A 55,229-nucleotide genomic window follows, 5' to 3' on the forward strand; every position below is an offset into this window, starting at 1 on the left:
GCCGACGTGAAGTTCGGCGACAAGGCCGCCACCAAGGCGACCGTGGTCACGGTGGACCCCGAGACCTGCATCTCGTGCCACGGCACGATGGAGGAGATGGCCGCCAAGACCGCGGACTCCACGGCGCTCACCGACGACAAGGGCACCACGGTGAACCCCCACGACGACCCCTCTAACGAGAAGCACGACGCCAACCCGGCGACGTGCACGAGCTGCCACAACAACCACTCGAAGGACCAGGCCAAGGACGCGATGAAGTACTGCGCCCAGTGCCACCACCGCGGAACCTTCGAATGCGGCACCTGCCACGAGCTCCGCGAGCGCTAAGAAGCAACGAACAAGCATATCCGCCCGAGACGGAATCCCCTCCCTCCCTTTCCGTTTCGGGGTCATCGAAGACCCGGCCCCTCCCTCGGCCGGGTCTTTCGCGTTGGGATCTTCGCGACCTGGCCTTATGTCGGGCACCTGACAGCGTCAGCTCCTGACATTCGTTGGCGTTGTCGCCCGAAAGCCTCGTTTTCGAGCGCGATTCCGCGTTTTTACGGGCGACAACGTTCTCTGTGAGGCCTCTGCGTCTTCGCTATACTGGGTCGAACGACGGAAGGGGACGGCATGGAGCGGGAACCGCGCTACTTCGAATACGGCGAAGCGGAGGTCGCGTACCTTGCGGCGCGCGATCCGAGGCTGGGCGAGGCGATGGCGGTTATCGGACGCATCGAGCGCGAGGTGCACCCCGACTTGTTCGCTGCACTCGTGAACTGCATCGTGGGTCAGCAGATAGCGACGAAGGCGCAGACCACCATTTGGAACCGCATGCTGGAGCGGTTCGGCGAAGTGACGCCCGAGGCGATGGCGGCGTGCTCCGACGACGAGCTGCAGCAGGTGGGCATCTCGTTTCGCAAGGTGGGCTACATCAAGGGGGCAGCCGCGCGCGTGCTGTCCGGCGAGGTGGACCTCGAGGGGCTGGCCGAGCTATCCGATGACGAGGTGTGCCGCACGCTGTCGGCGCTGCCGGGTATCGGCGTGTGGACGGCCGAGATGCTCATGACGTTCTCGATGCAGCGACCCAATATTCTGAGCTGGGGCGATCTGGCCATCCATCGCGGCTTGCGCATGGTGCACCACCACCGGCGCATCACGCCCGAGCTGTTCGCGAAGTACCGCCGCCGCTACACGCCTTACGGCTCGGTGGCCAGCCTCTATCTATGGGAGGTGGCCGGCGGCGCCATACCCGGCATGAAGGACTGGGCTCCGAAAAGCGAGAAGAGGTAGGGAGGGGCGCCGAACGCGGTGCGCGCGTTTCGCCGTATGTTTCACGTGAAACATCGGTTCGTCCGAGTTTTGCTTTCCGCAGTCGTTGTCAGCAATGAAAAAGAGACCCGTCGGATCATCCGACGGGTCTCTTCGTATCCCGTGGTGGGCGATGAGGGATTTGAACCCCCGACCTTGTCCTTGTAAGGGACCTGCGCTCCCGCTGCGCCAATCGCCCGGTTTTCGTCGCCTTGCGGCGAGCACCTATTCTCGCATAGAAGGCGCGTTCGCGCAACGAATCCCCAGGAAAGCCGCATCTAATCTGCCGCACGTTGGAGCGGCGTGGGATTTTGCGGTGCGGCGCATGGAATTCGCGTTGGAAACGGAGGTGCGAAATGTGTAATCGGCGTTGGAACGACGTCGCAAACGGGTAAGGTCCAGGCGGCTTTTCATGGTGAACTGTGCCATGAAAACGTGAGATGAGCTGGTCATACTGAAAGGAGGGAAAACGGCGGAGAGGACGAAATGAAACGGAGCAGAACAACCATCATCGGCATTGCCTGCGGGCTGGCATGCGCGGCATGCGTGTTCGCCTACGCCCAGGGCGTGCGGGGAGAGGCCGACGCGGCGCGCGCGGAAGCTCTGGCGCGCTACGGGGGCGAGCAGCTGGAAGTGTGCGTGGCTAAGCGCGACATCGCAGCGGGGGAGTCGGTGGACGCGAGCGCGGTGGAGACGCGGTTGTGGGTGGCCGACTTGCTGCCCGCGGAAGCATTCCGATCGTCCGACGACGTGGTGGGCAAGAAGGCGTCGTCGACGATCCTTGCGGGCGAGGTGCTGTCGGAGCGCCGCTTCCGCGATGCGGGCAGCCGCCTGGACGTGCCCGAGGGCCTGACGGCGCTCAGCGTGCCGGCGAAGGACGTGCAAGCGGTGGGCGGCGCCGTGGCGGCCGGCTCGCGGGTGGACGTTTACGCCACCGGCGGCACGTCGACCGATGTGCTGGCGAGCGGCGTGCTGGTGTTGGCGACCAGCGCAAGCGCGCAGGAGTCGACAACCGACGCGAAGGTGTCGTGGATCACTGTGGCCGTCGCGCCCGAGTCGGTGCAGGAGATCGTCGCGGCGGCGCAGAAGACGGAGCTGTACTTCACGTTGCCGGGAAGCGAGGGAGAGCGATGAGCGGATCTTTGGTGGCGCTGTGCGCCGATACGACGAGTTTGCAGCATCCGGAGTCTATAGGGTTGGCGGGAGAGAACCTGGCTGCACAGGATTGGCTGCGCATTTTCTCCTCGGCAGAGGAGGCGCGCAGGTTCCTGCGCACGGATCGCCTGGTTGACGAGGTGTGGGTGGCGTCGAGCGACGACGTCGCTCCCATCAACCTGGCGGCCACGCTCAAGCGCGACCGCAGCGATCGCTGCGTGTGCATGCTGTCGTTCGAAGACACGGGTTCGCTGAAGAGCCGCATGAGCGCCACGGGCATTGACGCCTCGCTCACGCGTCAAGCCTTGGCCGAGCGCTACGTGCGTCGCAAGCAGGCCTTCGCCTGCCCGTGGCCCATGGCGGCGCCCGCAGCCCCGCGGCAAGCGCCGATGCCGGCGGCGATGCCCGTCTCGGTTGCTCCGGCGACCGCGCCCCAGCCGGCGCGGTGCGACGAGCGCCGCCCGGGCGCGCGGGCCGGGTTCCTTTTCCCAGTGGTCAGCGGAAGCGGCGGCGCGGGCAAGAGCACGGTGTCCGTGCTGTCGGCGCTCTTCGCGCAGAGGATGGGCTACAACACCTTGCTGCTGGATTTCGACCTGCAGTTCGGCGACGCCCCGGCGCTCATGGGCGTGCAGAACCCGTTGGCCGTCGATGACGTGCTGGCGGTGCCGTCGCGCCTCGATCAGCTGCGGTCGGACGGTCGGATGCCGGCGCTGTTGGCCGCGCCGCGCCATCTCGAAGACAGCGAAGCGGTGGTGGAGCGGGCGCCCCAGCTGCTCGACCAGCTGACGGCCCGGTTCGACGTTGTGGTGGCGAACACGGGAGCCGCCTGGGCCGAGCAGCATGCCCTGCTACTGGAGCGCAGCTCGAAGGCGCTGTTCCTGATCGATCAGCGGCCGTCGTCGCTGCGCGCCTGCCAGCATGCGCTCGACCTGTGTGCGCGGTGCGGCATCGCGACCGGCCCTTTCCTGTACGCCGTCAACCGATGCTCCAAGAACGCCCTGTTCACGTCCATCGACGTGTCATGCTCGCTGCGCGGGGCCCACGTGTTCGAGCTCAAGGACGGAGGCGGCGAGGTGGAGGAGCTGCTGGGCGCGGGGCTTCCGTTCGATCTGCTGGCGTCGAGGAACGATTTGTGCGCGAGCCTCGAGCGCGTGCTGTCGGGCGTGCTGCCGGGCGATAGGCGCGCGTCAGCCCCGCCCGAGGAAGGCGCTTCTCGGGGGCCCGGTTTCCGCTTGCCCGTCGGCAAGAAGCCGCGCCGTCGCCGGAAGGAGGCCCCATGTCTCTGATGAGCCGCGTGCGCGACATCGACGACGTGCCGACGCTCGCCGCGAGTGCGGACGACAACGCGCTGGAACGGCTCAAGGAGCACATCCAGCGGTTCGTGTCCACGGACGATATCGCCGCCATCATGGCCGAACAGCCCAGCCGCGCCCGCAACGAGTTGAAAAGCGCGTGCCGTCAGGCGTTCGAGGACGCTTCCTGGGCGGGCGTCTCCCAGCGCGAGCAGCAGCGGCTGACCGACGGGCTCATCGACATGGTGTTCGGGTTCGGGCCGCTCGAATCGCTGCTGGCCGACGATTCGGTCACCGAGATCATGGTGAACGGCCCTTCCGACGTGTTCTTCGAGCGCGACGGCCGGCTGCATCGCAGCGAGCAGCGGTTCGCCGACGAAGGCCAGCTGCGCGCGCTCATCGATCGCGTGCTGGGGCCGTTGGGGCGCCGCATCGACGAGGCGTCGCCCATGGTGAACGCGCGGCTTCCCGAAGGGCACCGCGTGCACGTGATCATCCCGCCGCTTGCGCTGGACGGGCCGGTGATGACCGTGCGCAAGTTCGCGAAGCGGGTCATGACGTTGGACGACATGGTGGCCACGGGGTCGTTCGACGAGGCGATGCGGACGTTTCTGGTGTGGGCGGTGCGCGCTCGCAAGAGCATCGCGGTGTCGGGCGGCACGGGAAGCGGCAAGACCACGCTGCTCAACGCGCTGTCGTGCGAGCTGCCGCCCTCGGAGCGCATCATCACCATCGAGGATTCGGCCGAGCTGAGGTTCTTGGAGCATCCGCACGTCGTGCGCCTGGAGGCGCGTCCCCGCAACGCGGAGGGCACGGGCGAGGTGACCATCCGCGACCTCGTGATCAACGCGTTGCGCATGCGCCCCGACCGCATCGTGGTGGGCGAATGCCGCGGCGCCGAGGCGCTGGACATGCTGCAGGCCATGAACACCGGCCACGACGGGTCGCTGACCACGCTACACGCGAACTCGCCCGCCGACGTGGTGTCGCGCCTCGCGACGATGGTGCGCTACGCGGTGGACCTGCCGGTTGACGTCATCGAGTCGAACGTGGCAAGCGCCTTCGAGGTGGTGGTGCAGACGGCTCGCGCGCTGGACGGGTCGCGGTTCGTGTCGGACGTGGCCGAGCTCGTGTACGACGGAGGAAAGCGCTGCTGCAGGGTGCGCCCGCTGTTCATGCGGGGGCTGGCTGAGCGTGTGGGACGCTGGGTGGCCCTTCCGGCCTGGATCGACGAGGTGGCGGACATCGGCGTTGCCGAGAGAGAGGAGGTGGAGCGATGGAAGCGCACGTCGTGCTTGGCGGCGTAGGCGTGCTCGCCGCGTTCGGATGCGGAGCGGCGGCAAGCGCGTCGGTGGCGGGTCGCGCTCGGCGTCGGACGGCCTCCCTGGTTGGCGAGGGGGACGTCGGATCGTCGCGCGTCGCCTGGCTGCTGCGCAACGGGGTCGGCTGGACGCGGCCGGTGACGCGTGCCCTGCTGGGCAATCGCGCGCTCGCGGCGCTCATGCGCGAGGCTGTCGGCGTGGTCGATGCGCGCGGGTTGATGACGACCGAGGAATCGCTCTTGTCGGTATGGATTGCGGCGATGGTTGGGGCGGGGATGTGCGCGGGCGCAGCGGCAGGCTCGGTCGTGTGCGGCATCGCCGTAGCCGTGTGCGCGTGCGCTTGCGCGGTCGTGTGGCTGCGCACGGTGCAGGACAAGCGCCGCGACGCCCTGCGCGAGGGCATCCCCGACGCCCTGCGCTCCATGGCCGTGTGCTTCCAGGCAGGCTTGTCGCTGCTGCAAACGTTCCAGCAGGTGGCAAGCGAGGTGCAAGGCCCGCTGGGCACGCTGTTCGCCCGCGCGGCCCACCAGCTGGAAACAGGGGAGGGCGCCGGGCGCGCCTTGGAGGTGCTGCGCAGGGGCTCGTCGGTGGCCGAGCTGGCGTTCGTCGCGGTGGCGCTGGACGTGCAGCATCAGGCGGGCGGCAGCATGAAGCAGGTGCTGGACGCGGCTCGCGACACGGTTCAGAGCGAGATCGAGCTGCGACGCGCGCTGCGCGTGCAAACGGCGCAGGCGAAGCTGTCGGCGCGCGTGGTGAGCGTCCTGCCCTTCGTGCTGATAGCGGTGTTCTCGCTGGTGAGCGAAGGCTTTCTGGATCCGTTCTTCGCCAGCCCGATGGGCATGGCGCTGCTGGCGATCGCGCTGGGCATGCAGGCCGCCGGCATCGTGGCGGTGCGCCGCATGCTGGCCGTGGAGGTGGGCTGATGGAGGCCGTGCAGGCGCCTTTCCTGATGGCTGCGGCTGTGGCCGCCGCCGGGATCGCCGGAGGGCTGGCGGGCTCAACGCTTCTTCGGAGGCGCGACGCGACGGCGCGACGCGAGCGGCTGCGCAAAGCCGCCGACGTGCGCGACGCGCAGGAGGGTTTCGACGCGGGCTCGCGGCTCGTGCGGTACGCGACGGCGCTCAGCCAGCGGATCGCCCTCGGAGCGACCGAGGCGCTTTCCCGTCGGCTGCGGCTTTCGCGGGCGCGAGCGTGGTTCTGCGCGCGGGCGAAGCGGGCGGGCTTGGAGCAGGCCGTGTCCCCGGAAGGGTTCTGCGAGGCCTCGATGAGGCTCGCATGCGCCGGAGGGCTGGCGGGCGCGCTCGTCGGCTCGGTGCTCTCCACGGAGCTTGCCGTACTCGGCGCCGTCGCAGGGGTTGCGGGCGGCGCGGCGGCGATGCCGCGAGCCGTCAAGCGGGCGCAGCGCGAGCGCGCCGACGGCTTGGAAAGCGACCTCTCGGAGATGCTCGAGGTGGTGGCGCTCGGTCTTCGCAGCGGGCTTTCGTTCGACCGCGGGTTCGCGCTGTACGGGTCTCACTTCGATTCGGACTTGGCGCGTGCGTGCGTCGGCGCCCAGCATGCCTGGTCGCTGGGCTTGACGAATCGCGAAGACGCGTTGCGCGACCTGGCGGCCTCGTACGACTCGCCGCTGTTCGCGCGCGTCGTGGAGAACATGGTGCGCTCGCTGCGCTTCGGCTCGTCGCTGGCCGAGGGGCTCGAATCGGCTGCGGCGGAGGCGCGCGCGGTGCATCGGGCGCAGGTGGAGGAGCGGGTGGCGAAGGCTCCGGTGAAGATGATGGTGCCCACGGGCACGCTCATCCTGCCGGCCATGCTGCTGCTCGTGCTGGGGCCGGTGCTGCTCGAACTGATGGAAGGAATGTAGGAATGAGGAGGTTCGCCCATGGAGACGTACTGGAGATGGATGGCGAAGGCGACGTGCCGGGTTCGGAGAGTGCTTGCTCGAGAGGATGGACAGGGCACGACGGAGTACGCCATCCTCGTCGGAGTGCTGGTGGTGATCGCCATCATCGCGATCACCGTGTTCCGACCGAAGCTGCAAGAGCTGTGGGACAGCATCGCCGACGGGATCAACGCGCTGTAGAGGAGAAGGGCGGCGCGGTGATCCGTGCGGGCTCGTTCAACGAATGCGGTCAGGGCACGGTCGAGTTCGCGCTGGTGACGGCCGCGTTCTTGGCAGCAGTCATCGCGCTGGGCGCCCTGTGGCGCGGTTTGGAGGCCGGCATGTTCGTCGATCATGCGCTGATGTCGGCTTCGCACCATATCCAGATGACGATGCCGGGATCGGTCGCCGATGTGTTTTTGTACTGACGGGTTCGGAAAGGAGGGAGCGGGTATGCGACGGACGTGCGAATCGGGCCAGGCCACGGTGGAGGCGGCGTTTCTGCTGCCGGTGCTGTTCGTCGGGCTCCTGCTGCTGATGCAGCCGGGCATCCTTTTGTACGATCGGCTGGTGATGCAGGCGGCCGCGTCGGAGGGATGCCGCCTGCTGGCGACCAAAACCGCTGCAGCGGGCGACATGGCCGAGAGCTGCGAGGCGTTCGTCCGCCATCGCCTGGGAGCGATCCCTCCCGTACCCTGCTTCCACGTGCACGAAGGCGCGTGCAGCTGGGACATCCGGTTCGAAGGCGACGAGCGCTCCGACGTCGTGCGCGTCACCATCGCGAACGAGGCTCGTCCGCTGCCGCTGCTGGATGCTGGCGGCGCTTTGCTCGGCATCGTGAACGGCAACGGCAACCTCGAAGTGCGGGTGACGGCGGAGGAGTCTGCGCAGCCGTCGTGGGCGCGCTCGTCCGATGCGGGCGGCGACCCGGCGGGATGGATCGGGGCGTGGGCGTCATGATGCTCGATGCGTTCCACGACGAAGAGGGCATGACGACGGTGGGCATGGTGCTGGCGCTGCTGGTGACGCTTGCGCTCGTATTCTCGGCGGGGCAGGCGTACCGGGTGGGCTCGGCCTCGTCGGAGGTGCAGAACGTGGCCGATGCGGCGGCTCTGGCCGCGCAGAACGAGGTGGGCGAGTTCATGATCGTCGTGCGGGTGTGCGATGCGGCGGTGCTGTCGCTTTCGCTGACGAGCCTCGTGGCGACGGGGCTGGGCGTGGCCGCGCTGTGCACGCCGGCCACCGCCTCCGCATCCGAGACCCTGCTGAAAGCGGGGCGCGACGTGGCCTATGCGCGCGACCGGTTCGCCGAGAAGGCGGCCGACGGGCTCGACCGCCTGCAACGGCTGCTGCCGTTCCTCGCCGCGGCGAACGCGGCATCGGTGGCGTCGGCGAACAACGGGGCTTCGTCGAGCTACGTGGCGCTCGCGCTTCTCGTGCCCGCTTCGGGGAAGAAGATCGCGGTGGACGGCGCGGCCGAGCTCGAAGACGTGGCCGAGGCGGTGGGCGACGAGGCCGACGAGGTGCGGCAGGCGGCCGACGAGGCCGAGCGCGCCGCCGAGCGGGCCAACGAAGCGAAGCGCCGTGCATTCGAGCACGACTGCGGCCTCGATCCGTCCTATTGCATGTACGAGCGCGCCTCTGCATTGGCAGGCATGAGCGGATCGGAGAACCCGCTGTTCAGAAGCGTTGACGCCTGGTCGTTCTCCGTGGCGCTCAAGCGCGCGCAAGCCTACTATCCGCGGCGACTCGCCGTGGAGGCCCCGGCGGACGGCTCGGTGGAGGAGCAGGCGCGCTCGGCGCTGCGCAAGCGGTTCTACGCCTTCGCCGCCGACGAGGTGGGGCGCGGATACGTCCATGAAGGCGCCGATTCCTTCGACGCGTGGTTTCCGCGCCTTCCGAAGAACACGGAGGAGATGAGGTCGACGGCGCTGTACACCGAGGCCGCGTACCCCTGCACGGTGGACGAGGAAGGGCGCGCCACGGCTCATGCATGGGCCGGATGCCCCGCTGCGGCCGGGTCGGGAAGCCTCGTGTCGATCGCCCAGACGGAGGCGGAGCCGTTCGCCGAGTGCGCGGAATGCGGCTTCTCGGCGGCCAGCATGGGCAAGGTGGCGGCCGCCTCGTCGTCCATCGACAACGGCTTCGAGTACCACTACGAAGCCGTGGCGAAGGCGGCCGGCGAGTACGAGGAGGCCCGGGCTGAGCTGGATCCGCTGGCAGACGAGGTGAAGCGGCGTGCGGGCGGCTTGTTCGACGAGGTGAAGGACGCGCTCGCCAAGGTGGCGGGCAAGCGCCTCTCTGCGCAGCCGCCGGGACGCTACGGCGTGGTCGCGCTGGTCGCGAACACGGCAAGCGTCGCCGCATCGAGCGGTTTCGACAGCTCGTTCGTGCGGGGAGGGGGCGCGCTTGGCGCGCGGGCGGCGGTTTCGGCCGCCACGCTCGTCGCCGACTCGTCCGACGAAGGCGCCACCGTGGTGTCGTCGCTGCTGGACGGCGTGAAGGGCCAGGGAGGGGCGGCCGTGGGCGCGCTGGGAACGGTGCTCGACTGCTGGTCCGGCTTGCTGGACGCGTACGCGCAGGGCCAAGAGGCGCTCGACGATTCTGTCTCGTCGGCGTTGGACGGGCTGCCTCTCGCGGGGGCCAGCGGGTTGGGCGCGTGGGCGGCAGGTGCCCTGCGCGAGGCCGTGCGGGCCGCGGGGCTCGCTCCGGCCGAACTCGACGCGCTCAAGCCGGTGTTGGTGAATTCGGCGCATGTCGCCGAGCGCGACGAGGGGGCGTTCGGCGCGCGGCTGCTCTCGCTCAAGGAGCAGGCGATCGAGCATCCGCTCGGGTCGAACGACGTGTTCGCCTCGATCGTGGGGACGGTGGAAGCCGAGGCTGTCGAAGGCATCCAGGGGTTCGACGGCACCATCGAGATCGCCGAGATCGAGCTATGGGACGGCGGCCCGTCGTTCCCGGTGAAGGTCGCGTTGCCTCAGGCGGCGAAGGACGCAGCTGCCGACCTGGTGCAACGGACGGCTGACGGATTGCGCGGCGTGTACGCGCAGGTAACGGGGGTGCGGGTATGGGAGTGATGCGAACGTGCGACGAACGGGGTCAGATGACGGTCGAGCTCGCGGCGGCGTTTCCGGTGCTGATCATCGTCGCGGTCATCGCGGTGAACGCGCTCGCGTTCTTCTCGGAATGCGCCGCGTTCGACAACGTCTTCCGCGACGCGGTGCGCGTGCATGTGACGTCGCCTGCCGCGGGCCAGGGTATCGAGCAGAGCAGCGCCCTGGTGCAGACGGCGCTGTCTGCCGCGTTCGATGCGGAGAACGAGGCGGTGCGCGTGTCGGCGGAGGCGGTTTCGGGGGGCCATACGCGCTTCACGGGCACCTTGGAGTACATGCCCACGCTGTTCGGCCTGGGGTTGCGCTCGACGGTGTTCGGGATCCCCCTGCCGCCGCTGACGCATGCGGTCAGCATCGCGGTCGACTGCTACAAGCCGGGGGTGCTGCTGTGAGCGGGTCGACGGTAGGCGCCCGTCGCCGCAGGCGTGCTTGGGCGGTCGTGGCTACGCTCGTTGCGGGGTGCGCGCTGGCGCTCGCGTTCGCGCAAGCAGATCGGCCGAGCGTGCTGCACGAAGCGATGCGGACGACGGCCGAATCGAGCGGCGCCGGTCCTCCTGCGGGCTTCGAGGACGAAGCGTTGCGGCTCGAAGGACGACAGGACGTGCGGGTCGACGAGCGCAGCGGCGTGCTGGGCTTCACCCGCTCGGACGACGTTGCGGACGCGCTCGCTGCGATCGAGGGGGAGTTGCTCGCCAAAGGATGGAGTGGGGTGCGCAGCGGAAACGAAGGAAGCGAGTCGTTCGTGAAGGATGACGGCCGGTATCGATGGATGTTCGTCGCCTGCGTGGACGCAGGCGGATCGACCAGCGTCGTCGTGCGCTACACGACGGAGGAAGGAGCGTGACGTCATGGTGGAACCGAAAGATCCGTCGCTCGGTGCGTCTGGTCCCGAAGGGGACGCGCGCGTTGGGCGGCCGTTGCTGATAGCCGCACGCTTTCGCCGCAAGGCGAAGGGGCTGCTGTTCTCGCCCGAGCATGCCGGGGCGCTGCTGCTCGCGCCGTGCAACGACGTGCACACGGCGGGCATGCGCCATCGCCTCGACATCGCGTTCGTCGACGCGCAGGGGCTGGTGCTCGAAGCCCATCGCGACGTGGAGCCGTGCCGGAGGCTGCGCAACAAAAGCGCAGAGGCGGTTGTGGAGAGGTTCTCGTCCTGCGCGACCCCGTGGTTCACGGCGGGCGATCGCGTGGGAGTGGTTTGCATGAAAGGAGATCGGAAATGAAAACGTGTCCGACTTGCGGGGCTCGCGCGTTCGACGACGCCGAGGTGTGCTTCGGCTGCCTGCATCGCTACGGGGAGGAGCCCGTCCGTCCGAACGTCGCGATGCCGACGATGCCGTCGTCGCCTGGAACGGGGCACTGTCCGACGCTTCGTCCCAAGGCGGCTCCCGCTGAGCCGAAACCTCCTCAGGAAGCGCCGCCGCGCGACGGGGCGGGGTGGACCGTTCGGTTCGAGTTGCCGGGATATGCGCCCGTGATGGAAGCGGACGGTCGGGAAGGCGGAGTGGTCGTGCGGTTCCAGCCGAGCGACGAGGTGGGAGGGGCTGGCGACGGCGGGCGGCGGGTTCCGCGCGGCACCCATGCGCGCGATGCGCCGTCGGAGAACCGCGCGTCGGCGAGCGCGGCAGGCCGCTCGTGACGGCCCCGATCGCGCTCGTCCTCGCGGCCGGATGCGCGGGCGGGCTGATCGGCGCGTTCTTCGTGCCATGGTCGGCTTCCGTGCTTCTGGGACGCGCCTATCGCCGCGCTCGCTCGTGGTGGTGGGATTCGCTCGACGCCTATCGGGCGTTCAAGCAGGCGCATCCTCTCAGGGAGCCTTCGCCGCGCGCGGCAGGAGCCGAGGGGTCGCTGGGCCTGTGGCGGGCTCAGGCGCTGCGCGACGCCCAGGCGGGGAGCCTTCCCCGCGAGCGGCTGCAGGCGCTGAACGAGGCGGGATGCGCGGCTGGCGCGCCCGAGCCTTCGCGCAGCGAGGCCGATCAGGAAGCGCGCTGCTCGTTTCGAGCGAAACGATGGCATCGCTGCCTTGGCGCCCTCGTCGGAACGGTGTTCGGCTGCGCCGTCGCGTGGTGCGCAGGTTCGCCTCTGGTCGCGGCGGCGTTGGCGGTAGCGGCGACGGCCATGGCTGCGGCCGTGATATGCGATCTGCAGGCGAGGATCGTGCCGCTCGAGGCGTGCGCGGCCCTCGCGGCGGCGGGCGTCGTCTTCCAGGCGTCGACCGCGGGGCTTGAGGGCGTGCTGGCCGGGTGCGCCTTCGCCGTGTTCGCGGTGCTGTGCTGCCTCGCGCTGAACCGGCTGTTCGGAAGGACGGGGCGCGCGCCCGTGGGCTACGGCGACGTGCGCTGCATGGCGGCGCTTTCGCTGGCCAGCGGCGTCGCGACGCCGGTGGGGGCGGCGCTTTGCTACGGCGGCGCGGCGGCGTTCTCGCTGGCGGGCATCGCCGCGGGAAAGCTCTCGTGGAGAAGCGGTATCCCGATGGCGCCGTTTCTTGCGGCATGGCTGGTCGGAGGCGCGTGCGCGTGCCTGCACGGTATGGGATGAATCGATGAAAAGGAGTTGAGCATGAACATGATCAAGAAAAACACGGCATCGAGATTGGACAAGGTCAGGGCGTTGCTCGTCGTGGGCGAGGAGGACGGCGGTTCCGAGATCGTGCAGACGGTCATCGTGCTGGGGTTCGCGGTGGGTTTGGGGGCTGCGCTGCTGTTGCTGCAGGGCAACATCCAAACCGCCATCACGAAAGCGGGAACCTCGGTGACCGACATGTTCTCGAAGATCACGTCCGGTGCGGCGTAAAGGACGCTCGGAACGGGGCGGCAGCGTCGTGGCGTTCGTCATCGCGCTGCCCCTGCTGCTCCTGTTCCTGTTCGCAGTGGTCGATCTGGGGCGCTCTGTGTTCCTGTCCATGGCGCTCGACGACGCAGCGCATGCGGTATGCGAGGCGGCATCGGGTCATCCTGCGGGCGATGTCGCGGAATCACAGCTGCGCGAGGCGGCTTTCGCTGCGGCGCCGGCGCTCGACCGCGACGATCTGCATCTGGACGTCTCGGTTCGCTATGGCGAGTTCGAGGATCGCCCTTACGAGCATCGGTTCTACAACGAGAGGACGGATGCGTACGACGAACGAACGTCGTTCGCCCGATCGCGGCCGGTCGAGGTCGCGCTCGTGCTCGAGGGCGCGTACCTCACGCCGCTCGGCGCGGGGCTGTCGAGCGGAGGCGAGGGATCCGGTCGGTTCGCGTTCCGCGCCCAGGTTCGCGGCGCGGCCGACGCAACGGTGGAAGGAGGCGCGTGGTGATGAGGGGCGAGCGGGGAAGCGAAGTGGTCCAGTTCGTGATCGTGCTGCCGCTGCTGTTGGCGGTGGTGTTCTCGATCGTGCAGCTTGCGGGCATGACGCTTGCGGCCAGCCAGCTGTCGTCCGAGATCACGCGCGCGTGCCGCCAGCTCGATGCCACGGGGTTCGAGCTGGCGGCGAACAAGGAGCGGTTCGTCGAAGAGGGCATCCTGGGCGCGTCGACCCAGCTCGACCCCGCTCGCCTGCATGTGGAGCACGTCAGCTGGACGAGCGAGCGGACGAAGCGGGAGCAGCCCGTGCGCGACGGAGGAGCCATCGAAGAGCAGTCCACGGTGATCGAGGCATCGTACGACGTGAGCTATCTGCTGCCCGCCGTCGCCGATCTGCCCGGTCTGGCAGGCCGCGTGCTGAAGCGTCACGTGCGCTGCTCGTTCGTGGATGGGCGTGCGATAGAGATCAGGCAGGAGGGGCTATGAACGCAAGTGATCGTCGGGACGAGCGCGGATCCGCGCTGCCGCTCGTTCTTGTGGCGGCTCTCGCGCTGTTCGCCGTGTTGGCGTTCTCCGTCGATCAGGGCATCGCCTACGCGGCGAAGGCGCGCCAAGAGAACGCGCTCGATGCGGCGCGGGCAGCCTGCATGGACGCATCGTTCGCGCTCGTGGCGAAAAACGCGGACGATCCGGGCCGCATGGTGGCCGACCGCGTCGTCCGCACCGCGCGCGATGCGGGGTTCGAGGGGAAGGCGTCCGTGTGGTTCTACGAAACGCCGGAGGAGAGCGTCTCTTCGACGGAGCGCCACTGGGTCGTCGGGATGCAGTTCGAGGAGGAGTCGCCCACGGTGTTCGCGCGCGGGTACGGCATCGAAGGGCTGCCGGTGGCGTCGTACCGGGTGCTGACGGCGATGCCCTATGCCGGGGAAAAGGTGTGGCGGCCGGAAACGAGGCGCTGCGGACGATACGACTACCCGGCGGGAGCGACTGCGGACTCATGGACGTACGAGGCGCTGAACTCGCTCGACGCCTTTCCGGCGGAGCTTGCCGAAGCGGCGCGGGCGACGTTGGCCGAGAGCGGGAAATAGGCCGGTTCGATCCGGCGGAAACGAGAGAGAGGAACCGATTATGGTGATGGGCGGCAACGGCGGTGATGCGACGGCGTGGGGCGGAGGCTTCGCAGCGCGGGCTTCGCGGCGTGAAACGGACGAAGGCCCGGCGGCTGGAAGCGTCGGAGGAGGCCGAACGGGATACGTGACGCCTCGGGGAGGCGCGTCGGCTGCAGCGTCGATGCCGGCTGCAGCGGCGGATCGCGCGAAGCCTGCGATGCCCAAGCCGCGGAAAGGGGATACCGTCCGGGTCAAACGGCTGGCGACGATCGTCGCCGCCTCGGTAGCGTTGACGGCGGTGTCGGTTTCGTACGGCGTATGGTCCGCCGCCGCGTCGCGCGCAGCGGTGGAGCACGCCACGGCCGGCGCGCTCCCCACGCTGGTGGCTGCCGCGGACATCCGCGCGGGCGACGCTATCACGGCCGAGGCCGTTACCGTGCAGGACGTTCCCGCAACGTACCGGGCGGCTTCGGCGCTCGGCGGCGAGGCGCTCGATGCCGAGGGGCTCGCTGCGGGAGGGCGTGCGATCGTCGATATCCCGGCGGGAACGCAGCTGTCCTCGTCGTTCGTGACGGGGATGGGAGGCGATCGCCTCTCGGCCGAGCTGGGAGCGGGCTTGCAGGCGGTGACGCTCGCGGTGGACGTGGAAACCGGGCTCGCGGGCCACGTGCGGCCCTACGACACGGTGCGCATCGTGTCTGCGGAGGGCGCGTCGGCAGGCGAGGCGTTCCTCGAGACGGTGTGCGAGCGCGCCCGCGTCGTTGCGGTGGGCGACGATGCAACCAGCGTGCAGAGCGGTTCCGCCTCCGTCACGGTGGAAGTGTCGCCCGAGGAGGCTGACGCGGTGCGCGAAGCCCAGTTCGCAGGGAGGGTCAGCCTCGTTCTCGTGGCTGCCGACGATGCGTTCGAGGAGGTGGGCGCCGATGGACAGGACGACTGAGCGTGCGCTCAAGAGAGCCGTGCGCGACGAGGCGGCCGTGCGGTTGCGCGGCGATGCCGTCGGCCCTGACGCGGTCGAGGCGCTCATCCGCCGGCTCGTGGAGGAGATTGCGAGCGAGTCGGGCATTTCGCTACCCCCGTACGAGTTCGAGGGGCTTGCGAGTGCGATGATCGACGACTTTCTCCGCTACGGGCCGCTCCAGCGACTGCTGGAGGACGAATCCGTCACCGAGATCATGGTCAACGGCGGCGGCATCGATCTGGACGATCCGGCGCTGCCTTTTCGCGCCCCCATCGTGTACGTGGAGCGTGCCGGGCGCATCGAGTACCGTCCCGATGTGGAGTTCGACGATGCGGAGCACGTGCGTCGCATCATCAACAAGATCGCCGAACAGTCGGGCAAGCGATGCGACGACGCGCACGCCATGGGCTGCGCGATGCTGCCGGGAGGCCGGGCGCGCGCCACCTACGTGGTGCCGCCGATCGCGCCGGACGGGCCGGCGCTCAACGTGCGCACGTTCTCGTCGAGCATGCTGGGCATGGAGGATCTCGTGCGCATGGGTATGCTGACCGACGGGATGTCGCAGTTCCTTCGCGCGGCGGTGCAGGCGCGCTGCCCGCTTGTGATATCGGGAGGCACCGGATCGGGCAAGACCACCCTCTTGGGCGCTCTCTCTGGGTTCATCCCTCCCGACGAGCGGGTGATCACCATCGAGGATACGCCCGAGCTGCGCCTGCAAACGCCGCATGTGGAGCGGATGCAGACGCGCGAGGCGAACACGGAGGGCGAGGGATCGGTGAGCATGCGCGAGCTGGTGGCGTTGTCGCTGCGTCGTCGTCCCGATCGCATCATCGTCGGCGAGTGCCGCGGCGCGGAGGCGTACGACATGCTGCAGGCGATGCAGACCGATCATCCGGGCTCGATGACGACGGTGCATGCCAACGATCCGGGAAACGCCATCAGCCGTTTGCGTACGATGGTGGGCTACGCCGACGGCGACCTCAGCCGCGACGTCATCGTCCAGCAGATTGCCGAGTCGTTGCAGGGCGGCCTCGTCGTGCACGTCGAACGCATGCAAGACGGGGCCCGCCGAGTGACCAGCATCGTGGCGATCGATCCGCTTCCCGAAGGGAGCCTCGTCATCCCGCGTGCCGAGCTGTTCGTTTTCGACGTCGAGGGCGTCGATGCGTACGGCGCCGTCGCGGGCGAGTGGCGCGCGTGCGGCGTGCAGCCCCAGCGCATCAAGGAGCGCATGCGCGCATCGGGCGTATGGTACGACCCCGCTTGGTTTTTCGATCGATGAGGAGGGCTGAAGCATGATAGGACTCGTGTTGCCTTGGGCGCTGGTGGCGGCATGCGCTGCAGCAGGCGCTTGGGCGTACGCGCTCGTGCGGCAGGAGCGCGCGGCGTATCGCGGTCGGGTGCTGAGCGATCGCGGTCTCTACGAAGCGGGCGAAGCCGCCGCGACGGAACGGAAGAAGCCGAAGCTTCCGAGGCTCGCCCGCGCGCTGCATGAAGCGGGGGTCGAGACACCGGCTGCGAACTGGGCGGCGGGCGTCGCGGCTATCGCCTTCGTCTCGCTTTCGCTTGCCGCGGCGTTGACGGGAGATCCGGGGATCGGGGCGGTCGTCGGCGCTGCGGCCCTCGCGACGGCGGGCGTGCGGCTGCATGTGCGGCGCTTACGGCGCAGGGAGCTGCTCGACCGGCAGCTCGCCCGCGCGCTTCCCCAGATCGCGGCCAGCGTGCGCAGCTCGCTCACGCTCGAGCGCGCGCTGCGCACGGCCGCGTCGCACGTCGAGGACCCGCTTCGCGAAGAGCTCGCCCGCGTGCTGGCCGACACGGCGTACGGGACGACGCTCGCGATGGCGTTCGAGCGCATGGCGCGCCGAACCGACAGCCCCGACGTGCGCTCGCTCGCCGCAGCCGTCAGGATTCAGCAGCGGTTCGGCGGTGCGGTCGCGCCCGTGCTCGACCTGATCGCCGCGCATGCTGCAGCGCGGCTGCGCACGTCGCGCGAACTGAAGACCGAGCTTGCGGGCACGCGCTTGGCGAAATGGTTCGTCGCGCTCGCCATGCCGGCGATCTTTTTCATCATGTTCGCGACGAATGCCGACTTCTCGCAGTTCTATCGGGAACAGCCGCTTGGTTGGATCGTGCTGGGTGTCGCGGGGTGCTCGGAGGCGTTCGGGCTGTTCGCCTGCCAGCGCATCACGGCGATGGATCGGAGCCGAAGGTGATCGCGGGCGGAGCGGGCGCGGCGGTTTGCGCGATGCTCGTTCTGGGGGCGATAGGCGGGCTCGCCGCTTACGAAGCGTTCGTGCGCTACGCGGCTCCCGCGCGTCGCGACGTCGTCGCGCCATCGTCGGCGAGCGCCTCGAAGGATGGCCACCGTGCGGGCGGCGCGTCGCGGCGCCGTCGTGCAACCGAGGCTTTCGGTGCGTTCGCTGCGTTTCTCGATAAACGCGTTCCGCTCACGCGCGCCGACGTCGAATCGAGCCGCGATCGTTTGAGCAGGGCGGGCGTGGAGCTTGAACCGGAAACATGGAGGAGCATCCGTGTCGTGTCCGCGTTGGGATGCGCGGGGCTTGCAGGGGTCGCCGCCGCGGGCATGGGCTTCGAACCGCCCGCGTTCGCGGGCGCGGCAGCTTGCTGCGCGGCATGCGGCTGGATGGCTCCGTCCTGGGCGCTATCGCGAAGGGAGCGCAACCGAAGGAGGGCGATCGAACTCGCGTTGCCCGACGCGATGGAGCTGCTCGGCATCGCCATCGCGGCAGGCTCTCCGATCGAGCAATGCTTCCGCGAGGTCGCGGAAAGCATGGACGGCCCCCTGGCACGGGAATTCTCGCTCGTCGACAGGGAGGTGAACCTGCTGGGCCGTTCGCGCGAGGAGGCGCTTGAGCACCTGGGGCAGCGGTGCCGCAGCCAGGACGTCAGCGCATTCACCGCCCAGCTGATGCAGGCGGTCAGCCAGGGGTCGTCCTTGACGGAGGGTCTAGCTGTCCAAGCGGCGCTGGCGCGCGAGACGGCGCAAGCGGAGGCGATGGAGCGCATCCGCAAGATGCCGACGAAGCTCGATATCGTGCTGTCGCTGTGCTTTCTGCCGCCCACGGTCGCGCTCGTCGTGGTTCCGACGGTGGTCAATCTGCTGAACTTCTTGAACGATTCGATGGGATGAGGGGGCTTTCGTGAGACGAGCGAACAAAGGGATGGATCCTGAAAGGCGGGTCGTCTGCGGCATCGCGGCCGTCGTTGCGGTCGTGGTGGCGTCCGTCGCGTTCTTCGGCTGGAGGGCGTGCGGGCGCTCCGTCGATGCCGTAGGCGTCGACGGAGCTGCGATCGAACTGAAGGTTAACTTGCGATGCGACGGCTGGTCGTCCGAGAACACCGGGCTGGGAGTGTTCGTGTCGGGTACGCAGATCGACGGGGCGACCTGCGACGAGCAACTCGTGTTCGAGGGGTCGGGCGTGCAGACCGCCTACCTCGGCGCGGGTTCGTACGAGATCGTCCCGCAGCTCCCGTCGCTCATGTTGCGCGACGGCACCGTGCTCGCCGCAGGCGATGCGGTCGCGCGCGACTACGGCGAGGGCTCTTCCGCAGCCGACGATCTCGAGATCGCGTACGCGGCGATCGACGCGCGCGACCTGTCCGAGGACGAGTTGCGCGCCGTCGCCGATTGCAGCTTCGTCTTCGAGGACGATGCGAACGCGGCGTTCGAGCGCGCTTTGGAGCGGAAGAGCGGGGAGGCGGACCATGAAGCGTGAGGTGCATCGCGTGGTGCGCACGCTGTTGGCCGCCGCCGTGCTTTTGGGAGCCAGCTTCGGCCTCGCCGCCCTGGAGACGGGCGAGGCGTTCGCGTACTCGTATAGGACCACGGATACAAAGACCATCTACAATCGAGCTTGGATCAGAGCGGACGCATCAGCGAACTACCTCGAGCTCATCGGCTCCGATCCCATCGGACCGCGCTTCGACATGCCCAGTTGGAACGCCCCCGGCGGCATCCATTCTCGCATCGAGGCGTATCGGTTCGCCGTATGGAGCGCCGCGAACGGTCAGGACGACCTTGTCTGGTACACCGGCGACAACGGTCGCTGGACGCGAGCGGGCGCCGTGATGGGAAGCGGCAAGCTCGACGGCAGCGGCAACGGCAACGGGTTCGGGTGCATCGCCACCTACGGTTACGGATGGGGAGGCTCCGTCATATCGAAGCACGGCGGGTTCGATGCGCTCATGTACTGCCATGTATACCTTCTGAATACGGACTACGGCTTGAATTGCTACGGGTCCGTTGATTTCTGGCCGCGCGTCAAAATACAGTACGACGCGAACGGCGGAAGCGGCGCGCCGGCTGCGCACTACAAGTACATCGGCACCACGGCGAACATCTCGTCGCAGAAGCCCACAAGGACGGGTTACACGTTCGAGGGGTGGTCGACGACGAAAAACGGCGCGGTGAACATCGCACCCGGCCAGAAGATTGGATACGAAGACTGGAACCTTCTGCAGTGCAGCAACATCCCGCACGATTGGGCGGGAAGCAGCCCGACGGCGTTCTTCCGCGACGAGGCTGCTGGGCAGCCGTCGCCTTCGGGGTCGAACATCATCCCGCTGTACGCAGTGTGGAAGCCGATATCCTACACCGTGTCCTACAACGGCAACGGCGCGACGGGCGGCAGCACCGCGTCGTCGTCGCACGTGTACGACGCGGCGCGCTCTCTCACGGCGAACGGTTTCCGACGCAGCTACACGCTCACCTGCGACGCGCAGGGAGGCTCGGCAGGCGTGAAGCGGCTGGACTGCACTTGGGGCTGGAAGTCATGGAACGAGCGTGCCGACGGAACCGGCTCGTCGTACGGGAACAAGGCCTCCGTCAAGAACCTTCGCGCGACGACGGGAACGACGAACCTCTACGCGCAATGGGACGAGGGTTACGTCGAGCTTCCCGATCCGGGGACGAAATCCGATTGCACGTTCAAGGGGTGGTACGACGCTCCTTCGGGCGGGTCGTTGATCGGCAAGACGGGCGATCGGGTTTCCGTCGCGTCGAGCACGACCTACTATGCGCGATGGCAGCCGTATGCGCGCATCGCCTACTACGCCGACGGAGCCGACGGGGCGGTGTTCTCGGAGTCAGTCGAGGCGGGATGCGCGTATCGGTCGAACAGCCAGGCGACGGCCCAGGCGACGAAGGCCGATTGCGCGGGTTTCGACGGCTGGTACCTCGACGCCGCGTGCACCCGGCCCTTCGCCGAAGGCTCGATCGTGCCCGAGGCGGGTCTCTCGCTGTACGGACGCAACCGCGTGACGGTTTCGTACGCCCTGACCGATCGCACCGTCGCGTTGTTCGCCGACCGAGAGCTTTTCGCTGACGAGGCGCGGCTCGAGCCGCTCGCCCGCATAGAGCCGCCTCCGTCGCGCGAGCTGTTCTACGGCGATCGCCTTTCGTTCGATCGGGGGAGCAGCGTGTGGTTCCAGCAGCACGACCGCATGCGCGAGGCAACGTGCGAGGCGGGCGCCTACCCGACGGCCGCAGGCGAGGGCGCTCCCGCCCGATCGGCCCGCATCACCGGCAACACTGTTGCGTACCTGCAATGGTCGGTTCCCGTGTACGACGGCATCGCGCTTTCCTAAACCTTACGCTTGCGTAATACTAACGTTGGAGTTATAGTTCGAGAGGAGCAGATCGCATGCCGCCGAAACCGTTCGAGATATATCGTCGACTGCTCAGAGAGGGCTGGCAGGACGTCGGAGGAGGCAAAGGCTCTCATCGGAAGCTGAAGCGGGGAGACCGAACGATCATGCTGCCGCTTCGTCGGAAAGAGCTGCCGAAGGGATTATGGGAGAGCATCCGCAAAACCGCTCGGTGGCGCTGAGGTGTGAAAAAGCGCGAGAGAGGACGAACCATGCGTTACATGTATCCTGCGATTTTCACGGAGAACGAGTTGGACGGCTATAGCGTGCAGTTCGTCGATTTCGAGAACGGCTACACCTGCGGTGACGACATGGAAGATGCCGTCGCGATGGCTGCGGAAGTCCTCTGGCTCCTCATCGACGACTACCTGCAGCTCGACAAGCCTCTGCCGAAGCCGACGTACCCGATCGAGCACGAAGGCCTGCTGGTCGCTCTATCGGTCGACGTCGATACCGAGCGGGGCGTGCTGACCACGAAGATGGCGGCGCACCTGCTCGGCGTGAGCGATGCCCGCGTGCGCCAGATGATCTGCTCGGGCCAGCTTGCCGCCAAGAAGCAGGGCCGCGACAACTACGTGTACCTTTCCAGCGTGAAGGAGCGTCTGAACAACCCGCCGAAGCCGGGCCGCCCGCGCAAGAGCGACCGCCTCGAAAGCGTCGCGGAAACGGCTTCGTAGCGCGAGGGCTAGACTCCAGCAGTCAGGCAGGAACGTTCTCCCGGACCGATGGCGAGGGCGGGGCCCTCGCCATCGACCGACGCGGTTCCCGCCCTCGCTCGTGCGCCTACCCGTGCGTGGCGTGCGCCGCAGCGGCATTGCCCCCGGCTTCCGAGCTCTGCACGCGCAGCCGTCCCGCCACCAGCGCCACCGCGAATATCGCCGCCGTGAACAGCAGCATCACGCCCATGTTCTCCAGAATGGGTATCACCGCCTCCGGCGTGGCCGCGCCCATGTCGGCCGCTGCTTGCAGCGCGCCCGTGTACCAGTAGGCGGGCGAGAAGTGCGCCAGCATTTGCACGGACGGATCCAGCAGGTCGAACGATATCCAGGCGCCGCCCAGAAACGAGATCACCATGCCCAGGATGTTGCCCAAGGCGTTGCTGGCGAATTCTCCCACGCCCAGCTGACCCAGCAGGTAGCCCACCGAAAGCGGGATCGTGGCGAACACGAACGACGCCGCGACCATCAGCGCGAGCCCCGGACCGCTGATCATCGACGTAGCCTCATGGAACACGGTGAATCCCAAACAGATCGTCCACAGCCACACCGCCGTCATGACCAGCAGGCTGCTCGCCGCCAGCTGCAGCCCGTAGGACAGGGACGGCAGCGGCGACACGAGGTTGCGTCGGCGCAGATCGGTGCGGTTGAGCGTGGTCATCATCACGCCGACGCACACGATGATGGAGGCGAACAGGGTGTAGGTGCCCCATTGGAGGAAGAACACGAACCGCTGCGCCTCGGACGAGGTTCCGCCCACTTCCACGCTGTCCGTTTCCGCCGATTCGGCCATGGCCTCGGCTGCGTGCTGCACGATATCGCCCTGCGAAGCCGATCCTTCGAGGCCGGCGTACGCGCCCGCGATGCCCAGGTACGAATTCACCATCTGGTCCATCAGGCTGCCCTCGGTGGAGTAGAAGCTGTACACCGTCTCGAGCGTCGGCAGCTCGTCGCCGGTGCGCGCGGCTTCCACGAACGCGTCGCCGAACCCTTCCGGAACGATGAGGATGTACGAGCTCTGACCCTTGGCCACGGCGTCTTGCAACGCCATCTGGCTGTCTTCGATGGGAACTTCGATGCCCTGCTCCCGCAAGTAGGCCGCCAACCCGTCCGACAGCGCGCTTCCGTCGCGATCGATCACGGCGAACTTCGTCTCGTACGGCGAGAACTCGCTGTCGTTCGTGCCGCCGAACGTCAGGCCGCTTGCGATGAACACGCCCATCATGCTCAGGAAGCCGGCGTACACGATGAGGTACATCGGGTGCCGCAGCACCGTCTTGATCGCGGTTTTAAAGACTTGCATAGCGCTGCCTCCTTATGAACAGAGCCGACGCGGCGAACAGTACCGCAGCCATGGCCAGCAGGATCAGGATGTGCTCGATCGTGCGCTGGTAGGTGTCGTAGTACATGATGCTGTAGAACGCTTGGGATATCTGCACGGCCGGGTTGACCAGCTGCGCCGCGGGCACCGCCGCGTTCACGGTATCGGCCAGCTTCATCGTGGGCGAGCCGTACAGCCCGGCGAACAGCGAGGCGAAGCACACGATGCCGGACAGCATGCCGCCCTTCACGCTTTCGTCGATCTTCGGCAGCGAGCCCAGCAGCGTGCCGAACGCCGTCGCCGTCAAGGCCGCGGCGGCGATCACGGCGATGCATATCGCATCTCGTCCGCCGAAATCCACGCCGGCGACGAACCGGATGTACAGATACGCGATGGCGATGCAGGCGAACGTCAGCACCCAGCTGGCGGCCAGCGTCGCCGTCAGCGTCTTCGCGCGGCTGAGCGCTCCCACGGCGCGCCGCGCCCCCAGCGCGCTCAGGTTCGGCTGCGTGCGGCAGATAGCGATCATCCCGATCTGCCCACCGAACAGTGCCGCCATGCCCAGCAATGCGAAGAAGTAGCGCACGGATTCTTTGGGCGGGTTCTGCGTGACGTCGATCTTCTCGGTGAGATCGCCGGCGTCCAGCAGCTTTTCCACCGCCGCCATGTCGGCCAGCGCGGCGGGGTTCTCGGCGGCGACGTCTTCGATGAGCGCCGCGTTGCGCACGTATCCGTCGCCGATGGTCTTCAAGATGGACTGGTAGGCGCTGTCCAGCGAGTCGGGCGTGACCCCCGCCTTCACGTGCACGGTGGGCATGCCGTCGGCGTCAACCGTGAAATACCCGGCCGCTCCATCGCCCGAGATGTTGAAGTAGCCCGCTCCTGCGGTATCGTTTCCGCTCATGAGATCGCGCGCCTCCTGCTCGGTGGCTACGCGCGCCACGTCGAGCATCTGGTCGGCTCCCGGCTCCGCCAGCGTGTCGATCATCTCCGAGAACCCCGGCGCCGCGTCGTAGTTCTCGTCGGCCACCACCGCGGTGGGGATGGGCTCGAACTGCCCCGCCTCGTCCAGGTTCGCGAACATGAACACGAACATCGTGGACAGGATCAGGGGAAACGCCAGCGACCAGATGAACACGCTCTTCTCGCGCACCAGCGCGAGCAGTGCGCCTTTGAATACGTTGAACATGATGTCCGCCCCCTAATCGCGCAGCTCGGTGCCGGTGATCTCGAGGAACACGTCGTTCAGCGTCGGCGGCTCGGCGTAGATGCGCCCGAACTGCGCGCCGTCACGCTGCAGCACGGCCAGCACGTCGCTTACGTTGTGCGTGCCGTTCTGGCAAGCCAGTTCCAGCGTGCCTTCGCGGTAGAGCGTGCGGGTGACATGGGGCAACGCGTCCAGGCGCGCCAACGTGGCTTCGTCCAGCTCGGGCACGTCGATCTGGATCTTCTCGCCCGTGCCGATCATGGCCTTGAGCTCGGCGTTCGTGCCCGTGGCCAGCGCCTGGCCGTGGTCCATGATCATGATGCGCGTGCAGATCTCCTCGACTTCCTCCATGTAGTGGCTCGTGTACACCACGGTGGAGCCTTGGCGGTTCATATTCTGGATGCCTTCGAGGATGGCGTTGCGGCTTTGCGGGTCCACGGCCACGGTAGGCTCGTCGAAGAAGATGAGCTCGGGCTTGTGCGCGATGCCGCATGCGATGTTCAGGCGACGCAGCAGGCCGCCCGAGAGTTTCCGCGGGCGGAACTTCTCGTAGTCCTCCAGGCCGACGAACGCGATGGCCTCGTCAACAAGGTCGCGGCGCTTCGCGCGGTCGTTCACATACAGCGCGCAGAAGTAGTCGATGTTCTCGCGCACGGTCAGCTCCTCGAACACGGCCACGTTCTGCGGCACGATGCCGATCCTGCGCTTCAAATCGTAGCTGGACGGGCGCATGGTCTGGCCGAACAACTCGATAGTGCCCTTGTCGTAGGTCAGCAGCTGCAGGATGCAGTTGATGGCGGTGGTCTTGCCCGACCCGTTCGGTCCTAAAAGGCCGAACACTTCGCCCGATTCGATGTGCAGGCTGAAATGATCGAGCGCCAGCACCTCGTTGTAGCGCTTGACCAAGTTGTCGACGGCTACGATGTTCATGGTTCCTCCTCGTGGCGGTTCCGTTCCGCGATTTCGTTGTCGGCACCATCATGCCCCTGTAGCGGTTTCCACGTAAGTGTGCGGCGTCATCGGTCTCAACCGGAGCCATGACATTTGTCATGGACCTCGTCCGGTTCGTCATTTTGTCGCGTCCTCGTGCCGCGCTGCGCCTTGCCGCCCGCTATACTGATGGCCATGGATCGGGTTATCGACGAAATCATCCTCGTTGCGCTGTGCTTGCTGCTTTTGCCGTTCGCGGCGTTCTCCGGCGCGCATGTCGCGGCGCTCCTGTGCGCCATCGTGGTGGCGTGCTGCTTCGACGTGTACCCGCATGCGCGGCTTCGCTTCGCGGCGGCGGGCGCGTACGAGCTGGCGGCGCTGTTCGTCCCGGAGTTCTCCGCGTTGCTGCCGGTCGTCGCGTACGTGCTGTTCGGCGAGCGGTTCTGGCTCGTGCGGCTGTCCTGGATCATGCCGCTGGCGGCCGCGCTGCGCACCCAGGACGTTCTGCTCGTCCCCGCGGCCGTGCTGTGCGCGGCTGCCTGCCTCATGGCGTGGCGCACGAAACGCGCGGGCGAGGAGCGCGAGCGCTACCGCGCCCTGCGCGACGAGCAGCAGGAGGCGTCGCTGTCGCTTGCGAACAAGAACCGCGAGCTCATGGCCGCGCAGGACTACGAGGTGCGCTTGGCCACCCTGTCCGAGCGCAGCCGCATCGCCCGCGAGATACACGACAACGTGGGTCATCTGCTCACAAGATCGGTGCTGCAGGTGGAGGCGTTGCAAGTGGTGCACGCCGACGACGAGTGCGTTCGCGGCGGGCTGGCATCGGTGGGCGCGACGTTGCACGAGGTCATGGACACGGTGCGCAAAAGCGTGCACGACCTGCACGACGATGCGTTCGATCTACGCGCGCGTCTGGAAGGCGTCATCGGCGCCTGCGGCTTGGACGACGTGCGCCTCGTGTACGACGTCCAGGATGTGCCGCTTCCCGTCGCCTACGGCGTGGTGGCCGTCGTCCGCGAGGCGCTGTCGAACGTGGCGAAGCACAGCGACGCCACGCGCGTCGACGTGTCGGTCATCGAATACCCGGCTCTCTACCAGCTCATCGTGCAGGATAACGGTTCGCGCGACGGTGCACGTTCTACGGCGGTGGATGTCCCGACCGCGCAGGCCGGCATCGGTTTGCAGACGATGGAGGAGCGTGTGAGCTCGCTGGGCGGGCGCCTGCGCACCGGCTACCGCAAAGGCTTCCGCGTGTTCGCCACCGTGCCGAAAGAACCGTCGAAGGAGAAATCATGATCAGGACGCTTATCGTCGATGACGACCCGTTCGTTCGGATGTCGCTGCAGACCATCCTCGAAGCGCAGGACGACGTGGAGGTGTGCGCGCTCGGCGCCGACGGCGACGAGGCGGTCGAGCTGTTCGAGCGCGAACGGCCCGACGTGTTGCTCATGGACATCCAGATGCCGGGCTCCGATGGCCTCGGCGCGGCCGAGCGCATCCTGGGCGCGCACAAGCACGCGCGCATCGTGTTCCTCACCACGTTCTCCGACGATGAGTACATCGTGCGCGCCCTGCGCCTGGGGGCGAAGGGCTACCTCATCAAGCAGGAAGTGGCCACCATCGCGCCGGCCTTGCGCACGGTCATGGCCGGTCAGAGCGTGCTTGGCGGCGAGGTGCTTGATCGCATGGACGTCCTTATGAGTCGAGGACCCGCATGCGCGGAGAACGCGCCGGGCGGCGAGATGCGCAGCGGCCTCACCGAGCGCGAATCTGCCATCGTGGAGCTGGTGGCCGAGGGTCTCGATAACAAGGAGATCGCCGCCAGGCTGTACCTCAGCGAGGGCACGGTGCGCAACCACATCAGCGCCATCCTCCAGAAGCTCGATCTGAAGAATCGCACCCAGCTGGTCGTCCGCTACTACCGCGACCGCTGAATGAGACAGGGGAATGAGACAAAGGGACGGGGGCTACTTGAACGCCGCTTCGAACAGCTCCTCGGCTTCTTTCTGCAGCTTCTCTTCGATGGCGAGGTACGTATCCAAAAGCTTGTTGCCGGCTTCGGTCAGGTCGCTGCCGTGAGCGCCGTCGCGGTTCAGCAGCTGCAAGTCGAGCGCCGCCTCGGTGTCCTTGATGATGCGCCAGGCCTTGCTGTAGGCCATGCCCATGCCCTTGGCAGCGGCGTTGAGCGAGCCGGTTTCGCGCACGCCCAGGCACAGGCTGGCGATGCCGCGGCCGAACAGAGAGCCGCTTTCGGCATCCGGGTTCATGATGGAAAGCCTGATCGTCGGCTTCAGGTTCGCAAGGTCGCTCATGGGATTCCGTCCTTTGCTTGTTGCTTGCGCATGCATGCGCGTCAGTCGTCCAGGTGCTCGAGGAAACGCAGTGCCGCCGCCTCGATGTCGTTCGTGCCGCCGTCGATGACCTCGTCGAAGCGGATGGGAAGCGCGTCCAGCTCAGCCAGGCCGTGGGGGATGTCGTCGACGCCCGTCTCGCGCGCGATCAGCTCGTTCAGCTTGCAGCCCGACAGCGCGGCCACGTCGTCGGGCAGCGGCGCGCCAGGCTCGATGCCGTGCAGCGCGCGGTACACGTTGTCGCCGAACTTGGCCCAGTGCGCCGTGCTCGCGATGAGCACGGGGTTCTCGCCCCGAAGGTTCTCGGCGGTCTGGTAGGCCACGGCCGTGTGCGGGTCCAACAGGTAGCCGTGCTGCTCGAACACGCGCTTGATGGTGTCCAGGCACGTGGCGTTGTCGATGGAGTCCGACGCGAACAGCTCCCGCACGCGGGCGAAGGTCTCTTCGTCCACGCGGAAGCGGCGCTGCCCGCGCAGGTCGGCCATCCAGCCGGCTATGGCGGCGGCGTCGCGTCCCGTGAGCTCGAACAGCTGACGCTCCAGGTTCGACGAAACGAGGATGTCCATGGACGGCGAGGGCGTCAGCACGAAGGGGCGCTCGGATATGTCGTAGGTGCCCGTGTTGATGAAGTCGGTGAGCACGCGGTTCTCGTTGCTGGCGCAGTACAGCATGCCCAGCGGCACGCCCATGCGCTTGGCGTAGTAGGCGGCCAGGATGTTGCCGAAGTTGCCCGTGGGCACGCATACGTCCAGCTCGTCGCCCAGGTTCAGTTTGCCGTCGGCCGCCAGCTGCGCGTAGGCCGACACGTAGTACACGATCTGGGGCATGAGGCGCCCCCAGTTGATGGAGTTCGCGCTGGAAAGAGCGATGCGGTGCTCGTCCTGCAGCTTCTTCGCAAAGGCCTCGTCGCCGAACACGTTTTTCGCGCCCGTCTGGCAGTCGTCGAAGTTTCCGCGCACGCCCCATACCTGCACGTTGCGCCCGCGCTGCGTGGCCATCTGCTTGAACTGGATGTCGCTCACGCCGCCGTCGGGGTACATGACGCCGATGGACACGCCGTCCACGTCGCGGAAGCCCTCGAGCGCGGCTTTGCCCGTGTCTCCCGAGGTGGCTACCAGGATGAGGAAGTCGTGGTCGAGCTTGCCCTGCTCGCGCAGCTGGGCGGCGCTTGCGGAGAAGAAACGCGGCAGGCACTGCAGCGCCATGTCCTTGAACGCGCTCGTGGGGCCGTGCCATAGCTCCAGCACGTGGGTGTCGGCCGAAAGCGACGTGATGGGGCAGATGCGCTCGTCGTCGAAGTTGTCGCCGTAAGCCTGGGCCATAAGCGCTTCGACGGTTTCGGCGGGCAGATCCACGTCGAACGCCCGATAGATGCGCGCCGCGCGCTGGGCGTACGGCAGCTCGGCCAGCGCTCCGATCTCGTCGAGGGAAAGCTCGGGGATGCGTTCGGGCACGTACAAGCCGCCGCCCGCGGCCAGGCCGTCGATGACGGCTTCCGTAAAGGTGACGGGGCGCTCGCTTTGCCCGCGCGTGTCGGAGTAGAGGTTTTGAGCCATGTCCTGCACTTTCATCCGTGTTCCGCCGAACTGGTATCGCGTCTCAGTATACTATGCTGGGAATTGTCCCGGCGGCAGAATCGGCGGAGGATCTTCACGCAATTTGCAAGCGGCCGCGTTCCCGCCCTGCTTGCTCGACCTGGGTTTCCAGGCGCCTTCCGTTCCGTAACGAATCAACCTGCGCCCCGCTGCCGCGGCGAAGCCCGGTACGCTGAGCGTCGTATGCGTTACGGAAGCGAGGTGCAGACGATGGGCGAGCCCGCGAACAGAGGACGACGATCCTCCTCCGGCGGCATGATGATGCACGGAGTGAACCTCAAGCGGCGGTTCTTCGTGAGCCTCGTGCTGGCGGTTCCCATCCTGCTGCTGTCGTCGCCGATGGGGCTCGCGCTGCCCATCACGCTGTCGTTTCCCGGCTCGGACTGGCTCGTGGCCGCGCTGGCCACGGTGCTGTTCGTCTACGGCGGCTGGCCGTTTCTGCGCGGCGCGGCGGACGAGGTGCGCAACCGCAAGCCCGCCATGATGACGCTCGTGGCGCTCGGCATCACCACGGCCTACGTCTACAGCATGTACGCGTTCGCCATGGGCAGCGTCGCGCACGACGGCGGCATGCACATGGACTTCTTCTGGGAATTGGCCACGCTCATCGTCATCATGCTGCTGGGCCATTGGATCGAGATGCGAGCCGTCATGGGCGCAGGGGACGCGCTCAAGGAGATGGCCGAACTGCTGCCGGCGCAGGCGCACGTGAAGCAGGCGGACGGCTCCTTCGCCGACGTGCCGCTCGACGAGGTGCAGGTGGGCCAAACCGTCATGGTGGAGGCGGGGGAGAAGGTGCCCGCCGACGGCGAGGTGACGGACGGCTCGTCGTCCGTCAACGAGGCGCTCGTCACGGGCGAGGCGCGCGCCGTGGAGGCGCATGAGGGCGACACGGTGTTCGGCGGCTCGCAGAACGGCGACGGCACGCTGTACGTGCGCGTCACCGGAACCGGCCAGTCGGGCTACCTCGCCCAGGTCATGCAGCTCGTCTCGCAGGCGCAGCAGGAGAAATCGCGCGCCGAGGTGCTGTCCGACAAGGTGGCGCGCTGGCTGTTCTACGCCGCCGTGAGCGTTGGTCTCGTCGCGTTCGTCGCGTGGCTCGCCGTCACCGGCAGCGTGTCGGACGCGCTCACGCGCATGGTCACCGTGTTCGTCATCGCGTGCCCGCACGCGCTGGGCCTGGCCATTCCGCTCGTGGCGGCGCGCTCGACCTCGCTCGGCGCGCGCAACGGCCTGCTCGTGCGCCGCCGACGCGCCCTCGAGGTGGCGCCGCGGGTGAACGTGGTGATGATGGACAAGACGGGCACGCTCACCGAGGGCGACTTCCGCGTGGCCGAGGTGCGCGCGGTGGGGAAGCGGAGCGCCCCCGCCGGTGACGCCTCCGACGCCCCCAACGTCCCCGGCGCCCCCGCCGACGATCGCGCGCTCGCGCTCATAGCGGGCCTCGAGCAGTCGTCGTCGCACCCGCTGGCCGCCAGCATCGTGGCCGCCGCGCAGCAGCGCGGCGTGCAGCCTGCGGCCGTGCGCGACGTGCAGGCCGTGGCGGGCGTCGGCGTGAAGGGCGTGCTTGAAAATGGCTCGCACGCCCTCATCGCGAACGCGCGCTATCTGGACGAGCAGCGCATCCCCTACGATCGTTCCGCCTTCGACCAGCTGGCAGGCCGTGGCCTCACCGTCAGCTACCTCGTGATCGACGGCGAGGTGCGCGGCGTGGTGGCGCAGGGCGACCAGATCAAGCCCACCGCCCGCGAGGCGGTGCGACAGCTCAAGGCGCGCGGCATCGCGCCCGTGATGCTCACCGGCGACAACGAGGCGGCGGCCCGCGCCGTGGCGCACACGCTCGGCATCGACGAGTTCCGCGCCGGCTTGCTGCCCCAGGACAAGGTGCAGCTCGTGCAGCAGCGCCGCGATGCGGGCGACGTGGTGATGATGGTGGGCGACGGCATCAACGACGCGCCGGCGCTGGCCCGCGCCGACGTGGGCGTGGCCATCGGCGCGGGCACCGACGTCGCCATCGACTCCGCCGACGTCGTGCTCGTGAAAAGCGACCCCGAGGACATCGTGCGCCTGCTCGACCTCGGCACGAACACCACGCGCAAGATCAAGCAGAACCTCTGGTGGGGCGCCGGCTACAACATCGTGGCCATCCCGCTGGCGGCCGGCGTCCTCGCGCCGGTGGGCATCCTGCTCAGCCCCGCCGTGGGCGCGGTCCTCATGAGCCTGTCCACCGTCATCGTCGCCGTCAACGCGATGACCCTCAAAAACAAATGAGGCGACCGCGCCCCGCGCCCTGCAGCGTCCTCGTCCCAGTCCAACAATATGCGGAAAATGTTAGCTAAGGCTTCCATTCCCCGAGAGTTTGCTATAAGATACTTTTGTTACATGAAGCTAACTCGATGGGAGTCACCATGGACAACGCAACGGTTGCGAGCATGCAGGGAACGGTCGGTCGTACGGACGCAGGGTCTGCGCCGGGCATCGCCTGCCAGCAGATGCCGCTTTCGTTCCTGAAGGGCGGCGAGACGGGCACCATCGCGAAGGTGCGCGGTCGCGGCGATCTGCATCATCATCTGGAGAACCTCGGCTTCGTCGAGGGCGCGCAGGTGACGGTGGTGTCCGAGGCTGCCGGCGACCTCATCGTCGAGGTCAAGGGCATCCAGGTCGCGCTCAACCGCCAGGTCGCGGCGCATATCATCACGAACGCCGCCGCGTAGCACCTCCGCAAGCCACGCACGAGCACGAACGGATGTTTCACGTGAAGCATCTGCCGTGCCGTTTGGCGTGCGCGCATCGAGTTGGCATCACCGCAAGGAACCTCAAGGAAAGGAAACGGGGCATATGGCAGAAGTTCAAGATCGAACGCTGCGCGACGTGGCCATCGGCGACACCGCCACCGTCCGTCGCCTGACGGGCGAGGGCGCGCTCAAGCGTCACATCATGGACATGGGCATCACCAAGGGGACGAGCGTGTTCGTTCGCAAAGTCGCGCCGCTGGGCGATCCGATCGAGGTCACGGTGCGCGGATACGAGCTGTCGCTGCGCAAGAGCGAGGCGGAGAGCATCCTCATCGGCTGACGTTGCCAGGCGTGAGCGCCAGGTGACGAGGATAGAGGCGCCGCGGCGCTTCTTTTTTGGGACTGAGTTAGTAGCAGCTAACTTAAAAACGAGCCAACGGGGGATTGCAGACCCCCGACCGGCTTCGAAGCAGATGGAAAGGCTGATCATGGGAATTCGCATAGCGCTTGCCGGCAACCCGAACTGCGGCAAGACGACGATGTTCAACGATCTGACCGGCGCCAGCCAATACGTTGGCAACTGGCCGGGCGTGACCGTTGAGAAAAAGGAAGGGAAGTACACCCGCGACAAAGACGTGATCATCACGGACTTGCCGGGCGTGTACTCGCTGTCGCCGTACTCTCCCGAGGAGATCGTGACGCGCGACTACCTGTTGGACGGCGGCCCCGACGTCGTCGTGAACCTCGTGGACGCGACGAACCTCGAGCGCAACCTGTACCTGACCACGCAGATCCTCGATCTGGGCGTGCCCGTCGTGGTGGCGCTCAACATGATGGACCTCGTGAAGAAGAGCGGCGACAAGATCGACGTGGCCGGCCTGTCGAAGCAGCTGGGCTGCCCCATCGTCGAGACGACGGCGCTCAAGGGGCACGGCATGGCCGAGCTCATGGAAACCGCCGTCAAGGCGGCGAAGGCCGGCAAGCCCGCCGAGCCGAAGATGCCCTTCGACGCGCAGGTGGAAGAAGCCATCACGAAGATCGAGGGCATTCTGGGCAACCGCGTGTCTCCGGCAACCGCGCGCTGGTTCGCCATCAAGCTGTTCGAGGGCGAGGAGCGCACCGTCGCCAACATGAAGCTCAGCGCCGCCGACCTCAAGGCGGTCGAGGCGATTCGCGAAGAGGTGGAGAACAAGCTCGACGACGATGCCGAGAGCATCATCACGTCCGAGCGCTACAACGCCATCACGCACGTCATCGACAAGACGATGAAGCGCTCGCACAAGGGCATGACCACCACGCAGAAGATCGACCGCGTGGTGACGAACCGTTGGCTGGGCCTGCCCATCTTCGTGGTGGTCATGGCGCTCGTGTACTACCTGGCCATCTCCGTGGGCACGGGCGTGGTCACCGACTGGGCCAACGACGGCATCTCCGGCGACGGCTTCCTGTACACCGGCGGCGCGGCCTACGAAGAGGCCGTGGGCGAATGGGAAGGCGAGCAGGCCAACATCGAAGCCTACCTCGCCGCTGCTGAGGAAGACGGCATCGACGTGGAGGGCGCGACCGCGGCCCTCGAAGCCGAAGAGCCCACCGCTGCCGACGAAAGCGCCCTCGCCGCATTCCAGGAGGATGCCGAGAAGGCCGGCGTCGTCGGCATCGTCGAGGACGAGGAGACCGGCGAATCCGCCGAGGTGGACGCCGCGGCCTTTGCAACCGCCCTCGAAGCTGAAGAGCCCGACGCTTCCGACGGCTCGTGGGGCCTGTGGATTCCCGGTTTGGGAGCGGTCATCGGCAACGCCCTCGAGGCGGTCGACGTCGCGCCGTGGCTGCAGAGCCTCGTGATGGACGGCATCGTCGCGGGCGTCGGCGCCGTGATCGGCTTCATTCCCCAGATGATCATCCTGTTCCTGCTGCTCGCGCTGCTCGAAGGGTGCGGCTACCTGGCGCGCGTCGCGTTCATCATGGACCGTGTCTTCCGCCGCTTCGGCCTGTCGGGCAAGAGCTTCATCCCGATGCTCGTCGCGTCCGGCTGCGGCGTGCCCGCCGTCACGGCCACGAAGACCATCGAGAACGAGAAAGACCGTCGCATGACCATCATGACGACGACGATGATCCCCTGCGGCGCGAAGATGCCCATCATCGCGCTCGTGTTCGGTGCCATCGCCGGCGGCAACACCGAGGCTACCTGGTGGATCGCCCCGCTGTTCTACTTCCTGGGCGTCATCGCCATCATCATCTCCGGCATCATGCTGAAGAAGACCAAGATGTTCGCCGGCCCCACCTCGCCGTTCGTCATGGAGCTTCCTTCCTACCACATGCCCACGGTGAAATCCATCCTGATGTCCACGTGGGACCGCATCAAGGGCTACATCGTCAAGGCAGGTACGATCATCTTCCTGTCCACCATCGTCATCTGGCTGCTCATGAACTTCGGTGACGCGGGCGAGGGCTTCGGCTTGCTCGATACCGAGATGGACGACTACATCCAGTACAGCCTCATGGCGGGCCTGGGCAACGGCATCGGCTGGATCTTCGCGCCGCTTGGCTTCGGAGACTGGCAGGCAACCGTCACGTCCATCACCGGCCTCGTGGCGAAGGAGAACGTCGTCGCCACCGTCGGCATCCTGACCAGCCTGGGCGATGTGGGCGAAGCCGATCCCACCATGTGGGCCGCGTTCGCCGCCCTCTTTGCGGGCTCGGTGCCGGCCATCCTCGCCTTCTGCGCCTTCAACCTGCTGTGCGCGCCGTGCTTCGCCGCCATCGGCACCATCTGGCGCGAGATGGGCACCGCGAAGTGGACCTGGTTCACCATCGGCTACATGACCATCTTCGCGTGGTGCGTGGGATTGATGTTCTACCAGTTCGGCGGCTTGCTTACCGGCGAGATCGGCTTCAACGTGTGGACGGTCGTGGCCATCGTGGTCCTGGCCGGCATGCTGTTCCAGATTTTCCGCCCCATGCCCACCTTCGACAAGAAGAAGGACAAGGTCGCGGGCGAGCTTGAAGCCGAGGGCAGCGTCGCGTAGGCGAAGCGGCTTCGGGCCCGAGGGAACCCCCTCGGGCCTGTGCCCCGATGTTCCGAGAAAGGACGCGCTATGTTTGGTTTGGAGTTCACGCCGTCTACGGTGGTCGTCGCGCTCATCGTGCTGGCGCTCGTGTTCCTCGCGGTTCGCCGCTTGGTGCGCAACGGCATGTGCGATTGCCATAAGGGAGACGACGCGCACGGCGGATGCGCCGGAGGATGCGGCGGCTGCTCGGGCTGCGGCGCTGCCAGCGCCATGGTGGCCGACATGCAGAAGCGAGCCGCTGCGGAGTCGCACCGCTAACCGCCCCATACGCAGAGCGTCGTAACGCGATCAACGAACGGATGTTTCACGTGAAACATCCGTTTCGTCGTTTACGGGGGCAGAGGGCACGGGGGCAGGGGAGCGGGGATGCCGTGGTCGCCCCCCCCCACTCTCTCTCCGTAGCCGCCCCTCCCTCCGATATGTGGAGGAATTGTAAACCATGGTAAACTTCTATTGCCCCGCAGCAAAAGTTATCGTAGACTAACAATTGTCAGCGGGGCCGAGGAAATCGAACCCGCAGGCACCTCCTCTTTTTGCTGACACGGTGGTGGGGACTCTCCTCTCGTCTGGTCGTCCACCACACAGCACGCCGGCGAGGGACCCCCTTCCCTCGCCGGCTCCTCCAACACCCCTTGCACCGCCATCCGGTTTCAACTGGTTCCGCCTGTCGTGTGGTACCATGGAACGACGAACAAAAGGAGGGTTCCGTGGAAAAAATGTCCATGTCGCACGAGGACTACCTTGAAGCCATCGTGATGCTGGGAGGCACGACGGAGGTGTCGGTCAGGTCGGTCGACATCGCGACGAAGCTCGACGTGTCGAAGGCCTCGGTCAACAAAGCGATCAGCTCGCTCAAGGAAAAGGGTCTTGCCGACCAGCCCTATTACGGCGACATCACGCTCACCGAAGAAGGGTACGCCTACGGCATGTCGGTCCTCGACCGCCATCACATGCTGTTCACGTTCCTCACGAAGGCGCTCGGCATCCCCGAGGAGCAGGCCGAGAAGGAAGCCTGCCTCATGGAGCACGCCATCAGCGACGAATCGTTCAAAAAATGGAGTTCTTATATTAACAAGCTCGACCTGTAAGCGGGTTTCGCCCCGCTTTCCCTGACCGTTTTCCTCGGTCACGCGAGCATTCAACAAGTTCTTAACGACGCGCCCGCCCGCCCCGCCCTCGGTGGCAGGGCGGGCGTCGGTGTGGTATGCTTTCCCCAGCTTCTGCATTAAACAAACCAAACACGAAACACGATGCACAGAGGAGCCCCTTTCCTTGGCAACGCAGCCTTATATTCTCTCGTTTGACGAGGCGAAACGCGACACCCGTGCGCGCCGCCCCTCTTCTGCTGCGCCCGAATCGCGTCCCGTGATCCATTCCGTCGATGCCATCCCCGCATTCGAGTCGCCCTTCCGCCAGGCAGGCGAGGGGCGGGGGAGCGCGCGAACGGCGGCGCACGCGCGCCCGTCGGGCGCTGCGCGGCGATCGTCCGCGGGAGCCGGCGACGGTTCGTTCGCCCGCATATCGACGTTCGATCGTCCCGCAGGCCGTCATGCGGCGCCGCGTCCGGCGTCGTCGAGCTCGCGCCGTGCATCGAGCTCGTACGGCACGGGCCGCTTCTCCTCGTTCGACGAGCGCATCGAGGAACAGCCCGAAGAGGAAGTCGAAGAGCGCCGCCTGACCCGCAAGGAGCAGCGCAAGAAGGCGCGCGCCAAGAGCAAGGCCGAGCGCGCGTTCACCAAGCAGTTCGGCGGCTCGAAGCCGTCCGATGCCTCGCAATCGGGCCCGCGCGCCGCGGTGTACAAGGGCGAGATGGGCGCGAAGCACCGTCAGGCCGCGCGCATGCAGAACGCGGAGAGCCCGCAGGCTTCGGCGAAGCGCGGCTTCTCGCTGGGATCGCTCGCATCGCTCAAGTCGTCGCCGAAGTTCATCGCGAGCGCGGCCGTCGCCGTCTGCCTCGTGCTCTCGTGCGCCTTCCTGTACCCGCCGGCGCAGCAGTACTACCATGCGCTGCGCGAGCGCGACCAGCTGGCCGCCGAGTATGCGGCGCTCGAGGAGCGCAACGGCGCCCTCGAAAGCGACGTCTCGTCGCTGCAGACCGACGCCGGCATCGAGGATCGCGCCCACGAGCAGTTCGGATGGGTGAAGAAGGGCGAGGAGACGGCGAACGTGCGCGGCCTCGACCTTGACGAGGACGAGGCATCCACGTTCCGCGCCAACATCACGCCGGGCAGCGTCGAGGCGCCGGAGACGTGGTACTCGCCGTTCCTGGACGCCCTGTTCGGCGTCGAGTAGACCGAGGGAAGGGGTCGCCATGAGCGCCATCGCGGAGCCCGAGAGTACCGAAAGCGGTTTCCAGGCGGGCCGATACGCGGCCATCGACATCGGCACCGTGACGTGCCGCATGCTCGTGGCCGACGTGGACGAGGCGGGGCGGCTCCATGAGCTCGACCGCGAGTACACCATCACGAACCTCGGCGAGGGCGTGGACGCGACGGGCGTGCTGAAGCCCGCGGCCATGCAGCGCGTGGCCGATGCCGTGGCGCGCTTCCTCGACGTGCTGCGCGGGTTCGCCACGCCGGAACATCCCGCCATCACGACGAGGGCCATGGCCACGTCGGCCGCGCGCGACGCGCGCAACGCCGACGAGTTCGAGGCGCTGATGGCGGGCTTGGGCGTCACGCTGTCCGTCATCCCCGGCGAGCGCGAGGCGGCCCTCTCCTTCGCGGGCGCGTCGTGCGACTTCCGGGGGGAGCGCCTGCTCGTGGTGGACATCGGCGGCGGCTCGACCGAGGTCATCGCCGGGCGCGCGGGCAGCCGGCCCGATCGCTCGCACTCCTTCAACATCGGATGCCGTCGCGTGACGGAGAAGTTCTTCGCGGCCGATCCTCCCGGCGCCGGCGAGCTCGAACGGGCCCGCGCGTGGGTGGAGGAGGGGATGCGCCCCTACTTCGACGAGCTGCGCGGGGCGGGCTTCGCACCCGAGCGGCTGGTGGCGGTGGCCGGCACGGCCACCACGGTGGTGTCGATCCACGAGCGCATGGAGGTGTACGACACCTCCCGCGTGCATAAGGCCGTCATCACGCGCCCCATGCTCGACGGGGTGGCCGACCAGCTGGAACGCGTCCCGCTCGCGCAGCGCGAGCGCATCGTCGGGCTCGATCCGGGCCGCGCGCCCGTCATCGTGGCCGGCATGGTGATCCTGCAGACGGTGCTCGACCTGGCCGGCGTCGATTCGTTCACGGTCAGCGAATCGGACATTCTCCACGGCATCATTTTGGACGAAGCGGCGCGCTGAGGTCCCGCCGTCCGATAAAGTTTGCTACCATAGGGCCTGCTCGTTTTCAGCGGGCCGTCGCACGCGGGGGCGTGGCGGAATTGGCATACGCAGGAGACTTAAAATCTTCCGGCTTCGGCCTTGCGGGTTCGAGTCCCGCCGCCCCTACCACCTTGCGCTTCATGGTGCGGCGAGCGCCACGGAGGCGACGCCTCCCGCTTCCTACTCCTCGTCGTACGCTTCCAGCACGGCGGGCAGCGACGCGGTCACGACGTTGCCGACGGCCGGCAGCCCGATGAGCACCGCGCTGATCACCTCGTCGCGCGTGGCACCGTGCATCTTCGCCATCTTCACGTGGAACGGCAGGCCGCTGTCGAGACGGGCCGCCGCCATGACGGCGAGGTAGGCGAGAGCGGCGGTCTTGTCGTCGAGCGCGCTGGCCGCGCCGAGCGCCTGCACCGCCTCCGACCATGCCTGCTGGTGCTGCGGAGCCTCTTGGGCGAATGCCTGGAATGCGGGGCTGACGTTCATGGACGCCTCCTTCTCGCGCGGGATTTTCGATGCTCCCAGTGTAGCAAGCGAAGCGTCGCTTGACGCAAAGCGTTGCATACTCTCAACCTGATATGCGGAGAAACCCGGAAAAATAAGCCGCTGGCGCAGCGCACGGAAAGCGCCCGCTTTTCTTTGTGATACCATGTCGAGCGGATCATTCGCCCAGGCCTACAGAGAAAGTGCTATGGAGACAATCAACGAAATCATCGCAGCCGTAGAAGAACCTCCCGAGTCGTTCGAGCAGTACCTGACGTCGTACGCCGACCGCGTGGGCGACCTGGTGAACTCCTTCATCCCGAAGGGCACGCACGCGGACATGGACCGCTACCTGTACCAGCCGCTCATGGCGTACAGCCAGAACGGCGGCAAGCGCCATCGCCCGCTCATCTGCTTCGCGGCCTGTCGCGCCGTGGGCGGTGACATGGCGCGCGCGACCAGCGCCGCGGCCGCCATCGAGCACTTTCATACCGCGGCCCTCATCCACGACGACATCGCCGACGAGGCCGAGCTTCGCCGCGGCGAGCCGTGCATGCACCTCACCGAGGGCATGGGGCTGGCCATCAACGCGGGCGACCTCGCGCTGTCCCTCGTCAACGGCACGGTGGTGTCGGATGAGAACCTCGACGATGCCACGAAGGTGCGCGTCATCACCGAGCTCATCGACATGACCCGCCGCACCATCGAAGGCCAGGCGCTCGACATCGGATGGGCGCGTGACGGCCGCTACGACATCACGCCTGAAGACTACCTGGTCATGGCCACGCACAAGACCGCGCATTACTCCGGCGCGGTGCCCCTGGCCATCGGCGCCATCATCGGCGGCGGCACCGAGGTCGAAGTCGAGGCGCTGCGCAACTACGGCCTGGACACCGGCCTCGCGTTCCAGATCCAGGACGACCTGCTGAACCTCGTGGGCTCCGAGGAGAGCACGAAGAAGGACTTCCGCAACGACATCACCGAGGGCAAGCGCACGCTCATGGTGGTGCACGCGCTGCAGCACTCCGACGATCGCGACCGCCTCATCGACATCCTGTCGTCGAAGGAGAAGGACCAGGCCGTGCTCGCCGAGGCCGTCGCCATCATGGAGGCGTCCGGCAGCATCGACTACGCGCGCAACTACGCCGAGAACCTCACGAGCATCGCGAAGAACCGCCTGACCGACATGGTGCGCCCCTCCACGGCCCGCGACCTCCTCGTCTCCATGGCCGACTGGTTCGTCAGCCGCTTGAAGTGATCTGATCTACGTTTCGAGATGCACCTCATCAGGGCCCGGATTCGTCCGGGTCTTTTTTAGCGCGCCAACTCCTCCTGCACGAGGTCGATCAGCTCTTCGCGGCTGTGAACGTCCAGCTTCTGATGGATGTGGTTGATATGCGTTGACGATGTTCCCGGCGAGATGCACAGGGCCTTCTGCACGTACGTCATGTTGCGGCCCTGCGCCACCAGCTCGAGCACTTCGGCTTCCCGTGCCGTCAGACCGTAGCGCTCGGCAAGCGCGTGCGCCGCGGCGGCAGGGGTACTCTCGCGCTCGCGCTCCGCGGGGGCTTTCAGCCCGATGCGGCCGAGCATCACCGCGACGGTCAGGCACAGGATGGCGTAAGCGGCGAACATGATCAAAAGGATGTCGAAGTCGATGGCGATCTTCATGATGTCGAACAGGAGAATGGCCGCAGCGTAGCCGACGATCATGCCGATGAGGCCGAACGAACGTGTCCAGAACACGAAGGTGAACGATCCGATGTGAAAGTACTTCTTGGCATTGCTCGGGCCGACGCTGCAGATGATGGCCTCGCAGATGACGATGAACGCCACGACGGCCGGCAGCGTTTCCTGCAAACCGTAGCGAAGGAACGGCGGGAGCAGCAGACCGAGCGAGGCGAGCGGGATGAGCACGGTGGTGACGAGGGAGGCGTGCCGTTGCGGCAACAGCATCCAAACGCATCCTGCGATGACGAGGACGAGCACGGTCCATCCCGCGAGGAAGGGGTCGATGCCGGCGGGTATCATGAAGTTCTCGACGGTTCCGGTGCGCCGGTTCAAAAGCGAGAAGAAGCTGATCATGAATCCGAATACGAACAGGATGACGATGAGGTACAGGGGAAACGGAGGCTGGATCGTCACGCTGGGCGCAGTTCGTGCCGACGCGCGCGTTCGATAAGCGCCTAGTGCCGCCGAGACGACGGGCAACACCCCGCCGAACAGAATGGCCGATCGTGCGCCCAACTGTATGGATACGAGGACGATGACGATGGTGAGCAGGCTGCAGAGCGCTAGGAACAGCGGTCGCTCCTGGGAGGTCTCGGACGAGATATGCTCGCACCATGCGAGGACGAGGATGGCCGATGCGCCGCACGCGAACAAGCGCGACCAGGCGACGGGAACCATCTCGGGTGAGAGAAGGCTGACTGTCTGCAAAATACACGCGGTTCCGGAGCCCGCGAGCCCGAGGACGAACAGGTGCGACCCGTGCGCGCGAGGCCCCAACAACCCGACCGCGACCAAGGCGACGACGTTGCCGCATATCAGAGCAACGTTCTCCGGTGCCAGCCCGATGGACTCCGCAATCTTGATTTCCGACGACCCGAACATGATGGCGACGTATCCCCAGAAAAGCGCCGAGGCGAACGCATCGAGCGCGATGCCGCCTCTTTGAATGTCGGAGCGGGCCGGTTTGGCGACAACTCGACTCTTTTCTCCCCCTGTGGCTTGCTGCATTGCATTCTCCCCGGTGAGCTGCGTGTCAAATACTTTATATGATGGACAGATCCCCTTGCTGCGGCGCGTAAATCATATACCTTGTTCGATGTTTTCGCGCTTCGTTCCCCTGTACGCTCCTCGCCGTCAAAGGCCCTTTGCGAGATGCGCGTCGAAGCGATTTCGCGGCCTATGGTAGCGGAAAACAAGAGGAGGAACAAATGGGAACAAGGGATAACGAGAGCATGGGTTTAACGCGGCGTGGCTTTCTCACCGGCGCGCTCGCCCTCGGCGCGGTCGGCGCGGGCAGCATGCTTGCGGGATGCTCGTCCGAGGGGGGCGCGGGCGCTCCGGCAAGCGACGAGCGTGCGTGGGATCAAGAAACCGACGTGGTGGTGGTCGGAACGGGCTTCGCCGGTTTGGCAGCCGCTCATGAGGCTGCGAAGGCGGGCAGCCAGGTCGTTCTTGTCGAAAAAGCTCCCGAAAAGTACGCAGGCGGCAATAGCCGCGCATGCGCCCAGGCCATCTGGTCGCCGGAAAAGACCGCCGAAGGCGTTGCCTACTTCAAGGAGATCACCGGCGATTACCACCTCGTCGGACTCGACGATGCCGTGATCGAGGCCTATATCGGCGGCGCGAAAGAGAACGCCGATTGGCTGTTGGACGAGTTCGAGATCGAGACGAAGACGCACAACGCCTGCGAGTACCCCGCTGCGAAAACCGCTTCGGCGGTGGGCGATTCCAACACGCTCATTCCGGCCGAAGGGTTGGGTAACGCTCGGGTCTGGGCGCCTATGTTCGAGGTGGTAGGAAGCGAGTCGGGCGTTACGTCTCTGTTCGAGACGGCCTTCACCGATCTCGTGTTCAACGAGGCTGGCGAAGCGATCGGCATCGAGGCGCAGCAAGGCGAATCGCCCCTCCTCATCAAGGCGAAGAAGGGCGTCGTGCTCGCTTGCGGCGGGTTCGAGTACAACGAGGAAATGAAGGCGAATAACTGCCGTTACCCGTCGCTCGCGTGGGGCACGCCGTACAACACGGGCGATGCTCTGACGGCGTGTCGCAAGTACGATATCGACTTCTGGCACATGAACTCCGCGACGCCGGCAACGCGCGTCGGCGTGCAGGCTACTTGGCTCGATGACGATTTCAGCGAATGCGGCTTCGACTGCGAAGTGGCAGGCGATGCCGGGTACGTGTGGACCGACAAGTACGGCAAGCGCTTCATGGACGAGACTCGCTCCTATCAGCACGGATACGGTCGCGATGCGCTGTTCTACAACGACTCCGCCAAGATGGAATGGCCGCGCCTGCCGTTCTGGCAGGTTGTCGACGAGAGCACGCTGCCGTTTATGGGAACGAGCGGCAGCGGTTGGGTGCACATCGTCGGCGGCACCAGCGCTCCCGACAGCACCGAAGAGTTGCTTTCCTCGGGCTTGATGGTCAAAGCCGACACTGTCGAGGAACTTGCTTCTCAGATGGGCGTCGAAGCGACGATCCTGCAGGAGAGTGTGGACGCGCTTTCCGGTCCCGATGACGAGTTCGGTCGAGCTGCGGAAAAGAAGCGCGCGCTTTCCGGCACGCTGTATGCGGTGCAGCTCCAGCCCATCATGGTGAACACCAACGGCGGGCCGAAGCGCGATGCGAGTGCGCGCATCGTGCATACGGACGGCACGCCTGTCGAGCGGCTGTTCTCCGCTGGCGAGCTCGGCTCCGTATGGGCTTGGTACTACCAGGGTGCCGGCAACGTGAGCGAATGCATGGTGTTCGGCCGCATCGCCGGGCGCAATGCCGCTGCGCTGACTCCTTGGGACGCTGAAGCTTAGGGCTTCATCTGTTCCGTGACGCGGCCGTCCTTCCGACTCCCTCCCTCGTGCGGAAGGGCGGCCAAGAACCTGCGGGCGATCCGGAAGGTATCGCTCGCTCATCTGCCAAGGAGGCAATGCGATGAAGAAGTTTACGGGTGCGGCGACGATTTCGTGCGCAGTCATCGCGTTGGCGTTGACCGCCTGCGCGCCCCAGTCGAACGAAAACGGAGCCGCATCGGCCGACGATGCGAAGGAGACCCCGATCACGGTTGCGTGGTCGGCGGACTCGGAGTGTGGCACCTGCCATGCGACCGAGCAGGCGTCGTACGACGACGCGGCTTGCGTGGCCAGCACGCACGAAGGGCAAGCGTGCATTTCGTGCCATGCTGACGCTTCCGGTCTGGCGACGGCTCACGAGGGCAAGACCGCGTCCGATACCATGCCCAAGAAGCTGAAGAAGACGGAGGTGCCCGACGACGCATGCCTGTCGTGCCACTACGGTGCTCGCGAAGAACTCGTTGCAGCCACCGTCGACGTCGCGGTGGTCGATTCGAAAGGCACGGCGGTGAACCCGCACGATGTGACTCCGAGCGAGCAGCACGATACTATCCGATGCGCGGATTGCCACGGCATGCACGATGCCGAGAAGCTTGCCGACAAAGCCGATGCGGAATGCGCAAGCTGCCATCACGCCGACGTGTTCGAGTGCTACACGTGCCACGATTGACGCGACCGCTGCGCGGACGTCCGAGAAGGGGGCATGCGTGCAACAAGCTGCGCATACCCCCTCTGTTCCTCTTGTGGAACCTCGGTCGAAACCCTCGCGCGCGCACCGCGGTGCGCTACCATGACGCTCATGGAAACCATTAAGCGACATGACACCGGTCCCGCGGTCGAAGACGTGCAGCAGCGCCTCGTCACCATCGGGCTGCTCGATCCCGCCGACGTCGACGGGGCGTTCGGCGATACCACGGCCGAGGCCGTGCAGGCGTTCTGCGGCGGCGCGGGCCTGCCTCTCACCGACGAGGTGACCGAGAAGGTGTGGGCGGCGCTCGTCGACGCCTCGTTCACGCTGGGCGACCGCACCCTGTACCTGCGCATGCCGCACTTCCACGGCCACGACGTGCTGGAGCTGCAGCACGCGCTGGGCGCGCTCGGCTTCGCCTGCGGCGCCACCGACGGCATCTTCGGCGCGTTCACCGAGCTTGCGCTGCGCAAGTTCCAGCTCAACCTGGGCCTGCCGTCCGACGGCATCGCCGGCGCCTACACGTACGCCGCCATCCGCAACCTCCACCATTCGTGGGAGGGCAAGGAAGCGGTGCACGGTTCCAGCCACCTCGGGTTCGCCCGCGCCGCCGACGTGCTCGAGCGCAATGCGCTGTGCCTGTTCGGCACGCAGGATTTTACGCGCAGCGTCGCATCGCGCATGTCGAATCTCGCGCTGGCCACGAACCCCGCTTCCAAGATCATGAGCGCCGATTCTCTGCTCGTCGCCCCCGACGAGTCCATGTTGCTTGTGCATATCGTCCTGCCGGGCGAGCTGACGGTGACCACCGTGCCGCGCGTCAGCTTCGATGACGAGGAGACGCTTTCTCTGCGTCTCGAGACGGCTATCGGCGTGGCCGACGCCGCCAGTCCGTCGCGCATCGCCGTCGAGCTTCCCGGCATTATGTGGGAAGACGCGGGCGAGGGTCGTTCCGCGCAGCATTTCGCTATTACGCTGCTCGACGCCTTGTGCACTGCGCTGTCGTAAGCTCGGCACCCTGATCGTAGACGCTGCACCCCCCTCCGCCATTCCGAGCAAGCGAGGTCTTCGGGATGCCATCCTGAGAGAGTGCGGTCCGCTCCCGTCATCCTGAGCGAGCGAAGCGAGTCGAAGGCCGCGTTGCGCGTGGCGAGGAGGCTTGCGGCATCTCCTCGATCGGAAGCTCGAACGCTCGCGCTCTTTGATCGAAACCTTCCTACACCAGCTGATGTATTCTCGTGTCGGTTCGATGACGGATATGCAAAAGTTAATGATTTCCGCAGGTGAGGGCTTTATACTGCTGTCAAACACCAACCGATTCGAAAGCAGGTTATCATGGCTGACGATACGAAGAACACCGACTCTGGCACCCCGCAGCAGCCCGACGCGGCTCCGCAGCCTCCCGCGACGCCCCCGACCGAGCCGTTGCCTCAGCAGCAACCTTCTATGGGCCAGCAGGTTCCTCCCGCGCAGCCCCAGCCGCAGCAACCGATGTACGGCGCTCCGCAGCCTCAGCCGCAGGCTTTCTACCCGCCTGCTCCGCTCATGCAGCTCACCGGCGGCATGAAGTTCGCTTGGCTTGTGGTGGGCGCCTTGCTGGGCATTCCGGGTATCATCATCGCTTGGCTTGTGAACGTCGACAAGATGCCGCAGGTGAAAAGCGATGCCCTCAAGTTCGCCATCATCGGTTTCGTCATCTGGATCGTGCTGCAGTTCATCTTCGGCATGATCGTGTTCGGAACCATCTCGGCCGCGATGTACGGGCTGATGAACTCGGTGGATATGGGCTCCTACAACTACGGCTACCACGGATCTTGGTAATCGACCGGATAAATCTGTAAATCGCTTCACATTGGAAGAGCCCAGCGGGGCTCTTCCTTTTGCGTGCTAAAGCGAGTGGTACAATTGTGAGCGATTTCCAGGGTCCGTGCGGGGAAGCGCGGGCGCCAGAGACCCACCGCACAAAGGAGCACACATGCCACGTCCCATGACCATGGCGGAGAAGATCCTCGCCGCCCATGCGGGGCTCGACGAAGTGGAGCCGGGTCAGCTGATCGAATGCGATCTCGACCTCGTGCTGTCCAACGACGTCACCGCCCCCATTGCCGTCAAAGAGTTCCGCAAGATCGGCGTCGAGAAGGTGTTCAATCCTACGAAGATCGCTCTCGTCCCCGATCACTACGTCCCCAACAAGGACATCAAGAGCGCCGAGCAGGCCAAGATCGTGCGCGATTTCGCGCGCGAGCAGGGTATCACCCACTACTACGAGGTGGGCTGCATGGGCGTCGAGCATGCGCTGCTCCCCGAGCAGGGCGTCGTCGGCGCGGGCGACCTCATCATCGGCGCGGACAGCCACACCTGCACGTACGGCGCGCTGGGCGCGTTCGCCACGGGCGTGGGCTCCACCGACGCCGGTGTGGGCTACGCCACCGGCAAGGCGTGGTTCAAGGTGCCCGAGTCTCTGCTGTTCAAGATCGAGGGCGAGCTGGCTCCCGGCGTCACCGGCAAGGACGTCATCCTGCACATCATCGGCATGATCGGCGTGGACGGCGCGCTCTACCAGGCCATGGAGTTCACCGGCAGCGCCATCCGCGCCATGGACATGGACGAGCGCATGAGCATCTCGAACATGGCCATCGAGGCGGGCGGCAAGGCCGGGCTCATCGAGGTCGACGACGTGACGCGCGCCTACCTGGACGGCCGCACCGAGCGCCCCTACACCGAGTACCATTCCGACGCGGACGCGACGTATGCGAAGGTGTACGAGATCGACGCCGCCTCCATCGTGCCCACCGTGTCGTTCCCGCACCTGCCGTCGAACACGCGCCCGGCCGCCGAGGCGCGCGACGTCAAAATCGATCAGGCCGTCATCGGCAGCTGCACGAACGGCCGCATCGCCGACATGCGCCAGGCCGCCGACGTGCTGCGCGGCCGCACGGTGCATCCCGACGTGCGCTGCATCGTGATCCCCGCCACGCAGGCGGTGTATCGCCAGTGCATGGAGGAAGGCCTCATGGACGTGTTCCTCGACGCGAACTGCGCCGTGTCCACGCCTACGTGCGGCCCCTGCCTGGGCGGCTACATGGGCATTCTCGCCGCAGGCGAGCGCGCCATCGCCACGACGAACCGCAACTTCGTCGGCCGCATGGGCGACCCCACCAGCGAGGTGTACCTGTCCTCGCCGGCCATCGCCGCGGCAAGCGCCGTGCTCGGCCACATCGGCCTGCCGGAAGACCTGGACTAGGAGGAGCTGCGATCATGCAATTCAAAGGAACCGCGCACCGCTACGGGCGCGACATCGATACCGACGTCATCATCCCGGCCCGCTACCTGACCACGTCCGATCCGGCGGAGCTGGCGAAGCACTGCCTGGAGGATCTCGACACGTCGTTCGTCGAACGCGTGCAGCCGGGCGACATCATCGTGGCCGACGAGAACTTCGGCTGCGGCTCGTCGCGCGAGCATGCCCCCATCGCCATCAAGGCGGCGGGCGTCGACGTCGTCATCGCCAAGAGCTTCGCGCGCATCTTCTACCGCAACTCCATCAACACGGGCCTCGCCATCATGGAGTGCCCCGAAGCGGTGGACGCCATCAGCCAGGGCGACGTGGTGTCGGTGGATGCCGATACGGGCGTCATCGTGGACGAGACGACGGGCCAGACGTACCAGGCTCAGCCGTTCCCCCCGTTCATCCGCGAGATCATCGAAGCCGGCGGCCTCATCAACCGCACGAAGGCGAAACTTGGCGAGGAGTAGATCAATGACCAGGACCTATAACATCTGCCTGCTTCCCGGCGACGGCATCGGCCCCGAGATCATCGCCGAGGGCGTCAAGGTGCTGGACGCGGTGGGCGCGAAGTACGATACGGCGTTCTCCTACACCGAGGCGCTGCTGGGCGGGTGCGCCATCGATGCGTGCGGCACCGCGCTGCCGGACGAGACGCTGCGCGTGGCCGAATCGTCCGACGCCGTGCTGCTGGCGGCGGTCGGCGGTCCGAAGTGGGATACCACCGACCCCGCGAAGCCGCGTCCCGAGCAGGGCCTGTTGGGCATCCGCAAGGCGTTGGGCCTGTACACGAACCTGCGTCCCGTGCAGATCTTCGCCGCGTTGGCCGACGCGTCCACCCTCAAGCCCGAGATCGTGGACGGCGTGGACATGATGATTGTCCGCGAGCTGACGGGCGGCTTGTACTTCGGCCGCCGCGAGCGTTTCTACGACGAAGAAGGCTGCGGCTCGGACGGCGCCGCCGGCCAGCGCGCCTACGACACGTTGGAATACCGCGAGTACGAGGTGGAGCGCATCGCGCGCCAGGCGTTCGAAGCCGCGCGCAAGCGCCGTAACAAGGTGACCAGCGTCGACAAGGCGAACGTGCTGGAAACCAGCCGCATGTGGCGTGAGATCGTGCACCGCGTCGGCTCAGAGGAATACCCCGACGTGGAGCTCGAGGACCTGCTCGTGGACAACACGGCCATGCAGCTGATCAGCCGCCCTGTCGACTTCGACGTGGTGGTGACCGAGAACATGTTCGGCGACATCCTGTCCGACGAGGCCGCCCAGATCACCGGCTCGCTGGGCATGCTGGCCAGCGCCAGCCTCGGCGACGGCACCGCCCTCTACGAGCCCAGCCACGGCAGCGCGCCCGACATCGCGGGACGCGGGATCGCGAACCCGCTCGCGCAGATCCTGTCCGTCGAGATGATGCTGCGCTATAGCTTCGACATGGGCGAGGCCGCCGACGACATTCGCCGCGCGGTGACCGCCGTGCTCGACGAGGGCTGGCGCACCGGCGACATCAAACAGTCCGACACGCCCGCCGACAAGCTGGTCGGCACGGCGCAGATGGGCGATCTCGTGGTGTCGCGTTTGTAGCGCGTTCCTTGCAAAGTAAAAAAGAAGCGCCCTGAACGGGCGCTTCTTTTTTGTCAGCGGTCTCGTTTACGGCTTCGGTCCCTTCGATACGACGATGACCACCTTGCCTTCTTGCACGCTTTGGCTGATCACCGTGCCTTCCGGAACCGTGTCGGAGTACTCCTCGATGTAGCCCGCCTTGTAGCCGTTCAGTATCTGGATGGCTTCCTCGAAGGTCTTGCCCACGGCGCTTGGAGCCGAGTTCACGTCCTTCTCGCGGCTTTCGCCGTCCTCGTCCTTCTCTTCTTCCACCTTCTTGCCCAGCTTGTTCTTCTGAGCGATGTTGTACGGGTTGTTGTACGGCGGATCCGCGACGGTGGGGAAGTTCTCGATGGCCTTGCCGCTGGTCGCCCGATCCATGAAGTCCTTCCATAGCGCGTTCGCCGTGAGCCCGTGGTCGGTCTCAATAGCGCCGGACGGGTCGCCGATCCAAGCCGCGCACGACAGGCTGGGCGTATAGCCCACCAGCCAGTGGTCGGTGAACGAGCTGGCGGTGCCCGTCTTGCCTGCAACCGGCTGCCCGCTGTTCAACCGCGCCGACGTGGCCGTGCCGTTGCTCTGCGTGAACACCGTTTCCAACACCTTCGTCGTGGCGGCGGCGACCTTCTCGTCCAACACGCGTTCGCCGGTGTCGCTCTCCTCCTGAGGCCAGATGACGTTGCCGTCGCGGTCGAGGATCTTTGTGATCACCGTGGGCTCGCGTTTCACGCCGCCGCTGGCCAGCGTGGCGTAGGCGCTCGCCATCTCCAACGGATTGACGTCGGCCACGCCCTCGGTTGCGGTGTACACGGGCTGCATGGGGGAGGTCACGCCCAGGCGGCTGGCCATCTCGGTAGTGGATGCCTGGCCGATGGAGTTCGACAGGCGCAGGTAGCCGGTGTTCGACGAGATGGCCGTCGCGCTTTGGATCGTCTGGATGCCGTAGTCGTTGCCGTTGAAGTTCTCGAAGTCCTCGGGTGCGCCATCCTGTCCCTTCTTGAGGGGAGAGGTGCAATCGACCAGCGTCTGAGGCGAGATGCCCTGTTCGATGGCTGCGGCCAACGTGAACGCCTTGAACGTCGATCCGGCCTGGCGTCCCGTTCCGCCGTCGCCCGTGGCGATGTTCACCTGGCTTTCCCCTTCGCCTTGGCCGTACGGCACTCCGCGCGTCATCGCCTTCACTTGGCCGGTTGCCACGTCGATGGCTACGATGGAGGCGTCCAAGTTGTCGGCCATGTTCGCGCGCTGGTTGTCCACCGCCGCCTGCGCCGCGTCCTGCAGCTCGGGGTCGAGCGAGGTGTAGATGGTCAGTCCGCCTTTGAACAGGTCGGCATACGAGCATCCGTAGGGGTTGTTCTCGTCGAACAGCAACGAACGCACGTAGCTGGTGAAAAAGGGATAGGCGTAGATGCCGTCGGCTGGTGCGTCGGGCGCCGGGTTCAGCCCCAGCTCCTCGGCTTGGGCATCGTCGTGCTCCTGCTGCGTGATGTCGCCGGCCGACAGCATGCGGTCGAGCACCACGTTGCGGCGCGCCAGGCAGGCGTCCGGGTACACCTTGGGATTAAGATAGGTGGGCGACTGCGGGATGCCTACGAGCGTGGCGGCCTGCGCGAGCGTCAGGTCGAGCGCCGACACCTGGAAGTAGTTCTGCGCGGCCGCTTCGATGCCGTAGCAGCCGTCCCCGTAGTTGATGATGTTCAAGTACTTGACCAGGATGTCGTCTTTGCTGAAGCGTTTCTCCAAATCGATGGCCAGCTCGGCCTCGCGGATCTTGCGCTCGAAGGAGATGTCGGTCGCCTCTTCGGACAACACGGTGTTGCGCACGAGCTGTTGGGTGATGGTGGAAGCGCCTTCCAGGTCGCCGCCGCGCAGGTTGTTGACGAAGGCGCGCGCGATACCGGGGATGTCCACGCCTTCGTGCTCGTAGAAACGCACGTCCTCGGTGTCGACGGTGCCTTCCAGCACGTATGGGCTGATCTCCTCGTACGTTACCGGATCGCGCTTTTCCAGCTGGAACTCCGCCAGCAACGTGGCTTCGTCGCCTGCGTACATCACAGATTCGCGGGATGTGTTGGTGAAGTCGGTGTCCTCGATGCTGGGGAGGTTCTTCGTCCAGCCTTCCATGACGCCGAGGGCGCCCTGAACTCCTGCGTAGCCGACGAAGCAAAGGGCTGCCACCGTGACGAGGAGGCCCCATTTCACCGCATGGGTGCGCATTTCGCGCTGTTTTCTCCGTATTTTCATCGTTCGACTATACTACCATAGCGCTGATACCGAACCGTAACGTTCGGTCGGATAACCCCGGAACTCTCTACACCAGCTCGCATCCTGTTCGAAAGGGTGCAAAACGTACGGCTATATATAGGTAAGGATCTACCATGTCTCATGCCATCGAACTGCTCGCGCCCGCCGGCAACGCCGCGGCGCTTCGTGCCGCCGTGCGCGGCGGGGCCGACGCCGTGTATTTGGGCCTCGACTCGTTCAACGCCCGCCGCGGAGCCGACAACTTCACGCTTGAGACACTGGCCGATGCCTGCGCCTACGCGCATCTGCGTGGGGTTCGCGTGTACGTGACGTTCAACACCGCCGTGCTGCCTTCCGAGGTGGCCCGTGCGCTCGAAACGGTGCGCCAGGCGTATCGCGCTGGGGCGGATGCCTTCATCGTGCAAGACATCGGCATCGCATCCGAGATCTCCCGCGCGCTCCCCGAAGCGCGACTGCATATATCGACGCAGATGAACACGCATAACGCGGCCGGCATCGAGGCGGCGGCGAGGCTGGGCGCCCAGCGCGTCACGCTGGCACGCGAGCTGTCCGTCCTCGAGATCGCCCATCTCGCCGAGGTGGCCGACGGCTACGGCATGGAGGTGGAGTCGTTCGCTCACGGCGCGCTGTGCGTGTGCTACTCCGGCCAGTGCTTCATGTCGTCGCTCATCGGCGGCCGTTCGGCGAACCGCGGGCTGTGCGCCCAGGCGTGCCGTCTGCCCTACACGCTGCACAACGTGGCGCTGCGCAAGAACCTGCCCGCGCCGGGCGAGCATCTGCTGTCCCCGCAGGACCTGTGCGCCATCGACTTGCTGCCCGAACTGGTGGAAGCGGGCGTCACGTCGTTCAAGATCGAGGGTCGCATGAAGTCGCCCGAGTACGTGTTCGCCGTCACGCAGACGTACCGCGCCGTACTCGATCGCACGCTGGCCGAGCGCGCTGCGGGAAGCGGCAAGGACGTGCGGGCCGCCGAAGACGAGCATCGCACCCTGGCCGAGGCGTTCTCCCGCGGGTTCACCACGGCCTACCTGGAGAACCAGCGCGGCAACGACATCATGAGCTACGGGCGCCCGAACAACCGCGGCGTGTTCGTGGGTCGCGTGACGTCGGCGAAGAACGGCGTCGCCACCGTCGCGGCCGAGCGGCCGCTCGCACCGGGCGACGTGTTGGAGTTCTGGACGAACAAGGGTCACTTCGCCTACACGCTCGACCAGGTGTCTCTCGACAAGCAAGGCAATGTTCGCATGGCGCCCGACCGTCCGGTGGGGAAGGGCGACCGCGTGTTCCGCGTCCGCAGCGCCGAAGCGGCGTTTGAAGACGACGTATTCGAGCCGCGCGTCGCGGTGACGGGTCGCGTGGTGCTGCGCATCGGCCAGCCGCTGCGCGTAGAGTTCTCGCTGGCGCCGAGCGCTGCAGCGCGTCATCCTGAGCGCAGCGAGGCGCAGCCGAGCGAAGTCGAGGGATCCCGTGCGGCGACAGCCCATACCCCCCCGATCGGCGCAGCCGAAGGCGTTGCGATCGAGCCCGCGCGTACGAAGCCGGTGACGGTCGACGACGTGCGTGCGCATGTCGATCGCCTGGGTCAAACTCCGTTTCTGCTAGAATCGCTCGAGGTCGAACTCGACGAGGGTGTGGGTATCGGCTTCTCGCAGCTGCACCGCGTGCGCGCCGCCGCGCTCGACGACCTTGCGCAGCAGCTGCTCGCGCCCACGCGCAACCGTGCGTTGCCGCGTGTGCGGGAGCGCACGGCGCTTGCGCCCGCGCGCCCGCGCGGCGTGCGCATCGCGGCGTGGGCCACGAATCCTGCCTGCGCACGCGCGGCGAAGCGGGCAGGCGCTGACATCATCTACGTGCCTGCGCTCAACTACAAGCGCGGCGAGGCCGTGGTGGCGGGCCAACGTTCTGCCACTGCAGAGCAAGCGGGCTATCCGAAGCAGGCCGTCGTGGCGCTGCCAACTGTTGAACACGACCAGGTTCCGGGCACGCGCGAGGCGGCCATCGACTTCGATCCTTGGCGCTACGTCAAGCCAGGCAAGCCTGTGCTCGTGGAGAATCTGGCCGGCCTCGTGCGCGCCGCCGAGCTGGGATGCGAGGTCGAAGTAGGGCCGCACATCCCCATCACGAATCCGCTATCGCTCGCAGCGGCCGCCGAGCTGGGAGCGCGCCGGGTGTGGCTGTCGCCCGAGCTCACGCTGGGCCAGATCGCCGACATCGCCGAAGATGCACCGGTTGAGCTAGGCCTTACCATCATCGGCGCCCAAGAGCTCATGGTCACCGAGCACTGCCTGCTCATGAGCCAAGGCCCCTGCGACGAGAACTGCGCCGAGTGTCCGCGCCGCAAGAGCCCGCATTTTCTGCGCGATCGCAAGGACTACGAGTTCCCGGTCGTCACCGACGCGCTCGGCCGCAGTCACTTGTTCAACGGTGTTCAGCTCGATGTGGCCCAGACCCTGCCCGACCTCATCCATGCGGGCGTCACGTCGTTCCTGGTGGATACCACGCTCATGAACGTCGAGGAGACCACGAAGGCCGTGCAGCGCGCCGTCCGAGCGCGCAACGTGGCCCACGCCGACGGCAACGCCATCGCCAAAACCCCCGGCACCACCAGCGGTCATCTATTCAGGGGCGTTTCCTAGGCTCTTCCCGCCATCCCGAACGAGCCTTCCCACCCCGCCATCCTGAGCGAGCGCAGCGAGTCGAAGGATCCCGTGCGGCGACAGCTGAATCGTTGACAGCTGATCCCGTGAGAGATTCTTCGACTCCGCTCATCTCGATGGCGGGCGCGCCGTTCGCACGGCTCCTCCTTGCTCCCTATGGTAGAATCATGAGCTACGTGTATAGAGAGGAAGAGAAGACCATGCTTTCCGCGGAAGAACAACTGCACACCATCGCTTCCGGCGCAGCGCAGATCGTGCCGGAGAGCGCGCTGCTCGAGAAGCTCAAGCGGGGCACGCCGCTCAACATCAAGCTGGGCGTCGATCCCACTGCTCCCGATATCCATCTCGGCCATGCCGTGCCGCTGCGCAAGCTGCGCCAGTTCCAGGATCTCGGCCACGGCGTGACGCTCATCATCGGCGACGGCACCGCGCTCATCGGCGATCCGTCGGGTCGCAACACCACGCGTCCGCAGCTCACGTCCGAGCAGATCAAGGCGAACGCCCAAACCTACGTCGACCAGGCGTTCAAGATCCTCGACCCCGAGAAGACCGCCCTGCGCTACAACTCCGAGTGGCTGCTTTCGCTCAACATGGAGGACCTGCTGAAGCTGGCCAGCAACTTCACGGTGGCCCGCATCCTCGAGCGCGACGACTTCCACAAGCGCTACACCAACAGCCAGCCCATCAGCCTGCACGAATTCCTCTACCCGCTCATGCAGGCCTACGACTCGGTCGTCATCAAAGCCGATGTCGAGCTGGGCGGCACCGACCAGCTGTTCAACCTGTTGGCGGGTCGCGAGCTCATGGAGAAGATGGGAATGGAGCCGCAGGTGTGCCTCACGTTGCCCTTGCTCGAGGGCACTGACGGCGTGCAGAAGATGTCGAAGAGCTACGGCAACTACATCGGCCTCACCGACGAGCCTGCCGATATGTTCGGCAAGGTCATGTCCATTCCCGACGAGCTCATGGTGAAGTACTATCGTCTCGCCTCGGCGCTGCCGGTCGATCAGATCGACGAGATCGAGCGCGGTCTGGCCGCCGACGAGCTGCATCCGAACAAGGTGAAACGCGCGCTGGCGAAGAATATCGTAGCCGCGTATTACGACGAGGCGGCGGCGCAGGCGGCCGAGGAGCAGTTCGACCTCGTGTTCAAACAGCATGCCGTGCCGGACGACATCCCCGAGTTCGCAGCCGACCTCACGCCCAACGACGACGGAACCGTGTACCTGGCGAAGCTTTTGGCCGATGCGAGCCTGGCTGCAAGCGCCGGCGAAGCGCGTCGTCTTATCGACGGCGGCGGTGTCAAGGTGAACGGCGAAGCGCTGCCTGCGAAGTCCTACAACGTGGATCCTG

At 66.5% G+C, this 55,229-nt stretch carries 56 protein-coding genes and 2 tRNA genes (2 of these 58 running past the window's edge); 49 read left to right on the top strand and 9 right to left on the bottom strand.

Annotated features, from left to right (window positions below; translation table 11 throughout):
* Positions 1–327, top strand: the end of a protein-coding gene (locus tag ELEN_RS02665; RefSeq protein WP_015760034.1) for a cytochrome c3 family protein. It extends 342 nt beyond the left edge of the window; the window shows 327 of its 669 coding nt (coding positions 343–669); its start codon lies beyond the left edge, outside the window; its stop codon occupies positions 325–327.
* 285 nt (positions 328–612) lie between these two features.
* Complete coding sequence (locus ELEN_RS02670; protein ID WP_009608197.1) at positions 613–1,272, top strand: DNA-3-methyladenine glycosylase family protein; 660 nt, start codon at positions 613–615, stop codon at positions 1,270–1,272.
* Between the two features lie 142 nt (positions 1,273–1,414).
* Here the strand turns inward: ELEN_RS02670 and ELEN_RS02675 are convergent.
* Positions 1,415–1,489, bottom strand: a tRNA-Val gene (locus tag ELEN_RS02675).
* A gap of 287 nt (positions 1,490–1,776) precedes the next feature.
* Between ELEN_RS02675 and cpaB (ELEN_RS02680) the strand changes: the two genes are divergently transcribed.
* The 26 genes from cpaB (ELEN_RS02680) (at position 1,777) to ELEN_RS02800 (ending at position 21,750) form a co-directional block, all read left to right on the top strand.
* Entirely contained in the window at positions 1,777–2,424 is a 648-nt protein-coding gene (gene cpaB / locus ELEN_RS02680; RefSeq protein ID WP_009608013.1) for a Flp pilus assembly protein CpaB, read from the top strand.
* Complete coding sequence (locus tag ELEN_RS02685) at positions 2,421–3,731, top strand: CpaE/TadZ family protein (protein ID WP_015760035.1); 1,311 nt, start codon at positions 2,421–2,423, stop codon at positions 3,729–3,731. Before cpaB (ELEN_RS02680) ends, ELEN_RS02685 begins: the two co-directional genes overlap by 4 nt.
* Positions 3,722–5,044: a TadA family conjugal transfer-associated ATPase gene (locus ELEN_RS02690; RefSeq protein WP_009306149.1), complete on the top strand. Its 1,323-nt coding sequence runs from the start codon at positions 3,722–3,724 to the stop codon at positions 5,042–5,044. The genes ELEN_RS02685 and ELEN_RS02690 overlap by 10 nt, the downstream gene beginning before the upstream one ends.
* Positions 5,014–5,982, top strand: coding sequence for a type II secretion system F family protein (locus ELEN_RS02695; RefSeq protein WP_009608040.1), 969 nt, complete (start codon positions 5,014–5,016; stop codon positions 5,980–5,982). The genes ELEN_RS02690 and ELEN_RS02695 overlap by 31 nt, the downstream gene beginning before the upstream one ends.
* Positions 5,982–6,920 carry a type II secretion system F family protein gene (locus ELEN_RS02700; RefSeq protein WP_009607990.1) on the top strand — a complete coding sequence of 313 codons (939 nt, stop codon included), beginning with the start codon at positions 5,982–5,984 and terminating at the stop codon, positions 6,918–6,920. The genes ELEN_RS02695 and ELEN_RS02700 overlap by 1 nt, the downstream gene beginning before the upstream one ends.
* 18 nt (positions 6,921–6,938) lie before the next feature.
* Positions 6,939–7,139 (top strand): Flp family type IVb pilin, encoded by a 201-nt coding sequence (locus ELEN_RS02705; RefSeq protein WP_009608195.1) that lies wholly within the window; start codon positions 6,939–6,941, stop codon positions 7,137–7,139.
* 17 nt (positions 7,140–7,156) lie between these two features.
* Positions 7,157–7,366, top strand: a complete 210-nt coding sequence (locus ELEN_RS02710) for a hypothetical protein (protein WP_009608145.1) — start codon at positions 7,157–7,159, stop codon at positions 7,364–7,366.
* A gap of 25 nt (positions 7,367–7,391) precedes the next feature.
* Complete coding sequence (locus ELEN_RS02715) at positions 7,392–7,898, top strand: TadE/TadG family type IV pilus assembly protein (protein ID WP_009608079.1); 507 nt, start codon at positions 7,392–7,394, stop codon at positions 7,896–7,898.
* On the top strand, positions 7,895–10,015 hold the full coding sequence (locus ELEN_RS02720; RefSeq protein WP_227110448.1) for a pilus assembly protein TadG-related protein: 2,121 nt from the start codon (positions 7,895–7,897) through the stop codon (positions 10,013–10,015). Before ELEN_RS02715 ends, ELEN_RS02720 begins: the two co-directional genes overlap by 4 nt.
* Positions 10,006–10,443, top strand: a complete 438-nt coding sequence (locus ELEN_RS02725) for a hypothetical protein (RefSeq protein ID WP_227110440.1) — start codon at positions 10,006–10,008, stop codon at positions 10,441–10,443. The genes ELEN_RS02720 and ELEN_RS02725 overlap by 10 nt, the downstream gene beginning before the upstream one ends.
* Before the next feature lie 47 nt (positions 10,444–10,490).
* Positions 10,491–10,895 (top strand): hypothetical protein, encoded by a 405-nt coding sequence (locus ELEN_RS02730; protein WP_081434180.1) that lies wholly within the window; start codon positions 10,491–10,493, stop codon positions 10,893–10,895.
* 4 nt (positions 10,896–10,899) lie between these two features.
* Positions 10,900–11,274 (top strand): DUF192 domain-containing protein, encoded by a 375-nt coding sequence (locus tag ELEN_RS02735; RefSeq protein ID WP_009608011.1) that lies wholly within the window; start codon positions 10,900–10,902, stop codon positions 11,272–11,274.
* On the top strand, positions 11,271–11,690 hold the full coding sequence (locus tag ELEN_RS02740; protein ID WP_009608056.1) for a hypothetical protein: 420 nt from the start codon (positions 11,271–11,273) through the stop codon (positions 11,688–11,690). The genes ELEN_RS02735 and ELEN_RS02740 overlap by 4 nt, the downstream gene beginning before the upstream one ends.
* A complete protein-coding gene (locus tag ELEN_RS02745; protein ID WP_009608153.1) occupies positions 11,687–12,589 on the top strand; it encodes a prepilin peptidase in 903 nt (300 codons plus the stop codon). The genes ELEN_RS02740 and ELEN_RS02745 overlap by 4 nt, the downstream gene beginning before the upstream one ends.
* A gap of 21 nt (positions 12,590–12,610) precedes the next feature.
* A complete protein-coding gene (locus ELEN_RS02750; protein WP_009306161.1) occupies positions 12,611–12,844 on the top strand; it encodes a hypothetical protein in 234 nt (77 codons plus the stop codon).
* A gap of 28 nt (positions 12,845–12,872) precedes the next feature.
* Positions 12,873–13,346, top strand: a complete 474-nt coding sequence (locus ELEN_RS02755; RefSeq protein ID WP_009608061.1) for a TadE/TadG family type IV pilus assembly protein — start codon at positions 12,873–12,875, stop codon at positions 13,344–13,346.
* The gene (locus tag ELEN_RS02760) at positions 13,346–13,819 is read left to right on the top strand and encodes a TadE/TadG family type IV pilus assembly protein (protein ID WP_009608007.1); all 474 of its coding nucleotides are present in this window, start codon (positions 13,346–13,348) and stop codon (positions 13,817–13,819) included. Before ELEN_RS02755 ends, ELEN_RS02760 begins: the two co-directional genes overlap by 1 nt.
* Positions 13,816–14,421, top strand: a complete 606-nt coding sequence (locus tag ELEN_RS02765; protein ID WP_009608064.1) for a hypothetical protein — start codon at positions 13,816–13,818, stop codon at positions 14,419–14,421. Before ELEN_RS02760 ends, ELEN_RS02765 begins: the two co-directional genes overlap by 4 nt.
* 166 nt (positions 14,422–14,587) lie before the next feature.
* A complete protein-coding gene (gene cpaB / locus ELEN_RS02770) occupies positions 14,588–15,382 on the top strand; it encodes a Flp pilus assembly protein CpaB (protein WP_227101181.1) in 795 nt (264 codons plus the stop codon).
* Complete coding sequence (locus ELEN_RS02775) at positions 15,366–16,685, top strand: TadA family conjugal transfer-associated ATPase (RefSeq protein WP_009608003.1); 1,320 nt, start codon at positions 15,366–15,368, stop codon at positions 16,683–16,685. The genes cpaB (ELEN_RS02770) and ELEN_RS02775 overlap by 17 nt, the downstream gene beginning before the upstream one ends.
* Positions 16,686–16,698: 13 nt before the next feature.
* On the top strand, positions 16,699–17,619 hold the full coding sequence (locus tag ELEN_RS02780; protein WP_009306167.1) for a type II secretion system F family protein: 921 nt from the start codon (positions 16,699–16,701) through the stop codon (positions 17,617–17,619).
* Entirely contained in the window at positions 17,616–18,557 is a 942-nt protein-coding gene (locus tag ELEN_RS02785; protein ID WP_009608092.1) for a type II secretion system F family protein, read from the top strand. Before ELEN_RS02780 ends, ELEN_RS02785 begins: the two co-directional genes overlap by 4 nt.
* A 10-nt stretch (positions 18,558–18,567) precedes the next feature.
* Positions 18,568–19,143: a hypothetical protein gene (locus ELEN_RS02790; protein ID WP_226844565.1), complete on the top strand. Its 576-nt coding sequence runs from the start codon at positions 18,568–18,570 to the stop codon at positions 19,141–19,143.
* Positions 19,133–21,013: an InlB B-repeat-containing protein gene (locus tag ELEN_RS02795; protein WP_009608183.1), complete on the top strand. Its 1,881-nt coding sequence runs from the start codon at positions 19,133–19,135 to the stop codon at positions 21,011–21,013. Before ELEN_RS02790 ends, ELEN_RS02795 begins: the two co-directional genes overlap by 11 nt.
* A gap of 56 nt (positions 21,014–21,069) precedes the next feature.
* Complete coding sequence (locus ELEN_RS15855) at positions 21,070–21,255, top strand: type II toxin-antitoxin system HicA family toxin (RefSeq protein WP_009306170.1); 186 nt, start codon at positions 21,070–21,072, stop codon at positions 21,253–21,255.
* 30 nt (positions 21,256–21,285) lie between these two features.
* Positions 21,286–21,750 carry a type II toxin-antitoxin system HicB family antitoxin gene (locus ELEN_RS02800; protein ID WP_009306171.1) on the top strand — a complete coding sequence of 155 codons (465 nt, stop codon included), beginning with the start codon at positions 21,286–21,288 and terminating at the stop codon, positions 21,748–21,750.
* 106 nt (positions 21,751–21,856) lie between these two features.
* On the opposite strand, the gene ELEN_RS02805 is transcribed toward ELEN_RS02800, so the two are convergent.
* The 3 genes from ELEN_RS02805 to ELEN_RS02815 are packed head-to-tail and all read right to left on the bottom strand — an operon-like array spanning position 21,857 to position 25,247.
* On the bottom strand, positions 21,857–23,092 hold the full coding sequence (locus ELEN_RS02805) for an ABC transporter permease (RefSeq protein ID WP_009306172.1): 1,236 nt from the start codon (positions 23,090–23,092) through the stop codon (positions 21,857–21,859).
* Positions 23,079–24,299, bottom strand: coding sequence for an ABC transporter permease (locus tag ELEN_RS02810; RefSeq protein WP_015760039.1), 1,221 nt, complete (start codon positions 24,297–24,299; stop codon positions 23,079–23,081). Before ELEN_RS02810 ends, ELEN_RS02805 begins: the two co-directional genes overlap by 14 nt.
* A gap of 12 nt (positions 24,300–24,311) precedes the next feature.
* Positions 24,312–25,247, bottom strand: coding sequence for an ABC transporter ATP-binding protein (locus ELEN_RS02815; RefSeq protein WP_009306174.1), 936 nt, complete (start codon positions 25,245–25,247; stop codon positions 24,312–24,314).
* Positions 25,248–25,442: 195 nt separating this feature from the next.
* Here ELEN_RS02815 and ELEN_RS02820 point away from each other — a divergent pair, with 195 nt between their 5' ends.
* Both ELEN_RS02820 and ELEN_RS02825 read left to right on the top strand, forming a co-directional pair.
* Positions 25,443–26,543 carry a sensor histidine kinase gene (locus tag ELEN_RS02820; RefSeq protein ID WP_233946860.1) on the top strand — a complete coding sequence of 367 codons (1,101 nt, stop codon included), beginning with the start codon at positions 25,443–25,445 and terminating at the stop codon, positions 26,541–26,543.
* Positions 26,540–27,181 carry a response regulator transcription factor gene (locus ELEN_RS02825; protein ID WP_009306176.1) on the top strand — a complete coding sequence of 214 codons (642 nt, stop codon included), beginning with the start codon at positions 26,540–26,542 and terminating at the stop codon, positions 27,179–27,181. The genes ELEN_RS02820 and ELEN_RS02825 overlap by 4 nt, the downstream gene beginning before the upstream one ends.
* Positions 27,182–27,214: 33 nt before the next feature.
* On the opposite strand, the gene ELEN_RS02830 is transcribed toward ELEN_RS02825, so the two are convergent.
* Both ELEN_RS02830 and thrC read right to left on the bottom strand, forming a co-directional pair.
* Positions 27,215–27,559 (bottom strand): winged helix-turn-helix domain-containing protein, encoded by a 345-nt coding sequence (locus tag ELEN_RS02830; protein ID WP_009306177.1) that lies wholly within the window; start codon positions 27,557–27,559, stop codon positions 27,215–27,217.
* Positions 27,560–27,600: 41 nt separating this feature from the next.
* Positions 27,601–29,154 carry a threonine synthase gene (gene thrC, locus ELEN_RS02835; protein ID WP_226844571.1) on the bottom strand — a complete coding sequence of 518 codons (1,554 nt, stop codon included), beginning with the start codon at positions 29,152–29,154 and terminating at the stop codon, positions 27,601–27,603.
* Positions 29,155–29,376: 222 nt separating this feature from the next.
* On the opposite strand from thrC, the gene ELEN_RS02840 reads away from it, so the two are divergent.
* The 9 genes from ELEN_RS02840 to ELEN_RS02880 all read left to right on the top strand — a co-directional run bounded on the left by ELEN_RS02840 (position 29,377) and on the right by ELEN_RS02880 (position 38,441).
* Positions 29,377–31,464: a heavy metal translocating P-type ATPase gene (locus tag ELEN_RS02840; protein ID WP_015760041.1), complete on the top strand. Its 2,088-nt coding sequence runs from the start codon at positions 29,377–29,379 to the stop codon at positions 31,462–31,464.
* Positions 31,465–31,601: 137 nt separating this feature from the next.
* The gene (locus tag ELEN_RS02845; protein ID WP_227101188.1) at positions 31,602–31,907 is read left to right on the top strand and encodes a FeoA family protein; all 306 of its coding nucleotides are present in this window, start codon (positions 31,602–31,604) and stop codon (positions 31,905–31,907) included.
* A 124-nt stretch (positions 31,908–32,031) separates the two neighbouring features.
* Positions 32,032–32,268 carry a FeoA family protein gene (locus ELEN_RS02850; protein ID WP_009306180.1) on the top strand — a complete coding sequence of 79 codons (237 nt, stop codon included), beginning with the start codon at positions 32,032–32,034 and terminating at the stop codon, positions 32,266–32,268.
* A gap of 148 nt (positions 32,269–32,416) precedes the next feature.
* Positions 32,417–34,954, top strand: a complete 2,538-nt coding sequence (locus ELEN_RS02855; protein WP_009306181.1) for a FeoB small GTPase domain-containing protein — start codon at positions 32,417–32,419, stop codon at positions 34,952–34,954.
* 69 nt (positions 34,955–35,023) lie between these two features.
* Entirely contained in the window at positions 35,024–35,254 is a 231-nt protein-coding gene (locus tag ELEN_RS02860) for a FeoB-associated Cys-rich membrane protein (RefSeq protein ID WP_009306182.1), read from the top strand.
* A gap of 449 nt (positions 35,255–35,703) precedes the next feature.
* Entirely contained in the window at positions 35,704–36,084 is a 381-nt protein-coding gene (locus tag ELEN_RS02865; protein ID WP_009306183.1) for a metal-dependent transcriptional regulator, read from the top strand.
* Between the two features lie 184 nt (positions 36,085–36,268).
* The gene (locus ELEN_RS02870; protein WP_015760043.1) at positions 36,269–37,288 is read left to right on the top strand and encodes an FtsB family cell division protein; all 1,020 of its coding nucleotides are present in this window, start codon (positions 36,269–36,271) and stop codon (positions 37,286–37,288) included.
* A gap of 19 nt (positions 37,289–37,307) precedes the next feature.
* Positions 37,308–38,291, top strand: coding sequence for a Ppx/GppA phosphatase family protein (locus ELEN_RS02875; RefSeq protein ID WP_009306185.1), 984 nt, complete (start codon positions 37,308–37,310; stop codon positions 38,289–38,291).
* A gap of 65 nt (positions 38,292–38,356) precedes the next feature.
* Positions 38,357–38,441, top strand: a tRNA-Leu gene (locus ELEN_RS02880).
* A 51-nt stretch (positions 38,442–38,492) separates the two neighbouring features.
* Here the strand turns inward: ELEN_RS02880 and ELEN_RS02885 are convergent.
* Complete coding sequence (locus ELEN_RS02885; protein WP_015760044.1) at positions 38,493–38,801, bottom strand: carboxymuconolactone decarboxylase family protein; 309 nt, start codon at positions 38,799–38,801, stop codon at positions 38,493–38,495.
* Positions 38,802–39,006: 205 nt separating this feature from the next.
* On the opposite strand from ELEN_RS02885, the gene ELEN_RS02890 reads away from it, so the two are divergent.
* Entirely contained in the window at positions 39,007–40,056 is a 1,050-nt protein-coding gene (locus tag ELEN_RS02890; RefSeq protein ID WP_009306187.1) for a polyprenyl synthetase family protein, read from the top strand.
* Between the two features lie 56 nt (positions 40,057–40,112).
* Here the strand turns inward: ELEN_RS02890 and ELEN_RS02895 are convergent, their stop codons facing one another.
* Positions 40,113–41,537, bottom strand: a complete 1,425-nt coding sequence (locus tag ELEN_RS02895; protein ID WP_009306188.1) for a helix-turn-helix transcriptional regulator — start codon at positions 41,535–41,537, stop codon at positions 40,113–40,115.
* Between the two features lie 200 nt (positions 41,538–41,737).
* Between ELEN_RS02895 and ELEN_RS02900 the strand changes: the two genes are divergently transcribed.
* The 7 genes from ELEN_RS02900 (at position 41,738) to leuB (ending at position 48,936) form a co-directional block, all read left to right on the top strand.
* On the top strand, positions 41,738–43,339 hold the full coding sequence (locus ELEN_RS02900; RefSeq protein WP_009608129.1) for an FAD-dependent oxidoreductase: 1,602 nt from the start codon (positions 41,738–41,740) through the stop codon (positions 43,337–43,339).
* Positions 43,340–43,460: 121 nt separating this feature from the next.
* Positions 43,461–44,048 (top strand): hypothetical protein, encoded by a 588-nt coding sequence (locus tag ELEN_RS02905; protein ID WP_009306190.1) that lies wholly within the window; start codon positions 43,461–43,463, stop codon positions 44,046–44,048.
* A gap of 120 nt (positions 44,049–44,168) precedes the next feature.
* Positions 44,169–45,074 carry a peptidoglycan-binding domain-containing protein gene (locus tag ELEN_RS02910; protein ID WP_009306191.1) on the top strand — a complete coding sequence of 302 codons (906 nt, stop codon included), beginning with the start codon at positions 44,169–44,171 and terminating at the stop codon, positions 45,072–45,074.
* Positions 45,075–45,401: 327 nt separating this feature from the next.
* Complete coding sequence (locus ELEN_RS02915) at positions 45,402–45,887, top strand: hypothetical protein (RefSeq protein ID WP_009306192.1); 486 nt, start codon at positions 45,402–45,404, stop codon at positions 45,885–45,887.
* Between the two features lie 154 nt (positions 45,888–46,041).
* Positions 46,042–47,310, top strand: a complete 1,269-nt coding sequence (gene leuC / locus ELEN_RS02920; protein WP_009607939.1) for a 3-isopropylmalate dehydratase large subunit — start codon at positions 46,042–46,044, stop codon at positions 47,308–47,310.
* Between the two features lie 14 nt (positions 47,311–47,324).
* Positions 47,325–47,822 carry a 3-isopropylmalate dehydratase small subunit gene (locus ELEN_RS02925; protein ID WP_009306194.1) on the top strand — a complete coding sequence of 166 codons (498 nt, stop codon included), beginning with the start codon at positions 47,325–47,327 and terminating at the stop codon, positions 47,820–47,822.
* A 4-nt stretch (positions 47,823–47,826) separates the two neighbouring features.
* Entirely contained in the window at positions 47,827–48,936 is a 1,110-nt protein-coding gene (gene leuB, locus ELEN_RS02930) for a 3-isopropylmalate dehydrogenase (protein ID WP_009306195.1), read from the top strand.
* 66 nt (positions 48,937–49,002) lie between these two features.
* Here leuB and ELEN_RS02935 read toward each other — a convergent pair whose 3' ends face one another.
* Positions 49,003–51,171, bottom strand: coding sequence for a transglycosylase domain-containing protein (locus ELEN_RS02935; RefSeq protein WP_009608032.1), 2,169 nt, complete (start codon positions 51,169–51,171; stop codon positions 49,003–49,005).
* A 161-nt stretch (positions 51,172–51,332) separates the two neighbouring features.
* On the opposite strand from ELEN_RS02935, the gene ELEN_RS02940 reads away from it, so the two are divergent.
* Entirely contained in the window at positions 51,333–53,855 is a 2,523-nt protein-coding gene (locus ELEN_RS02940) for a U32 family peptidase (RefSeq protein WP_015760046.1), read from the top strand.
* Positions 53,856–54,076: 221 nt separating this feature from the next.
* A protein-coding gene (tyrS, locus tag ELEN_RS02945) for a tyrosine--tRNA ligase (RefSeq protein ID WP_015760047.1) crosses the window boundary here: on the top strand, positions 54,077–55,229 show its 5' portion. Its footprint extends 59 nt past the window's final position; the window shows 1,153 of its 1,212 coding nt (coding positions 1–1,153); its start codon is at positions 54,077–54,079; its stop codon lies off the right edge, out of view.

The sequence above is a fragment of the Eggerthella lenta DSM 2243 genome (assembly GCF_000024265.1).
Lineage (GTDB): Bacteria > Actinomycetota > Coriobacteriia > Coriobacteriales > Eggerthellaceae > Eggerthella > Eggerthella lenta.

Excerpts from the sequence above, each read along its gene's own strand:
- ELEN_RS02740 (WP_009608056.1), top strand. The coding sequence starts at position 11,271 with ATGAAAACGTGTCCGACTTGCGGGGCTCGCGCGTTCGACGACGCCGAG.
- ELEN_RS02845 (WP_227101188.1), top strand. The coding sequence starts at position 31,602 with ATGGACAACGCAACGGTTGCGAGCATGCAGGGAACGGTCGGTCGTACG.
- ELEN_RS02810 (WP_015760039.1), bottom strand. The coding sequence starts at position 24,299 with ATGTTCAACGTATTCAAAGGCGCACTGCTCGCGCTGGTGCGCGAGAAG.
- ELEN_RS02830 (WP_009306177.1), bottom strand. The coding sequence starts at position 27,559 with ATGAGCGACCTTGCGAACCTGAAGCCGACGATCAGGCTTTCCATCATG.
- ELEN_RS15855 (WP_009306170.1), top strand. The coding sequence starts at position 21,070 with ATGCCGCCGAAACCGTTCGAGATATATCGTCGACTGCTCAGAGAGGGC.
- ELEN_RS02815 (WP_009306174.1), bottom strand. The coding sequence starts at position 25,247 with ATGAACATCGTAGCCGTCGACAACTTGGTCAAGCGCTACAACGAGGTG.
- ELEN_RS02890 (WP_009306187.1), top strand. The coding sequence starts at position 39,007 with ATGGAGACAATCAACGAAATCATCGCAGCCGTAGAAGAACCTCCCGAG.
- ELEN_RS02805 (WP_009306172.1), bottom strand. The coding sequence starts at position 23,092 with ATGCAAGTCTTTAAAACCGCGATCAAGACGGTGCTGCGGCACCCGATG.
- ELEN_RS02780 (WP_009306167.1), top strand. The coding sequence starts at position 16,699 with ATGATAGGACTCGTGTTGCCTTGGGCGCTGGTGGCGGCATGCGCTGCA.
- ELEN_RS02915 (WP_009306192.1), top strand. The coding sequence starts at position 45,402 with ATGGCTGACGATACGAAGAACACCGACTCTGGCACCCCGCAGCAGCCC.
- ELEN_RS02840 (WP_015760041.1), top strand. The coding sequence starts at position 29,377 with ATGCGTTACGGAAGCGAGGTGCAGACGATGGGCGAGCCCGCGAACAGA.
- ELEN_RS02775 (WP_009608003.1), top strand. The coding sequence starts at position 15,366 with ATGGACAGGACGACTGAGCGTGCGCTCAAGAGAGCCGTGCGCGACGAG.
- ELEN_RS02925 (WP_009306194.1), top strand. The coding sequence starts at position 47,325 with ATGCAATTCAAAGGAACCGCGCACCGCTACGGGCGCGACATCGATACC.
- thrC (WP_226844571.1), bottom strand. The coding sequence starts at position 29,154 with ATGGCTCAAAACCTCTACTCCGACACGCGCGGGCAAAGCGAGCGCCCC.
- ELEN_RS02800 (WP_009306171.1), top strand. The coding sequence starts at position 21,286 with ATGCGTTACATGTATCCTGCGATTTTCACGGAGAACGAGTTGGACGGC.
- ELEN_RS02725 (WP_227110440.1), top strand. The coding sequence starts at position 10,006 with ATGGGAGTGATGCGAACGTGCGACGAACGGGGTCAGATGACGGTCGAG.
- ELEN_RS02690 (WP_009306149.1), top strand. The coding sequence starts at position 3,722 with ATGTCTCTGATGAGCCGCGTGCGCGACATCGACGACGTGCCGACGCTC.
- ELEN_RS02695 (WP_009608040.1), top strand. The coding sequence starts at position 5,014 with ATGGAAGCGCACGTCGTGCTTGGCGGCGTAGGCGTGCTCGCCGCGTTC.
- ELEN_RS02885 (WP_015760044.1), bottom strand. The coding sequence starts at position 38,801 with ATGAACGTCAGCCCCGCATTCCAGGCATTCGCCCAAGAGGCTCCGCAG.
- ELEN_RS02860 (WP_009306182.1), top strand. The coding sequence starts at position 35,024 with ATGTTTGGTTTGGAGTTCACGCCGTCTACGGTGGTCGTCGCGCTCATC.
- ELEN_RS02705 (WP_009608195.1), top strand. The coding sequence starts at position 6,939 with ATGGAGACGTACTGGAGATGGATGGCGAAGGCGACGTGCCGGGTTCGG.
- ELEN_RS02750 (WP_009306161.1), top strand. The coding sequence starts at position 12,611 with ATGAACATGATCAAGAAAAACACGGCATCGAGATTGGACAAGGTCAGG.
- leuB (WP_009306195.1), top strand. The coding sequence starts at position 47,827 with ATGACCAGGACCTATAACATCTGCCTGCTTCCCGGCGACGGCATCGGC.
- ELEN_RS02905 (WP_009306190.1), top strand. The coding sequence starts at position 43,461 with ATGAAGAAGTTTACGGGTGCGGCGACGATTTCGTGCGCAGTCATCGCG.
- ELEN_RS02685 (WP_015760035.1), top strand. The coding sequence starts at position 2,421 with ATGAGCGGATCTTTGGTGGCGCTGTGCGCCGATACGACGAGTTTGCAG.
- ELEN_RS02850 (WP_009306180.1), top strand. The coding sequence starts at position 32,032 with ATGGCAGAAGTTCAAGATCGAACGCTGCGCGACGTGGCCATCGGCGAC.
- ELEN_RS02820 (WP_233946860.1), top strand. The coding sequence starts at position 25,443 with ATGGATCGGGTTATCGACGAAATCATCCTCGTTGCGCTGTGCTTGCTG.
- ELEN_RS02760 (WP_009608007.1), top strand. The coding sequence starts at position 13,346 with ATGAGGGGCGAGCGGGGAAGCGAAGTGGTCCAGTTCGTGATCGTGCTG.
- ELEN_RS02700 (WP_009607990.1), top strand. The coding sequence starts at position 5,982 with ATGGAGGCCGTGCAGGCGCCTTTCCTGATGGCTGCGGCTGTGGCCGCC.
- leuC (WP_009607939.1), top strand. The coding sequence starts at position 46,042 with ATGCCACGTCCCATGACCATGGCGGAGAAGATCCTCGCCGCCCATGCG.
- cpaB (WP_009608013.1), top strand. The coding sequence starts at position 1,777 with ATGAAACGGAGCAGAACAACCATCATCGGCATTGCCTGCGGGCTGGCA.
- ELEN_RS02765 (WP_009608064.1), top strand. The coding sequence starts at position 13,816 with ATGAACGCAAGTGATCGTCGGGACGAGCGCGGATCCGCGCTGCCGCTC.
- ELEN_RS02715 (WP_009608079.1), top strand. The coding sequence starts at position 7,392 with ATGCGACGGACGTGCGAATCGGGCCAGGCCACGGTGGAGGCGGCGTTT.
- ELEN_RS02825 (WP_009306176.1), top strand. The coding sequence starts at position 26,540 with ATGATCAGGACGCTTATCGTCGATGACGACCCGTTCGTTCGGATGTCG.
- ELEN_RS02875 (WP_009306185.1), top strand. The coding sequence starts at position 37,308 with ATGAGCGCCATCGCGGAGCCCGAGAGTACCGAAAGCGGTTTCCAGGCG.
- ELEN_RS02735 (WP_009608011.1), top strand. The coding sequence starts at position 10,900 with ATGGTGGAACCGAAAGATCCGTCGCTCGGTGCGTCTGGTCCCGAAGGG.
- ELEN_RS02935 (WP_009608032.1), bottom strand. The coding sequence starts at position 51,171 with ATGCGCACCCATGCGGTGAAATGGGGCCTCCTCGTCACGGTGGCAGCC.
- ELEN_RS02910 (WP_009306191.1), top strand. The coding sequence starts at position 44,169 with ATGACGCTCATGGAAACCATTAAGCGACATGACACCGGTCCCGCGGTC.
- ELEN_RS02720 (WP_227110448.1), top strand. The coding sequence starts at position 7,895 with ATGATGCTCGATGCGTTCCACGACGAAGAGGGCATGACGACGGTGGGC.
- ELEN_RS02855 (WP_009306181.1), top strand. The coding sequence starts at position 32,417 with ATGGGAATTCGCATAGCGCTTGCCGGCAACCCGAACTGCGGCAAGACG.
- ELEN_RS02895 (WP_009306188.1), bottom strand. The coding sequence starts at position 41,537 with ATGCAGCAAGCCACAGGGGGAGAAAAGAGTCGAGTTGTCGCCAAACCG.
- ELEN_RS02795 (WP_009608183.1), top strand. The coding sequence starts at position 19,133 with ATGAAGCGTGAGGTGCATCGCGTGGTGCGCACGCTGTTGGCCGCCGCC.
- ELEN_RS02670 (WP_009608197.1), top strand. The coding sequence starts at position 613 with ATGGAGCGGGAACCGCGCTACTTCGAATACGGCGAAGCGGAGGTCGCG.
- ELEN_RS02940 (WP_015760046.1), top strand. The coding sequence starts at position 51,333 with ATGTCTCATGCCATCGAACTGCTCGCGCCCGCCGGCAACGCCGCGGCG.
- ELEN_RS02900 (WP_009608129.1), top strand. The coding sequence starts at position 41,738 with ATGGGAACAAGGGATAACGAGAGCATGGGTTTAACGCGGCGTGGCTTT.